Origin of the sequence: Frigoribacterium sp. Leaf186 (assembly GCF_001423905.1) — a bacterium.
In the GTDB taxonomy this organism is placed as follows: Bacteria; Actinomycetota; Actinomycetes; order Actinomycetales; family Microbacteriaceae; genus Frigoribacterium.
Genome location: NZ_LMPQ01000012.1, coordinates 19,377 through 65,026 on the forward strand (window position 1 = coordinate 19,377; position 45,650 = coordinate 65,026).

At 71.2% G+C, this 45,650-nt stretch carries 42 protein-coding genes and 1 tRNA gene; 22 read left to right on the forward strand and 21 right to left on the reverse strand.

The genetic code is table 11. The features are described 5' to 3' along the window. Nucleotides 1–88: 88 nt before the first annotated feature. The gene (locus ASG05_RS13220; protein ID WP_082486794.1) at nt 89–2,104 is read left to right on the forward strand and encodes a phosphoenolpyruvate carboxykinase (GTP); all 2,016 of its coding nucleotides are present in this window, start codon (nt 89–91) and stop codon (nt 2,102–2,104) included. A gap of 202 nt (nt 2,105–2,306) precedes the next feature. Here ASG05_RS13220 and ASG05_RS13225 read toward each other — a convergent pair whose 3' ends face one another. The 3 genes from ASG05_RS13225 to ASG05_RS13235 all read right to left on the reverse strand — a co-directional run bounded on the left by ASG05_RS13225 (nt 2,307) and on the right by ASG05_RS13235 (nt 5,689). Then, nucleotides 2,307–3,347: a TerC family protein gene (locus tag ASG05_RS13225; protein WP_056261785.1), complete on the reverse strand. Its 1,041-nt coding sequence runs from the start codon at nt 3,345–3,347 to the stop codon at nt 2,307–2,309. Between the two features lie 197 nt (nt 3,348–3,544). After that, a complete protein-coding gene (gene ctlX / locus ASG05_RS13230) occupies nt 3,545–4,612 on the reverse strand; it encodes a citrulline utilization hydrolase CtlX (protein WP_200936868.1) in 1,068 nt (355 codons plus the stop codon). Nucleotides 4,613–4,657: 45 nt separating this feature from the next. After that, nucleotides 4,658–5,689, reverse strand: a complete 1,032-nt coding sequence (locus tag ASG05_RS13235; RefSeq protein ID WP_304437645.1) for an ornithine cyclodeaminase — start codon at nt 5,687–5,689, stop codon at nt 4,658–4,660. A gap of 148 nt (nt 5,690–5,837) precedes the next feature. On the opposite strand from ASG05_RS13235, the gene ASG05_RS13240 reads away from it, so the two are divergent. Beyond that, nucleotides 5,838–6,269: an Lrp/AsnC family transcriptional regulator gene (locus ASG05_RS13240; protein ID WP_056261788.1), complete on the forward strand. Its 432-nt coding sequence runs from the start codon at nt 5,838–5,840 to the stop codon at nt 6,267–6,269. Between the two features lie 25 nt (nt 6,270–6,294). Here ASG05_RS13240 and ASG05_RS13245 read toward each other — a convergent pair whose 3' ends face one another. Then, the gene (locus ASG05_RS13245; RefSeq protein WP_056261791.1) at nt 6,295–7,263 is read right to left on the reverse strand and encodes an epimerase; all 969 of its coding nucleotides are present in this window, start codon (nt 7,261–7,263) and stop codon (nt 6,295–6,297) included. After that, nucleotides 7,260–7,955: a DUF4166 domain-containing protein gene (locus tag ASG05_RS13250; protein WP_056261794.1), complete on the reverse strand. Its 696-nt coding sequence runs from the start codon at nt 7,953–7,955 to the stop codon at nt 7,260–7,262. The genes ASG05_RS13245 and ASG05_RS13250 overlap by 4 nt, the downstream gene beginning before the upstream one ends. A gap of 160 nt (nt 7,956–8,115) precedes the next feature. Here ASG05_RS13250 and ASG05_RS13255 point away from each other — a divergent pair, with 160 nt between their 5' ends. Further along, complete coding sequence (locus ASG05_RS13255; protein WP_056261797.1) at nt 8,116–8,958, forward strand: sulfurtransferase; 843 nt, start codon at nt 8,116–8,118, stop codon at nt 8,956–8,958. Between the two features lie 19 nt (nt 8,959–8,977). On the opposite strand, the gene ASG05_RS13260 is transcribed toward ASG05_RS13255, so the two are convergent. Next, on the reverse strand, nt 8,978–9,184 hold the full coding sequence (locus ASG05_RS13260) for a DUF1508 domain-containing protein (RefSeq protein ID WP_056261800.1): 207 nt from the start codon (nt 9,182–9,184) through the stop codon (nt 8,978–8,980). Between the two features lie 327 nt (nt 9,185–9,511). Next, nucleotides 9,512–9,910: a hypothetical protein gene (locus ASG05_RS13265; protein ID WP_056261803.1), complete on the reverse strand. Its 399-nt coding sequence runs from the start codon at nt 9,908–9,910 to the stop codon at nt 9,512–9,514. 274 nt (nt 9,911–10,184) lie between these two features. Between ASG05_RS13265 and ASG05_RS13270 the strand changes: the two genes are divergently transcribed. Together ASG05_RS13270 and ASG05_RS13275 are read left to right on the forward strand one after the other, a co-directional pair. Beyond that, nucleotides 10,185–13,952, forward strand: coding sequence for an ATP-binding protein (locus tag ASG05_RS13270; RefSeq protein ID WP_056261807.1), 3,768 nt, complete (start codon nt 10,185–10,187; stop codon nt 13,950–13,952). Then, entirely contained in the window at nt 13,949–14,164 is a 216-nt protein-coding gene (locus ASG05_RS13275) for a hypothetical protein (RefSeq protein WP_056261810.1), read from the forward strand. The genes ASG05_RS13270 and ASG05_RS13275 overlap by 4 nt, the downstream gene beginning before the upstream one ends. 127 nt (nt 14,165–14,291) lie before the next feature. Here the strand turns inward: ASG05_RS13275 and mscL are convergent, their stop codons facing one another. The 3 genes from mscL to ASG05_RS13290 all read right to left on the reverse strand — a co-directional run bounded on the left by mscL (nt 14,292) and on the right by ASG05_RS13290 (nt 15,928). Next, nucleotides 14,292–14,786, reverse strand: coding sequence for a large conductance mechanosensitive channel protein MscL (gene mscL, locus ASG05_RS13280; protein WP_056261814.1), 495 nt, complete (start codon nt 14,784–14,786; stop codon nt 14,292–14,294). Between the two features lie 93 nt (nt 14,787–14,879). Further along, complete coding sequence (locus ASG05_RS13285) at nt 14,880–15,323, reverse strand: FmdB family zinc ribbon protein (RefSeq protein WP_056261817.1); 444 nt, start codon at nt 15,321–15,323, stop codon at nt 14,880–14,882. Nucleotides 15,324–15,349: 26 nt separating this feature from the next. Further along, nucleotides 15,350–15,928 carry a 5-formyltetrahydrofolate cyclo-ligase gene (locus tag ASG05_RS13290; RefSeq protein ID WP_056261822.1) on the reverse strand — a complete coding sequence of 193 codons (579 nt, stop codon included), beginning with the start codon at nt 15,926–15,928 and terminating at the stop codon, nt 15,350–15,352. 66 nt (nt 15,929–15,994) lie between these two features. Between ASG05_RS13290 and galU the strand changes: the two genes are divergently transcribed. From galU to ASG05_RS13320, 6 genes are all read left to right on the forward strand, one after another. Continuing rightward, a complete protein-coding gene (gene galU, locus ASG05_RS13295) occupies nt 15,995–16,891 on the forward strand; it encodes a UTP--glucose-1-phosphate uridylyltransferase GalU (RefSeq protein ID WP_056261825.1) in 897 nt (298 codons plus the stop codon). A gap of 16 nt (nt 16,892–16,907) precedes the next feature. Continuing rightward, nucleotides 16,908–17,555: a GNAT family N-acetyltransferase gene (locus ASG05_RS13300; RefSeq protein ID WP_056261830.1), complete on the forward strand. Its 648-nt coding sequence runs from the start codon at nt 16,908–16,910 to the stop codon at nt 17,553–17,555. A 117-nt stretch (nt 17,556–17,672) separates the two neighbouring features. Continuing rightward, nucleotides 17,673–18,722, forward strand: a complete 1,050-nt coding sequence (locus ASG05_RS13305; RefSeq protein WP_082486867.1) for a hypothetical protein — start codon at nt 17,673–17,675, stop codon at nt 18,720–18,722. Nucleotides 18,723–18,858: 136 nt separating this feature from the next. Next, nucleotides 18,859–18,934: transfer RNA gene (locus tag ASG05_RS13310), tRNA-Ala, on the forward strand. Nucleotides 18,935–19,066: 132 nt separating this feature from the next. Continuing rightward, nucleotides 19,067–19,270 carry a hypothetical protein gene (locus tag ASG05_RS13315; protein WP_056261837.1) on the forward strand — a complete coding sequence of 68 codons (204 nt, stop codon included), beginning with the start codon at nt 19,067–19,069 and terminating at the stop codon, nt 19,268–19,270. A 127-nt stretch (nt 19,271–19,397) separates the two neighbouring features. Continuing rightward, nucleotides 19,398–20,996, forward strand: coding sequence for a methyltransferase (locus ASG05_RS13320; RefSeq protein WP_369814059.1), 1,599 nt, complete (start codon nt 19,398–19,400; stop codon nt 20,994–20,996). Between the two features lie 91 nt (nt 20,997–21,087). Here ASG05_RS13320 and ASG05_RS13325 read toward each other — a convergent pair whose 3' ends face one another. Continuing rightward, nucleotides 21,088–21,990 carry an NAD(P)-dependent oxidoreductase gene (locus tag ASG05_RS13325; RefSeq protein WP_056261840.1) on the reverse strand — a complete coding sequence of 301 codons (903 nt, stop codon included), beginning with the start codon at nt 21,988–21,990 and terminating at the stop codon, nt 21,088–21,090. Nucleotides 21,991–22,212: 222 nt separating this feature from the next. Between ASG05_RS13325 and ASG05_RS13330 the strand changes: the two genes are divergently transcribed. Beyond that, nucleotides 22,213–22,395 carry a hypothetical protein gene (locus ASG05_RS13330; RefSeq protein ID WP_056261843.1) on the forward strand — a complete coding sequence of 61 codons (183 nt, stop codon included), beginning with the start codon at nt 22,213–22,215 and terminating at the stop codon, nt 22,393–22,395. A gap of 47 nt (nt 22,396–22,442) precedes the next feature. On the opposite strand, the gene ASG05_RS13335 is transcribed toward ASG05_RS13330, so the two are convergent. After that, nucleotides 22,443–22,940, reverse strand: a complete 498-nt coding sequence (locus ASG05_RS13335; protein WP_056261848.1) for a flavin reductase family protein — start codon at nt 22,938–22,940, stop codon at nt 22,443–22,445. 519 nt (nt 22,941–23,459) lie between these two features. On the opposite strand from ASG05_RS13335, the gene ASG05_RS13340 reads away from it, so the two are divergent. Beyond that, complete coding sequence (locus ASG05_RS13340) at nt 23,460–26,030, forward strand: RNA helicase (protein WP_082486796.1); 2,571 nt, start codon at nt 23,460–23,462, stop codon at nt 26,028–26,030. Nucleotides 26,031–26,099: 69 nt separating this feature from the next. Beyond that, nucleotides 26,100–26,861, forward strand: a complete 762-nt coding sequence (locus ASG05_RS13345) for an SDR family NAD(P)-dependent oxidoreductase (RefSeq protein WP_056261851.1) — start codon at nt 26,100–26,102, stop codon at nt 26,859–26,861. 65 nt (nt 26,862–26,926) lie between these two features. Here ASG05_RS13345 and ASG05_RS13350 read toward each other — a convergent pair whose 3' ends face one another. From ASG05_RS13350 to ASG05_RS13360, 3 genes are all read right to left on the reverse strand, one after another. Next, nucleotides 26,927–27,460 carry a ribonuclease H gene (locus ASG05_RS13350; RefSeq protein ID WP_056261854.1) on the reverse strand — a complete coding sequence of 178 codons (534 nt, stop codon included), beginning with the start codon at nt 27,458–27,460 and terminating at the stop codon, nt 26,927–26,929. 155 nt (nt 27,461–27,615) lie between these two features. Beyond that, nucleotides 27,616–28,446, reverse strand: coding sequence for an aldo/keto reductase (locus ASG05_RS13355; protein ID WP_056261858.1), 831 nt, complete (start codon nt 28,444–28,446; stop codon nt 27,616–27,618). A gap of 107 nt (nt 28,447–28,553) precedes the next feature. Further along, on the reverse strand, nt 28,554–29,762 hold the full coding sequence (locus ASG05_RS13360) for an MFS transporter (RefSeq protein WP_056261861.1): 1,209 nt from the start codon (nt 29,760–29,762) through the stop codon (nt 28,554–28,556). A 315-nt stretch (nt 29,763–30,077) separates the two neighbouring features. Here ASG05_RS13360 and nrdH point away from each other — a divergent pair, with 315 nt between their 5' ends. The 4 genes from nrdH (at nt 30,078) to nrdF (ending at nt 34,052) form a co-directional block, all read left to right on the forward strand. Next, nucleotides 30,078–30,311 carry a glutaredoxin-like protein NrdH gene (gene nrdH, locus ASG05_RS13365; protein WP_043596549.1) on the forward strand — a complete coding sequence of 78 codons (234 nt, stop codon included), beginning with the start codon at nt 30,078–30,080 and terminating at the stop codon, nt 30,309–30,311. Nucleotides 30,312–30,393: 82 nt separating this feature from the next. Further along, on the forward strand, nt 30,394–30,813 hold the full coding sequence (gene nrdI, locus ASG05_RS13370) for a class Ib ribonucleoside-diphosphate reductase assembly flavoprotein NrdI (protein ID WP_056261864.1): 420 nt from the start codon (nt 30,394–30,396) through the stop codon (nt 30,811–30,813). A 32-nt stretch (nt 30,814–30,845) separates the two neighbouring features. Then, nucleotides 30,846–32,951, forward strand: a complete 2,106-nt coding sequence (gene nrdE, locus ASG05_RS13375; RefSeq protein WP_056262951.1) for a class 1b ribonucleoside-diphosphate reductase subunit alpha — start codon at nt 30,846–30,848, stop codon at nt 32,949–32,951. A 99-nt stretch (nt 32,952–33,050) separates the two neighbouring features. Beyond that, nucleotides 33,051–34,052, forward strand: coding sequence for a class 1b ribonucleoside-diphosphate reductase subunit beta (nrdF, locus tag ASG05_RS13380; protein WP_056261866.1), 1,002 nt, complete (start codon nt 33,051–33,053; stop codon nt 34,050–34,052). Between the two features lie 175 nt (nt 34,053–34,227). On the opposite strand, the gene kynU is transcribed toward nrdF, so the two are convergent. From kynU to ASG05_RS13395, 3 genes are all read right to left on the reverse strand, one after another. Then, nucleotides 34,228–35,490: a kynureninase gene (kynU, locus tag ASG05_RS13385; RefSeq protein ID WP_056261869.1), complete on the reverse strand. Its 1,263-nt coding sequence runs from the start codon at nt 35,488–35,490 to the stop codon at nt 34,228–34,230. Next, complete coding sequence (locus ASG05_RS13390) at nt 35,487–36,659, reverse strand: hypothetical protein (protein WP_056261874.1); 1,173 nt, start codon at nt 36,657–36,659, stop codon at nt 35,487–35,489. Before ASG05_RS13390 ends, kynU begins: the two co-directional genes overlap by 4 nt. A 105-nt stretch (nt 36,660–36,764) precedes the next feature. Then, complete coding sequence (locus tag ASG05_RS13395; protein WP_200936870.1) at nt 36,765–37,559, reverse strand: class I SAM-dependent methyltransferase; 795 nt, start codon at nt 37,557–37,559, stop codon at nt 36,765–36,767. Between the two features lie 72 nt (nt 37,560–37,631). Here ASG05_RS13395 and msuE point away from each other — a divergent pair, with 72 nt between their 5' ends. From msuE to ASG05_RS13415, 4 genes are all read left to right on the forward strand, one after another. Next, nucleotides 37,632–38,339 carry an FMN reductase gene (msuE, locus tag ASG05_RS13400; protein ID WP_157490246.1) on the forward strand — a complete coding sequence of 236 codons (708 nt, stop codon included), beginning with the start codon at nt 37,632–37,634 and terminating at the stop codon, nt 38,337–38,339. A 49-nt stretch (nt 38,340–38,388) separates the two neighbouring features. Further along, on the forward strand, nt 38,389–38,817 hold the full coding sequence (locus ASG05_RS13405) for a hypothetical protein (protein ID WP_157490247.1): 429 nt from the start codon (nt 38,389–38,391) through the stop codon (nt 38,815–38,817). A gap of 295 nt (nt 38,818–39,112) precedes the next feature. Continuing rightward, nucleotides 39,113–41,113 carry a hypothetical protein gene (locus ASG05_RS13410; RefSeq protein WP_056261880.1) on the forward strand — a complete coding sequence of 667 codons (2,001 nt, stop codon included), beginning with the start codon at nt 39,113–39,115 and terminating at the stop codon, nt 41,111–41,113. A 65-nt stretch (nt 41,114–41,178) separates the two neighbouring features. Next, the gene (locus ASG05_RS13415; RefSeq protein ID WP_056261885.1) at nt 41,179–41,901 is read left to right on the forward strand and encodes an ABC transporter ATP-binding protein; all 723 of its coding nucleotides are present in this window, start codon (nt 41,179–41,181) and stop codon (nt 41,899–41,901) included. Between the two features lie 54 nt (nt 41,902–41,955). Here ASG05_RS13415 and ASG05_RS13420 read toward each other — a convergent pair whose 3' ends face one another. The 3 genes from ASG05_RS13420 to ASG05_RS13430 all read right to left on the reverse strand — a co-directional run bounded on the left by ASG05_RS13420 (nt 41,956) and on the right by ASG05_RS13430 (nt 45,452). Next, entirely contained in the window at nt 41,956–43,491 is a 1,536-nt protein-coding gene (locus ASG05_RS13420; protein WP_056261888.1) for an alpha-N-arabinofuranosidase, read from the reverse strand. A 78-nt stretch (nt 43,492–43,569) separates the two neighbouring features. After that, a complete protein-coding gene (locus tag ASG05_RS13425) occupies nt 43,570–44,481 on the reverse strand; it encodes a carbohydrate ABC transporter permease (RefSeq protein ID WP_082486799.1) in 912 nt (303 codons plus the stop codon). Further along, the gene (locus ASG05_RS13430; protein WP_056261890.1) at nt 44,478–45,452 is read right to left on the reverse strand and encodes a carbohydrate ABC transporter permease; all 975 of its coding nucleotides are present in this window, start codon (nt 45,450–45,452) and stop codon (nt 44,478–44,480) included. The genes ASG05_RS13425 and ASG05_RS13430 overlap by 4 nt, the downstream gene beginning before the upstream one ends. Nucleotides 45,453–45,650 lie beyond the last annotated feature (198 nt).

Genomic DNA, 45,650 nt, shown 5'->3' on the forward strand with positions numbered 1-45,650 from the left:
ACGGAGAACGAGGTGCCTCCGCCTCGGAGGTGGCTCCGCGCCCCGCACCCACCGACGACCAGCTCGACCTGACCCTGGAGGCCACGCGATGATCACCACCCGACCCCACGACCCCGGCGTCCTCGGCGACGCGACCCGCGCCTCCTCGTCCGACGCGACCCGCGCCTCCGCGGGCGACGCGACCCGCGCCTCCTCGGCTCCGGCGACCGACTGGGCGCGCGTCGCCCGGCGGCGTCACGCGCCCGCCCCGTCGTGGGCTCCGCGTGCCCTCGCCGCCTGGGTCGCCGAACAGGTCGAGCTGCTCGAGCCCGACGGCGTGCAGTGGATCGACGGCTCGGACGCCGAGGCCGCGCGACTGACCGCCGACCTCGTCGCGAGCGGTGCCCTGATCGCGCTCGACCCCGAGCGGCGCCCGGGCAGCTACCTGGCCCGGACCGACCCCGGCGACGTCGCCCGCGTCGAGGACCGCACCTTCATCTGCACCACCGACCCCGCCGGCGCCGGCCCGACGAACAAATGGCGCGAGGCCGGAGCCATGAAGCGCGAGCTGCGCCCCTGGTTCGCCGGCTCGATGCGGGGCCGCACGATGTTCGTCGTGCCGTTCAGCATGGGCCCGGTGGGCGGGCCGCTCTCGCAGCTCGGCGTGCAGCTGACCGACTCGGCCTACGCCGTGCTCAACCTGCGCATCATGGCGCGCGTGGGCTCCGAGCCGTTGGCCGCGTTCGGAGGCGCCGAGGGCGAGGTGCCGTTCGTCCGCGGCGTGCACAGCGTCGGCCACCCGTTGCGCGACGACGACGGCACCACCCGAGACGACGTCGCCTGGCCCTGCAACGACACGAAGTACATCACCCAGTTCCCCGACACGCGCGAGATCTGGTCGTTCGGCTCGGGCTACGGCGGCAACGCCCTGCTGGCCAAGAAGTGCTTCGCGCTGCGCATCGCGTCGACCATGGGGCGCGACGAGGGCTGGCTCGCCGAGCACATGCTGCTGATCCGGGTCACGAGCCCCGAGGGGCGGGCGTTCCACGTCGCCGCGGCGTTCCCGTCGGCCTGCGGCAAGACCAACCTCGCGATGATGCAGCCGACCCTGCCCGGCTGGCGGGTCGAGACCCTCGGCGACGACATCACCTGGATGAAGCCCGGCCCCGACGGCCGGCTCTGGGCGATGAACCCCGAGACGGGCTTCTTCGGGGTCGCCCCCGGCACCGGCGAGACGTCGAACCCCGTCGCCGTCCGCACCCTGCACGCGAACACGATCTTCACGAACGTGGCGCTGACCGACGACGGCGACGTCTGGTGGGAGGGGCTGACCGACGAGGCGCCCGAGCACCTGACCGACTGGCGGGGCGACGACTGGACCCGCGCCTCCTCGACCCCGGCGGCCCACCCGAACTCGCGCTTCACGGCACCCGCCGAGCAGTGCCCGTCGCTCAGCCCCGACTGGGACGCGTTCGACGGCGTGCCCCTCGACGCGATCGTGTTCGGCGGACGCCGTGCCACGAACGTGCCGCTCGTGACCGAGGCCCGGTCGTGGCGGCACGGCGTGTTCGTCGGCGCGACCGTGGCGTCCGAGCAGACCGCCGCGGCCGAGGGCGTCGTCGGCGAGCTGCGTCGCGACCCGTTCGCGATGCTGCCGTTCTGCGGCTACGACATGGGCGACTACTTCGCGCACTGGCTGCGGCTCGGGGCGGCGCTCGGCGACCGGGCGCCGCAGGTGTTCCAGGTCAACTGGTTCCGCAAGGGGGCCGACGGGGCGTTCCTCTGGCCGGGCTTCGGCGAGAACTCGCGCGTGATCGCCTGGATCGCCGGTCGCCTCGCGGGCACCGCCGACGCCGTCGAGACGCCGCTCGGCCTCGCCCCCGCACCGGGAGCCCTCGACCTCGACGGCCTCGACCTCACCGAGGAGGCGCTGGCCGAGTCGTTCGCGGTGCCCACGGACGCCTGGCTCGCCGAGTGCGACCTCACCGACGAGTTCTTCGACCGGTTCGGGTCGACGCTGCCGACCGCGCTGCGCGACGAGCTGGCCGCCCTGCGCGCCCGGCTCGAGACCGCCGCTGGCGCGGCCGTGCCGACCGCGGGTGCGGCCGGCACGCCGGCCGGCTGACCGCACCGACGACTCCCGCCGCCCGTGATCAGCGGGTGACGGGCCCGGGGCTCCGCGTCGTGGGGACGCGGGGCCCCTTCACACGACACCGCACCGCGTTTCGTGCACCGCACCCGGACTAGTCGGGGTGCGATGCACGAAACGCGGTGCGGTGCGGTGCGGTGCGGTGCGGTGCGTCGTCGGCTCAGCCCGACGCCGACGCCTAGCGGCGCGTCGGGTCGTCCGCGTCCTTGGCGACCGTGACCTTCTCGCCCTCGATCTCGTCGCGCTTGGCCTTCTGGGCGTCGCCGCGGGTCTTGGCGAGGCTGGCGATCGTGGCGACGGTGATGGTCGCGCCGATGAAGAGCAGTGAGAACCAGATCGGGATCTCGGGCACCCACAGCAGCGGCTCGCCGCCGTTGATGAACGGCACCTCGTTGACGTGCAGGGCGTGGAAGACCAGCTTGACGCCGATGAAGGCGAGGATGATCGCGAGGCCCTGCGACAGGTAGACGAGACGCTCGAGCAGGCCGCCGATCAAGAAATACAGCTGGCGGAGGCCCATCAGGGCGAAGGCGTTGGCCGTGAAGACGATGTACGCCTCGTTGGTCAGGCCGTAGATCGCGGGGATCGAGTCGAGCGCGAAGACCAGGTCGACGAAGCCGATGGCGATGACGCAGAGCAGCAGCGGCGTGACAAAGCGCTTGCCGCCCTTCTTGACGGTGAACTTGTCCTCGTGGAACTCGTCGTCGACGGGCAGGATGCGGCGGGCGATCTTGACGAAGGCGTTGTCGGCTGCGTTGCCGCCGTGGTCGCCCTTGATCTGCTGGTAGGCCAGCACGAACAGCAGGGCGCCGAACAGGTAGAACACCCACGAGAAGTTCTCGATCAGTGCGGCGCCGGCGGCGATGAACCCGGCGCGCATGATCAGGGCGATGACGATGCCGATCATCAGCACCTTCTGCTGGTACATGCGCGGCACGGCGAACCCGGTCATGATCAGCAAGAACACGAAGAGGTTGTCGATCGACAGGGCCTTCTCGGTCAGGTAGCCGGCGAAGTACTCGCCGCCGTAGCCCCAGCCGCTGACGAACCCGATGCCGACGCCGAACAGCAGCGCGAGCCCGATGTAGAACGCCGACCAGCGGGCGGACTCGCCGATCGTGGGCTCGTGCGGCTTGCGCACGTGGGTGAAGAACTCGAACACGAAGAACGCGATGGTGACGGCGATCGTGATGAGCCAGGTGGTCAGTGAGACGTCCACGGGGGTGCTCCGGGTGGGTCGGGCTGATGAGGCGGGTGGGACGTCGACGCGATCGGCCGACGCCGGGCAACATGCTCCTGAGAGAACGGTACGTGGGTGCGTGCTGGGGGCGAGCCCTCAACCGACCGTGACCCTCCTGAGAAGCTGCAGGGAGCGCAAGAACCCGACCGCCCAGGAGGCGCGGCTCGGCGACCGCCTCACCGTCGCGTCAGGTGCACCCCGGCCAGCATGCAGCGCACCGATCCACCGGCGAGCTCGATCGTCGACACCTCGAGCGGCAGGGGCCGGGCGTGCCGCGAGACGGCCCGCCGCTGCGCTGCGGTCAGGGCGGCCCAGCCGCGGGCGGAGATCGCCAGCACGGGCCCGTCGGCCCCCCGCAGTTCGAGGGCGTTGCCGGCGAACTCGCCGAGCTGGTCGCGGCCCAGGGCGACCACCTCGCGTCCGGAGGCCGTCAGGCGCTCGACCACGCGCCTCCGTTCGCTCGTCGACTCGATCGACTCGAGCCCGACCAGGGCGAAGCGCGACGCCACGCTCATCATGACGTTGGTGTGGTAGATCGGCACGCCCTCGGCGTCGGTCGCGGTGAAGGCCAGCACGTCGAGGCCGAGGTCGGCGCAGACCACCGCGACGGCGGCCGGGTCGGCCCGCTGCGACAGGGCGACGTAGGCGACGCGGTCGACGTGGTCGACGACGAGTGCCCCGGTGCCCTCGACCACGCGACCGGCGCGTTCGAGCGGGGAGTGGTCGAGCACGTCGGTCACGGAGTACCCGTCGCACAGCAGGTCGACGACGTCCGCGCGCCGTTCGCCCCGCCGGTTCGGCGAGTGCATCGGGTAGAGCACCACGCGGCCGTCGCCGTGGGTCGAGAACCAGTTGTTCGGGAACACCCCGTCGGGGCGGTCGGCCCGCACGTCGTCGACGAGGTGCACCGTGACGCCCGCCGCGCGCAGGGCCACGGCCGCCCGCGTGACCTCGGCGGCCGCCCGAGCGGCGAGCTCGCCCCGGGTCGCGTCGACGTCGGCGGGGTCGGTCTGGAACGCGTTGTCGGCCGCGGTCTGCGGGTTCGGCGTGAAGTGGTGCGGTCGCACCATCACGACCGCGGCGGGGGACTGCGTGGTCAGCCGCGCCTCCTCGTCGGCGCTTCGGGTGCGCGAGGAGGCGCGGAGCTCGGGGGGCGACACCGGCCCCGGCGCCCCCGTCGCGGCCGACGGCGAGGCCGGTGCGGACGACGAGGAGGCGCGGGGCGGGCGGGCGAGGATCGTCACGACGGTCTCGGTGCGGCTCGGGGCTCGGGCTGGGCGTCCGGCGGGTCAGACGCCGACGGGCCGACGGGCGGCGACGAGTCCGAAGAGGTCCTTCGGGTCGTCGGGGTCGGCGACGAGGTCGATCTCGACCGCGTAGTCGGTGCCGACGACGTCGTCGCGCAGGTACTTGAGGGCGCAGACGTCCTCGATGGCGAAGCCGACCGAGTCGAAGATCGTGATCTGGTCGTCGCTCGTGCGCCCGGGGCGGCGGCCGGCGACGACCTCCCACAGCTCGGTGACGGCGAAGTCGGCGGGCTGGTGCTGGATCTCGCCCTCGACGCGGGTCTGCTCGGGGTACTCGACGAAGACGTCGGCGCGGCGCAGGGTGGCGGGGTCGAGCTCGGTCTTGCCGGGGCAGTCGCCGCCGATCGCGTTGACGTGCACACCGGGACCGACGGCCTCGTCGGGCAGCACGATCGCGTTCTGCTTGTCGGCGGTGCAGGTCGTGATGACGTCGGCGCCGCGGGCCGCCTCACCCGGGCTCGTGCACACCGTGATGTCGAAGCCGAGCGGTTCGAGGTTGCGGACGAACTTCTCGGTGGCGCGCGGGTCGACGTCGAACACGCGGACCGTCTCGAGCCCCAGCGAGGCACGCATCGCCAGCGCCTGGAACTCGGCCTGCGACCCCGCCCCGATCAGGGCGAGCACGCGCGAGTCGGCCCGGGCGAGGCGCTTGGCGGCCATCGCGCTCGTGGCGGCCGTGCGCAGCGCGGTGAGGATCGTCATCTCGGCGAGGAACGTCGGGTAGCCCGTGTCGACGTCGGCGAGCACGCCGAACGCCGTGACGGTCTGGTAGCCGCGCCCGGGGTTCGACGGGTGGCCGTTGACGTACTTGAAGCCGTAGGTCTCGCTGTCGCTGGCGGGCATCAGCTCGATGACGCCGATGGGGCTGTGCGAGGCGACGCGGGGCGACTTGTCAAAGGCGGGCCAGCGGGCGAAGTCGCGTTCGAGGGCGGTCACCATGCCGCTGGTGATCGGGCCGACGCCACGGTCGGTGACCCACCGGATCATGTTCTGCACGTCCACGAAGCGCACCACGGCGACCTCCTCCTGCTCGGCCCGGATCGGTCTCACGTCCGGGTGGCACCACGCTAGGACTGGGCGATGTGCAGCCACAATCACCATCGAGCGTCATTCCGCACGCCGTGACAGACGATCTGCGCACCCGTGCTGTACGTTCCGTGTCATGGCCGATCTCGACGAACTGGACCGCCGCCTCCTCGCCGCCCTGCGGGTCGACGCCCGCGAGTCGGCGGCGAGCCTGGCGCGGCGGCTCGGCGTGACCCGGGCGACGGTCACCTCGCGGCTCGACCGGCTCGAGGCGTCGGGTACCGTGCTCGGCTACACGGTGCGCGTGCGCGAGGCCGACGACCCCGACCTGATCCGGGCCGTCGGCTTCATCGAGATCGAGGGGCGCTCGACCGACCACGTCATCCGGCAGCTGCGGGGGTTCCCCGAGGTGGCGTCGCTGCACACCACCAACGGCGGCTGGGACCTCGTCGCCGAGCTGCGCACGTCGTCGCTCGGCGAGTTCGACCGCGTGCTCGCGCGCATCCGCAGCGTCGAGGGCGTGGTCAACAGCGAGACCAGCCTGCTGCTCAGCTCGGTGCTGCGCTGACCCGGCGACCGTCCGGCACCTGAGCTCAGACCGCGCCGCGCCTCCCGGCGACGATGCTCTTGAGGGCCTCGTCGAGATGCGGGTGGACGAAGTCGTAGCCGCCCTCGACCAGTCGCTCGGGCAGCACCCACCGGCTCTTGAGCACGAGCTCGGTCTCGGTGCGCAGCACGGCCGTGCCGAGCTCGAGCATCCAGCGCCAGGCGGGCAGGCCGAACGGCACGCCGAGCACGCGACGCAGGGTGCGCATCATGCCGCGGTTGTCGCTCGGGTTCGGGGACGACAGGTTCAGCACGCCCTCGAGCGTCTCGTCCGCCCGGGCGAACCGGATCGCCCCGAGCACGTCGTCGACGTGGATCCAGCTGAACTTCTGGCGCCCGCCCCCGCGGCCCTCGCGGTGGTACGTGCCTGCCGCGAGCCGCGCCCGGGTGGCCGGCCACGGGCCGTCGAGCTGCGGGCCGCCGAGCCCCGCCCGCACGAGGTTCATCAGTGGCACGAGCGCGCTGCCGTCGCCCAGCACGATCGCCATGCGGAGGGCGACGCGGCGGGTCGCGGGCAGCTCGCCGGCGAAGAACTCGGCCTCCCACGAGGTGGCGACGTCGACCGAGAACCCCGAACCGATCTCGCCGGTGGACTCGGTCATCGGGCGGTCCTCGGCGTGGCGGTAGATCGTCGCGGTCGACGAGTTCATCCAGACCCGGGGAGGCGCGGTGCAGGCGAGCACCGCCTCCCTCAGTTCTCGCGTCGTCTCGACGCGCGACCGCATGATCTCGGCCCGGTTCTCGGGGCCGTAGCGGCAGTTCACGCTCTTGCCGGCGAGGTTGACGAGCAGGTCCGAGCCCTCGAGCAGGGCCGTGATCGCGGCGGTGTCGCCCCACGAGGCGTCGGGGCCGTGGCGGCCGATCAGGCTGACGCGGGCACCCTCGGCGCGGAAGGCCGCGGCGAGGTGCTGGCCGATGAAGCCGCTGGCTCCGGCGAGGACGATGTGGTCGGTCATGGGCGGGGTCCTCGTCGGTGTGGCTGGGTGGGGTGCTGCTCGTCGGCGGACCCGACGGGGTGCGCGAGGTCGTCGGCGACGACCTCGTAGTCGAAGTGGCCGGTGTACTCGTACAGACGGCCGAGGGCGGGGGAGTCGAGCACGACCGAGACGCGCTGTCGCCCCACCGACTCGTCGAAACTCTCGTGCAGCGTGACGCGGGGGGCCACGACGCGGGGGACCCGCAGGCGCACCGGGCCGAGCCGCAGCGCCGTGCTCGTCGAGACCATCGTCAGCGCCCCGTCGACGACGGTCGCCCGCAGGCGCGCCGACCAGCGCCGTCGGTGGCCGAGGTGGTCCTCGAGTCCGTCGCCGCGGGCCGCGATCTCGTCGACCATGCGGCGCGACCCGTCCGCGAACGCGAAGGTGCGGACGGCGGTGACGGCGACCGCCCCGCTCGCGGTGGTCGAGGGTCGGTTCTCGACGCGGAACGGCACGTCGCGGCGGTCGACCGCGAACAGCACGCCCTGACGGCCGAGCACCCACAGTGCGGGCCAGAGCCAGCGCCTCGGCGTGCCCACGACGGTGAACGTGCCCCGGCCCCGGCCGACCGAGCCCGCGGGGACGGCCGAGAAGTACGGCCGGAGGCGCGGGTGCAGCCGGTCGAGCGCGTCACCGGTCGCGGCCTCGTACGGGGAGCGCGCCACGGTCATGACCTCACGCTAGGGGACCGACCGGTCGACGGGCCGGGGTTGCCTCGACGTCGAGAAGTCCTCACCTGTTTGTCGTGACCATCGGCCGGCGGCCCGCGCGCGCCTCCTCGGGGCAGCCGGGGCCTCCATCAGGAGGCGCGCGCCCGTTAGCCTCGTCGGCATGAGTCACCCCCTCGTCACCGTGACCGAGCTCGCCTCGACCCTGCAGCGTGGCGGCGTCGTCCGCCTGCTGGACGTCCGGTGGCGGCTGGACCGCCCGGACGGCCGCCCGGCCCACCGCGAGGGCCACCTGCCCGGGGCGGTCTACGTCGACCTCGACACCGAGCTGGCCCGACACGGCGACCCGGTCGAGGGGCGGCACCCGCTGCCCGACCGGGCCGACCTGCAGGCGGCGGCCCGTCGGTGGGGCATCGACGACGGCGACGCGGTCGTCGTCTACGACGACCTCGGCGGGCAGTCGGCCGCGCGCGCCTGGTGGCTGCTGCGGGCCTCGGGGCTGGCCGACGTGCGCCTGCTCGACGGGGGGCTCTCGGCCTGGCGCGAGGCGGGACTCCCGCTCGAGCAGGGCGACGTGGTCGCACGACCCGGCGGCGTCACGCTCGGCGACGACCCGTGGCCCGTGATCGACGCCGACGAGGCCGCGACCTGGCCGCGCACCGGCGTGCTGGTCGACAGTCGGGCGGCCGAGCGCTACCGCGGTGACGTCGAACCCGTCGACCCCCGGGCCGGCCACGTCCCCGGGGCCGTCAACCTGCCGACGGGCGGCAACCTCGACGACTCGGGTCGGTTCGTCGACGCGGCCTCGTTGCGGGCTCGCTTCGAGGATGCGGGGGTTGGGCCGTCGACGCCCGTGGCCGTCTACTGCGGGTCGGGCATCACGGCGGCGCACAACGCCCTGGCGGCGACGATCGCGGGGTTCGAGCCCGTGCTCTTCGCGGGGTCGTGGAGCGCCTGGTCGAACGACCCGGCCCGTCCCCTCGCGACCGGGGACCGCCCCGGCTGAGGCATGGGCTCACGGGCGGTCAGTCGGCGTGACCGGGCGCGGGCGCGGCGGACCGGTCGTCGACCACGGCGTCGACGGCGGTGCTCCGCACGGCGTCGATGCCGTTCATGGCCGACCCCTTCTGCTTGTAGCCCTCGGACGAGGCGATGACCTCGCCGTTGCTCGCCGTCAACACGAAGCGGTACTCACCCGAGGCGTCCTGGGTGACGATGAACTTGCCTGCCATGGGTGGCCCCTTGCCCGATGTGGTCCACGCGCTCTGCGTGGCGACAGCATAGGGCCGACGCCCGACGGGTGGCCCGCTCGACCGAGGACCCGCTCTACGGATGGGGACACCGTGGACGGTTTGACATGTGACATGTCATGCGCCAGACTGGCCTGGTCGGTGTGATCGCCTCGAGCCCCGTTCCCCCCTCCGGGGCTCGGCGGTCGCACCGACCCGTCTCGGCGGCCGGTCCGTCCGGGCACACGAGGGCGCCCGGCCCCGGATGGCAGTCTCGGGGGCGGGCGCCCTCGTCGCCGGCTCAATTGGCCAGCAGGTCTCGTCGCCGGCTCAGTCGGCCAGCAGGACGGCCATCGCGCTCTTCAGCGACTCGCGGTCGCGACGGAGCTTCGCGACCTCGGCCTCGAGTTCGGCGACGCGCTCGGCCGTGGCGGCCGAGCCCGACCCCGGCGGGCGGCCCCGACGCGGGGTCGACGCCGGCGCCGCGGCCGCGTCGTCGTCCGCTTCGGCGTCGAGTTCGCGTTCGACCGCGTCGTCGGGTGCGGGCGTCGGCACGATCGAGCGCTCGTGGGCTCGGATCCAGCCGCGCAACGACTGCTCGCCGACCTCGAACTCGGCGGCCGTCTCGCGGATGATGGCCCGGTTGCCGGGCTCGGCCTCGCGACGTTCGAGCACCCGGGCGAGCGACTTCTCGCGGGTCTCGTCGCTGTACTTCTGTTCGAAAGGCATGTGCGCTCCTGATGTCGAGACACGGTGTCGTGTCGGCTCATTGAATAGCCCCCGTGATGACCGTACTGCACGTTGACGTGTCGGCGCGCGGTCATGACGCCAACTCACATAACCGATCGTGTCGCGCATGATGACGGCTCATGTAACACGTCGTGCGATGAACGACAGGTGCTGTCGAGTGGCCCGCCGTGCCGCACGTCACCGGCCCCGACGACTCGCGGCCGAATGTCCCGGCCTCCGGGAATCGTCGGGGCGGACCGCTTAAGGTGTCAGGGTGTGGCGAGCCGACAGACAGCATGACAACGACGACGACGAGAACGACTCCGTCGCCGTCCCGACCGGCGCGCCCACGGGCGTGATCGCACCTCACGCCGTCAGCCTCGGTCACCCGGGGCAGTCCCTGGGCAACGTGGCCGAACCCGTCTGGAACACCTGGCGCGAGTCGCTGCGACGTGTGGGCGGCCCGTCCGCCCTCTTGCACTTCGGTGACTCGCAGCGGTCCCGCATCGAGCTGAGCACGACGCACCCGGGTGGGCTCGCGCAGTTCATCACGGGCAAGACGACGTTGCTCTCGAGCCTGATCCGCGACGACCTGGCCCTGCGCACGGCTCGCGCGGCCGCCGGCGAGATCGCGGCCAAGGGGCTCGAGCTCAGCACGGTGCGCGGCATCGACGCCGTCCACCTGGCCATCGGCGTCGCCGCCTGGTCGTTCGCCGGCGAGGACTTCCGGGCCCCCGTGCTGCTGCGTCCCCTGGCGATCCGCCGTCACGGCCGCGACTTCGAGGTGAAGCTGCTCGGTGAGCCCTTCCTCAACCCGGCCCTGGTCGACGCCCTGCACGACCAGTTCGGCATCACGCTCGACGCCGAGTCGTTCGTCTCGCTCGCCAGCCGCGAAGGGTCGTTCACCCCCAACCCGGTCATCGACCGCCTCCGGGGCCTGACCGCACACCTCGAGTGGTTCACCGTCCAGCCGCGACTGGTCGTCTCGACCTTCGCCGAGGTCTCGACCGAGATGGCCCTCGACGCCCGCGAGCTGGGGCACCCCGTGCTCGACGCCCTCGCCGGCAACCCCCTGGCCGTCCGTCAGGTCGAGCAGGCGTACCGCCCGACGACGGCGACCCCGCAAGACGAACGCAGCCCCGAGACCGACACGCTGCTGCTCGACGCCGACCCCGAGCAGGAGAACGTCGTGGCGCAGATCGCCGCCGGCAACTCGGTCGTCGTCAAGACGCTGCCCGGCACCGGCGGCACCCAGACCATCGTCAACGCCGTCGGACGCCTCGTCTCGCAGAACAAGCGGGTCCTCGTGGTCAGCGCGCGGCGGGCCTCGCTGCGCGGCATCACCAGCCGTCTCGCCGACATCGGGCTGCCCGGCGTGGCCGTCAGCCCGACCACCCTGCGTCGCGACGTGATCCGTTCGATCTCGCGCAACGAGAAGGCCACGCACCCGCAGATGGGCGAGGTCGACGACGCCCTCGTGCGCCTCCGCAAGGTGCTCGTCGACTACCGGGGTGCGCTCAGCCGCCGCGACCCCGAGCTCGGCGTCTCGGTGCTCGACTGCCTGACCGAGCTGTCCCGCCTCGCGCTGTTGCCGGCCGCTCCCGCCACGACGGCGCGCCTCAGCCGCCGCAGCATCGCCGCCATGGTCGATGGTCGGGGCCGCGTGGCCGAGACGATGGTCGGCGCGGCCAACCTCGGCGAGTTCAAGTACGGGCCGGGCGACTCGCCCTGGTATGGCGCGCGCTTCACCGAGAGCGTGGGGGCGGGCGACGCCCACCAGCTCGCGAAGAACCTGCACCACCGCGACCTGCCCCGCCTGCTCGAGCGGGCGACCGACGTCATCGGCAGCACGCGCATGCGTCCGTTCGAGAGCATCGCCGAGCTCGGCGTCTACCTGCGCCTGCTCACCGAGATCCGCGACACCCTCGACAAGTTCCTGCCGGTCGTCTTCGACCGGTCGGTCGCCGAGCTGGTCGCCGCGACGGCGCCCAAGCGCGAGGCCCCCGACATGTCGAGCGCCAACCGTCGTCGGCTGAAGAAGCTCGCCCGCGAGTACGTGCGGCCCGGCGTCCACATCGCCGACCTGCACGGTGCCCTGCAGCGCATCCAGCAGCAGCGGGTCGTCTGGCAGCGTTACGTGTCGGCTGGCACACCGCCCGAGGTGCCCACGGGAATCGCCGACACGCACGTGCTGCACCAGCAGGTCTCGCAAGACCTCGAACGCCTCGACGGCCCCCTCGGGCTCTCGGGCGACGACGGGCTCACCGAGATCGGCGTCGTCGAACTCCAGCAGCGGCTCGAGGCCCTCGCCGCCGAGAGCGACGTGCTGCAGAACCTCCAAGAGCGCACCGAGCTGATGACGACGCTCCGCGACCTCGAACTGACGCCGCTGATCACCGACCTGGCCAACCGGCACGTGCCAGAGCACCAGGTCGCCGCCGAGCTCGAGCTCGCCTGGTGGCGCTCGGCCCTCGAGTCGCTGCTCGAGGCCGACCGGGCGTTGCTCGGCGCCAACACCGCGATGCTCGACCGGCTCGAGGCCGACTTCCGCCTCGTCGACGAGGCGCACGCCGCCGGCAGCGCCCAGCTGCTCGCCTGGTTGCTGGCCGAGAACTGGAAGATCGGTCTGGTCGACTGGCCCGACGAGGCCTCGGCCCTCAAGGGCCTGCTGCGGCAGGGCCACCTGACGGCGCGCCTGCTGCACGACGCGGCGCCGCACCTGTCGCGTGCCATCGCACCGGTCTGGGTCGCGTCGCCCTACGAGGTGCACACGATCGCCGACACGGTGCCGTTCGACACCGTCGTGCTCGTCGACGCCGGCGCGACCACCCTCGCCGAGAACGTCGGGGCGATCCGTCGCGGCAAGCAGACGGTCGCCTTCGGCGATCCCGTCACGCAGACGCCCTCCGAGTTCGACATCGGGGTGCTGCCGGGCAAGCCCGTGGCCGACGCCGACGAGGAGAGCCTCGCCGCCTCGCACTCCGAGAGCGCCCTGGCTCGTCTCGCGACCCTGCTGCCGACGCTCTCGCTGACCCGCAGCTACCGGGCCGGCGGAGAAGACCTCGCCGAGCTGGTGAACCGCCGCTTCTACGGCGGTCGGATCGAGTCGCTGCCGTGGGCCGGCAGCTTCCTCGGGCACGGCAGCATCGCGCTCGACTACGTCTCGGGCGGCACCGCCGTGCCCGACCCCGAGTCGGGTGCCGTCGAGAGCGTCGACGCCGAGGTCGACCGCGTCGTCTCGCTCGTCCTCGAGCACGCCCGCACGCGCCCCAGCGAGTCGCTCATGGTGCTGACGGCCTCGGCCAAGCACGCCGTCCGCGTGCAGCAGGCGGTGCTCACCGCGGTGTCGGGCCACAAAGACCTGACCGAGTTCGTCGTCGGCGACCGCAGCGAGCCGTTCATGGTCGCCACGCTCGAGCAGAGCGTCGCCCAGAGCCGCGACCACGTCGTGTTCTCGATCGGCTACGGCCGCACGCCGCACGGCCGCGTGCTGAGCGACTTCGGTCCGCTCGGTCAACCGGGTGGAGAACGCCTGCTCGCCGTCGCCATGACGCGCGCCCGCCGGTCGATGGTCATCGTCACGTGCTTCCAGCCGGGCGACATCGACTCGAGCCGCATGGGGCACGGCACGGTCGCGCTCAGCGAGATCCTCACCGAGGTGCAGGCCCGCACCACCGCCGAGCACGTCCCCGACGACAGCGAGCCGATGCTCGTCGACCTCGCCCGCCGACTCGAGGCGAAGGGCATCCCCGTCGCCCTCGGGCACCGCGGCAAGCTCGGGCTGGTCGCCGCCCACGACGGCGTCTGCGTCACCATCGAGACCGACACGACGCTGTCGCGCGCGAGCCTCCGCGAATCGTTGCGCTCGCGTCCCGAGGTGCTGCGCCGACTCGGCTGGCACTACATCCGGGTGCACGCCTTCCAGCTCTTCACCGACCCCGACGCGGTGGCCGAGCGCGTCGCCGATGTCCTCGGCATCGGTGACGCGAACACCCACGAGGTGCCCGCCCTGTCGGCCAGTCAGCACGTCAACCGTCGATGAGCTCAGGAGGCGCGGCGTCCGACGGCGACGCCTCCGACGCCCTCGAGACGGCCGAGCCCCGGCCCCTCGTGGTGCGTCGACGGGCCGGCCGCCGCGTCACCACCGACCCCGTCCCGGGCAGCGATCCGACGCCGGCGCCCGAGCCCGCGCGCCAGGGGTCGAGCGAGAACGACCAGCGCCTGCGCGCCGACGTCCCGCCCCACTGGGGCTGAGCAGGCCGCGCCGGGCCGAGCGCCCGACACGACGAACCCCGGATGCGACGACGAACCCCGTCGTGTCGGGGTTCGTCGTCGCATCCGGGGTTCGCGGGCGGCGGGCGCCCGGTCGGCGCCTCGGGCGTCAGCGGCTGCCGAGCGGACCGTTCTCGCTCTGCGGGTCGCGCGACTCGAGCACCGGCGCGGCGTGCGAGCCGGTGCCCGTCGCGGGCGTCGCCTGGGCGCGCAGCAGGTCGCGGATCTCGCTCAGCAGCTCGACGTCGGTCGGCGGCACGTCGGCCGGGGTCTCTTCGGCCTTCTGCTTGGCGAAGGTCCGCTTGAGCAGGTTGTTGACGGGCAGCACGAGCACGAAGTACACGACCGCGGCGATGATCAAGAACTGGATCGCCGACCCGATGACGGCGCCGAACATGAGCTTGGCCTGACCACCGCTCAGCGTGGGGATGGTGACGATGAGAGCTTTGTCGAGCATGGTCGCGTTGAACGCCGCGCCGATCAGCGGGTTGAACACGTTCCTCACGAGCGACGTCACGATGGCCGTGAAGGCCGCTCCGATGACGACCGCGACCGCCAGGTCGATGACGTTTCCGCGCAGGATGAACTCTTTGAAACCCTTCACGGGCGACTCCTTCTGGTCCGACGAGATGAGTTTCTCGACGTACAGCCAACCACGGAGGCGCGCGGCCGTGGTCGCGCCCGTCGCCTCGGCGGGTCAGGACGAGCGGGACGACCCGCTCGACGAGCCCGAGCCCGAGCCCGAGCCGGACGAACCGGAGCCGGAAGAGCCGGAGCCGGAGCCGGAGGAGCCGGAGCCGGACGAACCCGACCCCGACGAGCCGCTGCCGGACGAGGACGAACCCGACCCGCTGCCCGAGGCGCCCGACGAGGACGAGCCGCTCGCGCCTCCTGAGCCCTTGTCCGACGAGGTGGACGACGAGCCCTTGTCGCCCGAGCCCGAGCCCGAGCCCGAGGTGCTCTTCGAGCGCGAGTCGGTGCGGTAGAAGCCCGAGCCGTTGAAGGTGACGCCGACGGGGCTGAAGACCTTGCGCAGCTTGCCCTGGCAGACCGGGCACACGGTGAGGGTGTCGTCGGTGAACGACTGCACGATGTCGAACGCGTTGTCGCACTCGGTGCAGCGGTACGAGTAGGTGGGCACGGAGGCGCTCCTGGGGGAAGGCGAGTCTAGAACTCGTGGATGCCGGAGGGGGTGACGACGCCGTCGACGGGTTGGTCGTGCCGCTCACGGGGCACCGACTCGACGTACTCGGGGTCGAACACCACAGCATAGACGGGCGGGCGACGCTCCATCGAGCCGAGGGTCTTGTCGAAGTAGCCCCGGCCCCAGCCCATGCGCATGCCGCCGTGGTCGATCGAGGCGGCGGGCACGACGATCAGGTCGACGTCGTTGATCGCCATCGGGCTGAGCACCTCGCCGACGGGCTCCGGCAGGTCGAACAGGCCGCGCCGCTCGCTCTCGCCGTCGCCGACCGCCCAGTCGAGCAGGCCGTCGGCGCGGGTGATCGGGAACAGCACGCGGATGCCGTTCGCGAAGGCCCAGTTCAAGAACGGGCGCGTGTTGGGCTCGACGTCGGTCGACAGGTAGGCGGCGATCGAGCGCACCGACAGGCTCGTGGCGAGCTCGGTGAGGTGCTGCGTGATGCCCTCGGTCGTGCTCTCTCTCTCGTGCGCACCGAGGGTGCGACGCTTCTGGCGGATCTCGGCTCGCAGGGCGCGTTTGGCGTTGCCGACGTCGTCAGTCATGACGTCGATCTTAACCGTCCGACTATTAACCTCCGTGAAACGTCGGGGATGGTTACGCTGACCCGCATGGGCTTCACGATTTCTAAAGCAGTCATTCCCGCCGCGGGTCTGGGGACACGGTTCCTTCCCGCCACGAAAGCAATGCCGAAGGAGATGCTGCCGGTCGTCGACAAGCCGGCGATCCAGTACGTCGTCGAGGAGGCGGTCGCCGCCGGCCTCACCGACGTGTTGATGATCACGGGGCGCAACAAGAACGCGCTCGAGAACCACTTCGACCACGTCAGCGAGCTCGAAGAGACGCTGCGGAAGAAGGGCGACCACGACAAGCTCGCCAAGGTCAACCAGTCGACCGACCTGGCCGACATGCACTACGTGCGTCAGGGCGACCCGCTCGGCCTCGGCCACGCGGTGCTCCGGGCCAAGATGCACGTCGGTCGCGAGCCGTTCGCCGTGCTGCTCGGTGACGACATCATCGACGCACGCGACCCGCTGCTCACGCGCATGGTCGAGGTGCAGGGGCAGAAGAACGCCACCGTCATCGCCCTGCTCGAGGTCGACCCCTCGCAGACCCACCTCTACGGCATCGCCACGGTCGAGAAGACCGACGAGGACGACGTCGTCAAGGTCACGGGCCTCGTCGAGAAGCCGGCTCAGGGCGAGTCGCCCTCGAACCTGGCCATCATCGGCCGCTACGTCATCCGCCCCGAGGTCTTCGACGTCCTCGAGAAGCAGGAGCCCGGCAAGGGCGGCGAGATCCAGCTGACCGACGCCCTCATGAAGATGGCCGGGGCCGAGGAGTGGACCGGCGGCGTGTACGGCGTCGTGTTCCGTGGTCGTCGGTACGACACCGGTGACAAGCTCGACTACATCAAGGCCATCGTGCAGCTCGCCAGCGACCGCGACGACATCGGTGGCGAACTGCGCCCGTGGTTGCAAGAGTTCACCGCCGGGCTCGAGAAGTAAGCAGGCGACACGTTCCGTGACGAGCATCCCCACGTTGACGGAGGGGGCGGTGACCATCCGCCCCCTCCGCCTCCGTGACACCCGCGACCTCGACCAGGCCCTGATGGAGAACCGGTCGTGGCTGCGGCAATGGGAGGCCACCAACCCGAACGGTTTCACCAGCCACGACGTCCGCGGCAGCATCCGCTCGCTGCAGACCAACGCCCGTGCCGGCCTCGGGCTGCCCTTCGCCATCGAGCTCGACGGCCGCTTCGTCGGCCAGCTCAACGTCTCGGGCATCGCGTACGGGTCGCTCGGTTCGGCCACCATCGGCTACTGGGTCACCCAGGGTGCGGCGGGCCACAACGCGACGCCGACGGCCGTCGCCCTCGCCACCGACCACTGCTTCCGGGCGCTGGGCCTGCACCGCATGGAGATCTGCATCCGGCCCGAGAACGCGCCGAGCCTGCGCGTGGTCGAGAAGCTCGGCTTCCGCTACGAGGGCCTGCGCCGCCGGTACATCCACATCAACGGCTCGTGGCGCGACCACTTCTGCTTCGCGCTGGTCGCCGAAGAGGTGCCAGAGGGCGTGCTGCGTCGCTGGACGACGGGCACCGTGCCGATCGGCCAGGGCAGCGTGCCGGCCGACGCGCTGGCCGAGGCCGGGCGCGCGCTGCCGCTCTAGCCGGCCCGGCCCCGCGGGGTCGCCGGTCAGCTCCCCGGGGCGGATCCCCCGCACGACACGCGGACACACCTGTCGATCAGCGGCTCCGGGGCCCCGCCCCCTCATACCTTGGTCACCATGAACATCGAGTCGTGGGGTGGAGGCGTCGTCCTCGCTCTCGTCGCCGCGCTCTGGCTCGTCTACCTCGTGCCCACCTGGCAGCGCCGACGCGAGTACCTCGCGACCGAGCGCAACGCCGTGCGGCTGCAGCAAACGTTGCGCATCCTCGCCCAGACGGCCGAGGTGCCCGACGAGGTGCGCGTCGAGGCGAACGCGCGGTCGGTCGCCGACGCCCAGAAGATCCTGCGACACGAGGAGGCGCGGCGCGAGGCCCTGAGGCGGGCCCACGAGGCCGCGCGGCAGCGTGCCGTCACCCGCGAGCTCGCCGCGGCCGCCCCCGTGCTGCGGGCCGCCGACCGCGACCCCGCCCTCGCCGCGCGTCGGCTGCGTCGCTCGCGGCTGGTCTCGACCGTCGTGCTCGCGCTCAGCGTGGTGGCCGTCGTCGGGGGAGTCGCCGCGGGCCTGACGTCGTCGTGGGTGCTGGTCGTCGCCGGGGTGGTCTTCGGTGGCGGGTCGATCGCGATGCTGGCCCAGCTGGCCGCGGTCTCGCGCGCTCGTGCCCGTCGGGCCGTCGTCGCTCCCGTGGCCCAGCCGCTCAAGGACTTCTCCGGGGTGATGGGCGAGGGCGTCGTCGTCCGCGACGACGAGGCCACGGCCGAGTCGCGCCTCTGGACGCCCGTGCCCGTGCCGAAGCCGCTCTACCTGCGCCGCGGGCGACAGCGGCCCGCCTCGCCCGTCACGACGGTCGACCCGGCCGCCGAGCTGCAGCGGGACTCCCGTCGCTCGGTCGAGTCGCTGCGGGCGGCACAGCACGACGCCCTGCGCGAGGCCGCGCGGGCCGAGGCCGCGTTGCAGTCGACGCGACGGGCTCCGGTGACCGTCGCCGCGCCTCCTGCGCCGGCCGCGTCGGCTGACGCCGCCTCGGCCGCCCCTGCCGAGGAGGCGCGGGTCGAGCCGGTCGCACCGCCTCGCCCCCCGAGCCGCTTCGCCCGGATGGGCATCATCGACGAGCTGCCGCAGTCCGCCTTCTCGCTCGACGAGGCCCTGCAGCGCCGCCGCGCCGTCTGACCCGCGCCGCACCCCCTCGAGCGGCGGGGAACCCCTGCCTCGGCAAATCGCTCTGCGCCGGTCGGCGGGGTCCGGGCCGTCGGTCGGCGAGTTCATCCGGGTGTCGCCGAGGTGCTATCGTGGCAGAGCAGTTTCTGGGGCTATGGCGCAGTTGGTAGCGCGTCTCGTTCGCAATGAGAAGGTCAGGGGTTCGAATCCCCTTAGCTCCACCAGACGAAGGCCCGGGTCGACCACGACCCGGGCCTTCTGCGCACCGGGTGCGCCTCGAGACCTCTGGCCGGGGCGATCTGATGGATCCGCTGTGAGCGGGTGCGGCCGGGGTGGGGCGGTCGTAGCATCCCGGCATGTCCCTCGCAGTCAGCATCGTGCAGCACGAAGAGCACGACCACCCGGTCTGGTACCTGCACTACTCGTACGCGCGCAGCCTGCCGGGCGCGCCGGCCCGCGGGCCGTACCACTCGCGACTCGACGCGGAGGAGGCGCTGCACCACCTCCGTGACGCCGCCCACATGTACGGCGAGTTCGAGTTCTCGGTGCTGCCCGCCTGATCGCGCCGTAGCGACGGAGACCCGCCCGGAGGCCTCGCTCGGAGGCGACCCAGGCCGTGCCTCCTCCGCGCCCCATGCCGCGCCTCCTCGGCGACCGGCGCCGCACCTCCTGCACCATGATGGTCGGGTGCCTCCGACGACCCCGACCGACGACCCGACGCCCCACCTGACGACCGACCCCGAGCTGCTGGCGCGGTTGCGGGGCGACCTGGCCGCGTCCGGGTTCACGGTCGAACGGCTGCAGGGCGCCGACGCCTGGGGTTCGCACGCCGGTGCCGCGCTCTTCCGCGGCGAGCGGGTCGCCGCGAGACGCGCCCTCGCCCGGAGCGCAGCCCGCGACGAGACGGTGCGCCCGGCCGCCACGCTTGCCCTCCTCTTCGTGCTCGGCTACGCGCAGGCCGCCGAGGTCGTCGCCGAGGCCCTGCCGACCCTCGGGGTCGACGGTGCGGTCTCGCTCGGTCTCGTGGCCCACGACGGCGACGTGGTGCGGGCGCTCGTCGACCTCCGCCCCTACGCGTTCGTCGACGCGTCGGGCGAGGCGAGCTGGTGGATCGCCTCCGACCTGGGCGAGCTCGTGGTCGAGGGGGCCCTGCGCGAGGACCACGTGCTCGGGGTCGGGGGAGCCTCGGCGACGTTGGCCGGCCTCATGGTCTCGCGGCAGGTCGACCGGGCGCTCGACCTCGGCACGGGGTGCGGCATCCAGGCGCTGCACGCGGCACGGCACGCGCGACACGTCGTCGCCACCGACATCTCGCGGCGCGCCCTCGACTTCGCCGCGTTCAACGCCGCCCTCAACCTGGTCGACGGCATCGAGCTCCGCCTCGGCAGCCTCTTCGAGCCGGTCGCCGGCGAGACCTTCGACCACATCGTGTCGAACCCGCCGTTCGTCATCACGCCCCGCGTCGAGGGCGTGCCCGAGTACGAGTACCGCGACGGCGGCATGGTGGGAGACGACCTCGTCGCCTCGGTCGTCGAGGGGCTCGGTCGACACCTCGCGCCGGGCGGCGTCGCGCAGCTGCTCGGCAACTGGGAGTCCGGAGGCGCGGGTGCGGTCGCCGGCAAGCGGGGCGCGTACTCGGTGGCCGGCTGGGCCGCCCGGGGCGACGTGCCCGTCGACGTCTGGGTGGTCGAGCGCGAGGTGCAAGACCCCACCGCGTACGCCGAGACCTGGATCCGCGACGGCGGCACGCGCCCGGGCACCCCGGACTTCGAGCGGCTCTACGAGGCGTGGCTCGGCGACTTCGAGGCCCGGGGCGTCGTCGAGGTCGGTTTCGGTTACGTCACCGTGAGGCGACCGGCGGACGACGCGAGCGCGCCCGTGGTGCGCACGGAGCGCCTCCTGGGCGGGCTCGGCCAGAACGACGTCGGCCTCGGTGCCCACCTGCTCGGCACGCTCGAGGCGATCGACCTGCTGCGCGGACTCGACGACGAGCAGCTGGCCGGCCGACGCCTGGTGGTCGCAGGCGACGTCACCGAAGAACGTCACTACTGGCCCGGCAACGACGACCCCACCGTGATCTCGCTGCGCCAGGGCGGGGGCTTCGCCCGGACGGTCGAATCGGGCACCGCGCTCTCGGCGTTGGTCGGAGCCTGTGACGGCGAACTCAGCGTCGACGCCATCGTCGGGGCCCTCGCCCAACTGCTCGGGGTCGACGAGGCCGGTCTCCGGGCCGAGCTGCTGCCCCGGGTGCGCGGACTCGTGACGATCGGCATGCTGCGCGCCTGATCGCGGCCGCCTGACCGTGCCCGCCTGGGCGCGCCCGACTGATCGTGCCCGCCTGGGCGCGCCCGACTGGGCGCGCCCGCCGGGCGACGCGTCAGCCGCGGTGGTTGCCGGTGCGCTCGCCCCACTCGCGCCACGAGTACTCGGGCACGAAGCCGAGCAGGTCGCGGGCCTTGTCGCTGCTGAGCAACGGCTCGACGCCCTCGACGGCCCGGCGCTTCTCGACCTGCGGCCAGTACTGCTCGGCGAGCACGGCCGTCGGCGTGTTCATGACGGTGTCGGACGCCGCGATGATGAACGCCTCGAAGCCGACCAGGTCGCTCTCGAGCGCCTTGCGGACGGCCTGGGCGCCGTCGCGGGCGTCGATGTACGAGAAGAGGTTGAAGGTGCGCTTCTCGGGGGTCTCGTCGAAGGGGTACTCCGAGTAGTCGCCGTCGTCCATCACGTTCGAGAAGCGCAGGCCGATCAGCTTGAGCTGACGGTCCCAGCGCGTGAAGTGCCGCGCCATCTCTTCTTCGACGGCCTTGCCGAGCGAGTACGACGACTCGGGGCGCACCGGGTACTCCTCGTCGAGCGGCAGGTACGGCGGGTCGATGTCGAACGGGATGCCCAGCAGCGTCTCGCTCGAGGCCCACACGACGTTGCGGATCTTCGCGGCGCGGGCTGCGGCGAACACGTTGTAGCTCGAGGTGACGTTGTTCGTGAACAGCGCCGCGTTGGGCACGAGGCCGGGTGCGGGGATCGCGCCGAGGTGCACGACGGCGTCGATGTGGTCGTACCGGTCGTCGACGCTCGTCAGGGCCTGGGCGACCTGGCCGTAGTCGGTCAGGTCGACCTTGACGAAGACGACGCCCTCGACGGGGTCGGGGCTCGGGACGCGGTCGAGCAGGACGACCTCGTAGCCGTGCTCGGCGAGGTGGCGCACGACGGCGCGACCGAGCTTGCCGCTGCCGCCGGTGACGGCGACTCGGGTGGTGGGGGTGCGGGGAGACGACATCGTCGGCCCTTTCTGCCGGGCGCCCGGCGGGTCTGGAGGCGCACGGGTCGGGCTGCGCGCCTCCTGACGTTTCTACTAGGCCGGGGCCGTCCGCGGTCGGTCCGCGCCGAGCGTGTCACCCAGGAGGCGCGGTGCCGGCCCCGGTCCGCTGGGAGCCGTGTCGGCGGTGGCGGGTAGCTTCGGCCTGACCGGGTCGACCGTCGGCCCCCGAGAGAGGCCCCCATGAGCACCCACACCGACCCCGCGCAGCACGACGCCGACGACCACACCGACCCCGCGGCCGTGCACGGCGACAGCCCCGAGCCCGTCGAGGTGCACGGCGACTCCGCCGCCGACGAGGCCGCGACCGAGGGTGCGGTCGACCAGATCGACGACCTGCTGGGTGGGCAACAGCCTTTGCGCTGACGTTCGGTCGGCCCCCGCGAACCCGTCGCGGCCGTCGCGGCCGTCGCTCAGGCGATCGGCTGCAGCGAGTGGAAGGCCGTGTCGTGGTAGACCAGCGGCGACGCCGAGCCGTCGACCTCGGCGCCGAGCACCTGCAAGATGACGACGAGGTGGTCGCCCGCTGGAACCTCTCGGTGCACCACGCACTCGAGGCGGAGGGGGGTGCCCGTCAGCAGGACGGCCCCGTCCGGGGTCGTCGTGTACGCGACGTCGGCGAACCGTGCCGCGCGGGTCCGCGACGACAACCGGAGGCACAGCTCGCCCTGGTCGGCCGCGAGCACCGACACCCCCAGGGTCGGGGCCTCGCGGAGGCGGGCCCAGGTCGCGGAGTCGTCGCGTGCCGAGAACGTGACCATGGGCGGGTCGAACGAGGCCCCGACCGTGAAGCTCGAGACGACCATGCCGTCGGGGCCGGCCGGGCCGGTCGCGGCCAGGGCGGCGACCCCGCTCGGGAAGACGGCGAAGGCCGAGCGGTCGACCGGGGCGAGCGTCGTGGTGAGGGTCATCGGGGCTCCCGTCGACAGATGTGAACCAGTTGGTTCACCGCGACGGTAGCTCGTGGGTGTTTCGTCCGGATTACGCGTCCGTCCAATCACCTGCAAGTCACCCACCACGTCCGGTGCCGTCCGAGGTACGGTGTAGTGCGCTCACCGGCTGGTTACCGGGGCGCCCGTTCCCGACGAGCGGCCGTCGAACCCAGCGTGGTCTCCTGATCCGACTTCGTGAGGTCCTCGGCCGTGGGTCCGGTGGGCACGCCCTGGTCCGAGTTCTGCTCGTCGACCGGGGCGTGCCCTCTTCTCGTCGTGGCCGCCGCCCGCCGGGGTCGTCGTCACCGTCGTTTCGCGACACGCGCCTCCTCGTGTTTTACTTGAGTTCCTCTCACCTCGTGGAGGTTCAGGGCACGAGGCGGGGGGTCGACCGCGGGGGCGTCGAACGCGTCCCCGCGGTCGGACCGTGCGTGCGTCGTCGACGTCGCGTCTCGGTCGTCGCCCACGACCCGGTCGATGGTGCAGGGTTGACTCATCATGTCGCCCGCTCCCGTCGCCCCCCTGGCCGCCCTGCTCCCGTCGCACCCGGGCGTCGACTCGTACGACGCCGACACGGCGTACACGGCGTTCGCCGAGTGGGCCGAGTCGCGCGGGCTGCCGCTCTACCCGGCGCAGGACGAGGCGATGATGGAGCTCGTCGGCGGTGCGTCGGTGATCCTCAGCACGCCCACCGGCACCGGCAAGTCGCTCGTCGCGGCCGGCGCCCACTTCGTGGCCCTGAGCCAGGGCGGGCGGTCGTACTACACGGCACCGATCAAGGCCCTCGTCAGCGAGAAGTTCTTCGCGCTGGTCGAGCTGTTCGGGCCCGAGAACGTCGGCATGGTGACCGGTGACTCGTCGGTCAACGCCGACGCGCCCATCATCTGCTGCACCGCCGAGATCCTCGCGAACCTGGCCCTGCGGCACGGGGCCGACGCGGCCGTCGACCAGGTCGTCATGGACGAGTTCCACTTCTACGGCGACCAGTCACGGGGCTGGGCCTGGCAGGTGCCGCTGTTGCTGCTGCCCCGGGCGCAGTTCCTGCTGATGTCGGCGACGCTCGGCGACGTCACGCGCATCACCGACGACCTCGCCCGTCGCACCGGACGGCCCGTCGCGCGGGTCACCGGCGTCGAGCGCCCGGTGCCGCTGCACTACTTCTACGCCCAGACCCCCGTGCAAGAGACCGTCGAAGAGCTGCTCTCGACCGGTGAGGCACCCGTCTACGTCGTGCACTTCTCGCAGGCCGCCGCACTCGAACGGGCGCAGGCGCTGTCGAGCATCAAGATCGCCAGCCGCGAGCAGCGCGACGAGATCGCCGAGCTGATCGGCGGGTTCCGCTTCAGCACCGGCTTCGGCAAGACCCTGAACCGCCTCGTGCGATCGGGCATCGGCGTGCACCACGCGGGCATGCTGCCGAAGTACCGCCGCTTGGTCGAGCAGCTCGCCCAGCGCGGACTGCTGCGCGTCATCTGCGGCACCGACACCCTGGGCGTCGGCATCAACGTGCCGATCCGCACCGTGCTGCTGACGGCCCTGACCAAGTTCGACGGCACCCGCATGCGCCAGCTGAGCGCACGCGAGTTCCACCAGATCGCCGGCCGGGCCGGTCGCGCGGGCTACGACACCTCGGGCACGGTCACGCTGCAGGCGCCCGAGCACGAGATCGACAACCTCAAGCAGATCGAGAAGGCGGGCGACGACCCGAAGAAGAAGCGCAAGATCGTCCGCAAGAAGGCACCCGACGGCTTCGTGTCGTGGGGCGAGCCCAGCTTCACCAAGCTGATCGCGGCCGAGCCCGAGGCCCTGACGTCGCACATGCAGGTCACGCACGCGATGCTGCTGAACGTCATCGGCCGGGGTGGCGACGTGTTCGCGAACGTGCGGTCGTTGGTGTTCGACAACCACGAGCCGCTCGCGAAGCAGTACGCCATGGCCCGCCAGGCCATCTCGATCTACCGGACGCTCCGCACGGCCGAGGTGGTCGTGCAAGAGCCCGCGCCCGACGGCGGGGCCCCGACGATCCGGCTGACGGTCGACCTGCAGGCGAACTTCGCACTGAACCAGCCGCTGTCGCCCTTCGCCCTGGCGACCTTCGACGTGCTCGACGTCGAGTCGCCGACCTACGCCCTCGACATGGTCTCGGTCGTCGAGGCGACGCTCGACGACCCCCGGCCGATCCTGTCGCAGCAGCAGTTCAAGGCCCGGGGCGAGGCCGTCGCGGCGATGAAGTCCGAGGGCATCGAGTACGACCAGCGCATGGAGCTGCTCGAGGAGGTCACCTGGCCGAAGCCGCTCGACGAGCTGCTGACCGCCCTGTTCGAGACGTACGCGGCCTCGCAGCCCTGGATCGGCGACTTCGCGCTCAGCCCCAAGTCGGTCGTGCGCGACCTCTACGAGCGCGCGATGACGTTCGGCGACTTCGTCAACTTCTACGGCCTGGCCCGCTCCGAGGGACTCGTGCTGCGCTACCTGTCGGACGCCTTCCGGGCCCTGCGGCAGACCGTGCCCGACGAGGCGAAGACCGACGAGCTGGTCGACGTGATCGAGTGGCTCGGCGAGCTGGTGCGTCAGGTCGACTCGAGCCTGCTCGACGAGTGGGAAGAGATGGTGAACCCACGAGAGGCCCTGGCCCACGACGAGATCGTGCCGCCGACCCTCCGCACCCTCACCGCCAACGAGCGGGCGTTCCGCATCATGGTGCGCAACGAGCTGTTCCGCCGCGTCGAGCTCGCCGCGCGGGACGACGCCGACGCCCTCGGCGCCCTCGACGCCGGCTCGGGGTGGGACGCCGACCGGTGGGGCGAGGCGCTCGACCGGTACTACGACGAGTACGACGCGATCGGCACCGACGCCGCGGCCCGCGGGCCGCAGATGCTGCAGGTCGAGCAGCTGCCCACCGTCTGGCGCGTCCGGCAGATCTTCGCCGACCCCGAGGGCGACCACGACTTCGGCATCTCGGCCGTCGTCGACCTCGCCTCGAGTGACGAACGCGGCGAGGCCGTGGTCACCGTGACGGCGGTCGGGCCTGCCTCCGAACGGAGCCGACCGTCACCCGTCGAGGGGTAATCTCGTAGGGTCGTGCCACACCCCGGCAGCCGACCAGCACCGCCCGCGTTCCACCACGAAGAGGTCGCCATGTCCCGTCTGTCCGGCAAAGTCGCCATCGTCACCGGGGCCGCCTCGGGCATCGGCGAGGCGATCGTCCGGCGGTTCGCCGACGAGGGGGCCCGGGTCGTCGCCACCGACATCGTCGACGGCTCGAGCGTGGCCGCCGAGACGGGGGCCGAGTTCGTGCAGCACGACGTCGCCAACGGCGGCGACTGGAAGCGCGTCATGGACCGCATCGCCGAGCACTACGGCCGGCTCGACGTGCTGGTCAACAACGCCGGCATCGTCTCGGGCCAGTCGATCGACGTCACCCAGCTCGAGAGCTGGAACAGGGTCTTCGCCGTCAACGTCACCGGCGTCATGCTCGGCACCCGCTTCGCCATCGAGCAGATGCGCGCCAACCCCGACGGTGGGGGCGGGTCGATCATCAACCTCGCCCCGGCGACGTCGTTCCTCGGCTTCGGCGACGACGCGGCCTACACGGCGAGCAAGCACGCCCTCGTCGGCCTGACCCGGTCGAGCGCGGCGCACGCCGCCCAAGAGGGCTGGAACATCCGCATCAACTCGCTGCACCCGGGCCCGACCGACACGGCGCTGTTCCGCCGCCAGGTCGAGGCCCAGCCCCAGGTGCTCGACGCGTTCAAGGCGATGAGCCCGCGCGGGCGGCTCGCCAAGCCCGACGAGGTCGCCGGGCTCGCCCTGCACCTCGCGAGCGACGACTCGGCCTTCTCGACCGGCGCGCAGTTCGTCGTCGACGGCGGCCTGTCGAGCACGCACCCCTCGATGTAGCTGCGCGTCGCCGCGACGCGACACCGCACGGCCCGGCGCGACGACGCGACGACGCGGCGCCGGGGTCAGAAGAGCGTCGCAGGAGGCGCGGGCGGGGTCGCGGGCGCCGCGATCGGGGCGGTCGTCGCGGTCGGCGCCCCCGGCCAACCGGGCCCGGACGGCACGTCGGTGCGGTTCTGGAACGCCGTGGCCGCGCCGCGGGCCCGCACGTCGGCGGCCTCGTTCATCTCGTGGCCGACGTGGCCGCGCACCCACTCGAAGCGCACCTTCCGCCCGGCCAGTGCGGCGTCGAGCTCTTTCAGGATCTCGACGTTCAGCACGGGCTTGCCGTCGGCCTTCCGCCAGCCCTTGCGCTTCCAGCCGGGCATCCACTCGGTGCAGGCCTTGATCGTGTACTGGCTGTCGCAGAGGATGTGCAGGTCGTCGTCGGTGCCGGCCGTGGCACGCAGCAGCTCGAGCACGGCCGTCAGTTCGCCCTGGTTGTTCGTCGCGCGCGGCCAGCCGCCCGCGGCCCACCGCTCGTCGTCGACGTACCAGGCCCATCCGGCGGGGCCGGGGTTGCCGAGGGCCGATCCGTCTGCTGCGGCGGTGATGGTCATGCGGGTGCTCCTTGCGTCGACGGGTTGCCGCTCCACGGTAACGTGCCGGGCGCGACCGACCGGACCCGCGCCTCCTGCGGGGGAGTCGTGGAGCGACGTCGCGGGCGGGCGCGGTCGCCGGCTCGTCGACGCGGAGTCCGTCGCGAGTGTCGGGGTCAGCCGTTGTGGTCGGGGTGCGAACCGGTGCGCTCGCCGGTCTCGATGCCCGCGATCGCCGCGAGGTCGCCCGCGTCGAGCTCGAAGCCGAAGACGTCGAGGTTGGCGCGGATGCGCGACGGTGTGACCGATTTGGGGATCACGACGAGACCCTGCTGCAGGTGCCAGCGGATGGTCACCTGCGCCGGGGTGACGCCGTGCTTCGCGCCGATGCGGACGAGGGCGGCGTTGTCGAGGATGCGTCCGCGGGCGAGCGGCGACCACGCCTCGGTCACGATGCCGTGCGCGGCGTCGAAGGCGCGCAGCTCGTGCTGCTGCAGCCACGGGTGCACCTCGACTTGGTTGATGGCCGGCACGACGTCGGTCTCGGCCAGCAGGCGTTCGAGGTGCGCCACCTGGAAGTTGCTCACGCCGATCGAGAGCGCCCGGCCCTCGGCACGGATCGTCTCGAGGGCGCGGTACGTCTCGACGTACTTGTCCTGCCGCGGGGCCGGCCAGTGGATCAGGTAGAGGTCGACGTGGTCCGTGCCGAGCTTCGCCAGGCTCTCGTCGAACGAGCGGAGCGTCTCGTCGTAGCCGTGCGCGGTGTTCCAGACCTTCGTCGTGAGGAACACCTCGTCGCGAGGCAGGCCCGACGCGCGGAGGGCACGGCCGACGCCCGTCTCGTTCGCGTAGAACTCGGCCGTGTCGAGGTGCCGGTAGCCCTCGGCGAGGGCGGTCTCGACGACCCGCTCGGCCTCGTCGTCGGCGACCTTGTAGACGCCGAGCCCGAGCTGCGGGATCGTCCGGCCGTCGTTGAGGGTGATCTGGGGCACGTCGGGTGTGGGCATGCCCTCAACTCTGCCAGCCTCCGGCTGACACGTGTCGCCCGTCGTCGGCGACGGTCGGGTGAACGGTGCGTGCCGCGGCGGAACCCCGTTGGCCCGGGAGGCGCGGGTCAGCTCGCCTGGATCGGCACCGGTTCGGTGTCGGGCAGCGGGCTCGCGTCGCGACCCCGCAGGTCGGGCAGCGCCTTGTGGAACACGGCACCGACGATCGTGCCGACGAAGGCGAAGCAGGCCGCGACGATCAGGCCGCCCTGCCCGCCGACGTGGTCGATCGCGAAGCCGGCGATCGCCGACCCCAGGGCCGAGCCGATCAGCTGGCCGGTGCCGGCCCAGCCGTAGGCCTCGGCGGTGTCGCTGAACTTCACGCTCGACGACACGACGGCGAACATGACGGCGAGTGCGGGCGCGATGCCGACGCCCGCGATCAACAGGGTGATGCTGATCGGCCAGAGGCCCGTCGCGAAGATCGCCAGCGTCATGCCGACGAACACGATGGCGATGCGTCGGGCGAGTGCCCACGGGCCGACCGGGACGTGCCCGAGCGCAAGCCCGCCCACGAGCGACCCCGCGGCGAAGATCGCCAGTGCGATGCCCGAGTCGGCGCTGCCCTCGCCGAAGAGCGCCACGACCCCGGCCTCGACCGCGGCGCAGGCCCCGATGAGCAAGAACCCGGCGACGGTCGCGAGCAGCACCGTCGGGCGGGCGAGCACCTTGCCGAAGGCCCGCTTGCTGCGGGGGATGCGGACGCGACCGACCTCGGGCGACGCGATGAACCAGATGCCGCCGCCGACCAGGAACGCGGCCGCGAGCCAGATGGCCTCTCGCGTGCCGACCTGCGTGCCGACGAAGGTCGTGATGACCGGGCCGGCCACCCAGATGATCTCTTGGGCGGACGCGTCGAGCGAGAAGAGCGGGGTCAGCTGGTTCGAGGTCACCATCTTCGGGTAGATGGTGCGGACGGCCGGCTGCACGGGCGGCACGCTGAGGCCCGTGACGAAGCCGAGCGCCATGAACACGGGCACCGAGAAGTCGTACAGGGTGAAGGTGACCATCGTGATCAGGCAGACCACCAGCGTCAGCGTCAGGACGGGGCGCATCGCCCAGCGGCCCATCCAGCGGCTGGTGAGCGGCCCCGAGATGGCCTGGCCGATGCTCGTCGCGGCGAGCACGAGGCCGGCCGCGGCGTAGGAGTGGTGCACGTGTTCGACGTGCAGCAGGAACGCGAGCGACAGCATGCCGAACGGGAAGCGCGCGGTCAGCTGGGCCGCGATGATGCGCGAGACGCCGGGCGTCTTCAGCAGGGTCGAATAGGTGCTCACGAGGGGTCAAGTCTACGAGCGCGGTCGTCGGTCGCGACACGCCGGTGGCCCGAATTGGGGACACCGGCCGCGAATGTCGGTGGTGGGGAGAAGGATGTGCACAACCCGCCAGAAACGGGGGAGAACCGGCCCCGATCTGTTCACAACCTGTGCATGGGCCTGTGGATAATTACAGCCGTGTAACACCGCATCTAGTTGTGCCCACCAGCGTCGGCCACAAGATGTAGTATCGAAGAGTCGCCACGGGCACTACGCCCCGCAGGCTCACGAACCACCGATCCGGCCTCAGGGGCCGGCCAGAACACAGGGGATCCCATGGCCATCACCGTCTACACCAAGCCGTCCTGCGTCCAGTGCACGGCCACCTACCGGGCGCTCGACAACAAGGGCATCGAGTACGACGTGCTCGACGTCACCGCCGACGACGCGGCCCTCGAGAAGGTCCGCGCCCTGGGCTACATGCAGGCCCCCGTGGTCATCGCCGACGACGACCACTGGAGCGGCTTCCGCCCCGACAAGATCGCCGCGCTGGCCGCCAAGGTCGACTAGTCGACCGGGCGCCTCGCGCCCGTCCAGTCAGCATCGTGACCGGGGGCCGTGCCCCACACCACGTCGGAGACGAGGACTCGTCGTGACGAACGAACTCGTCTACTTCTCGAGCGTCTCGGGCAACACCGCCCGTTTCGTCACCAAGCTCGGACTGCCGGCACGGCGCATCCCGCTGTTCCCGTCCGAGCCACCGCTCCACGTCCGTGACCCCTACGTCCTCGTCCTGCCGACCTACGGCGGCGGCGAGGGGCGAGGCGCCGTCCCGAAGCAGGTCATCCGGTTCCTCAACGACGAGGGCAACCGACGCCTCATCCGAGGCGTGATCGCGGCGGGCAACACCAACTTCGGAGAGGGCTACTGCCTGGCCGGCGACATCATCGCCGCCAAGTGCGACGTTCCCCTTCTCTACCGTTTCGAAGTCTTCGGAACGCCAGACGACGTACAAGCCGTACAGACAGGATTGGAAGAATTTTGGACACTGCAGTCGATGACCTCGAAGTGATCGCCGCACCGGGGCAGGGTCTCAGCTCCGGCATGGACTACCACTCCCTGAACGCGATGCTGAACCTCTACGGCCCGTCCGGCGAGATCCAGTTCGACAAGGACCGCGAGGCGGCCAAGCAGTACTTCCTGCAGCACGTCAACCAGAACACCGTGTTCTTCCACAACCTGCGCGAGCGCCTCGACTACCTCGTCGAGAACGAGTACTACGAGCTCGCGACCATCGAGCAGTACGACTTCGCGTTCATCGAGAAGCTGAACGACCTGGCCTACTCGAAGAAGTTCCGATTCCAGACCTTCCTCGGGGCGTTCAAGTACTACACGTCCTACACGCTGAAGACCTTCGACGGGAAGCGCTACCTCGAGCGCTTCGAAGACCGAGTGGTCATGACGGCCCTCGGTCTCGCCCAGGGCGACGAGAAGCTCGCCGTCGACCTGGTCGAAGAGATCATCGCCGGTCGCTTCCAGCCGGCCACGCCGACCTTCCTCAACACGGCGAAGGCCCAGCGCGGCGAACTCGTCAGCTGCTTCCTGCTGCGCATCGAAGACAACATGGAGTCGATCTCGCGCGGCATCAACTCGTCGCTGCAGCTGTCGAAGCGCGGTGGCGGCGTCGCCCTGTCGCTCTCGAACATCCGTGAGGCCGGTGCGCCGATCAAGCAGATCGAGAACCAGTCGTCGGGCATCATCCCCGTCATGAAGCTGCTCGAAGACAGCTTCAGCTACGCGAACCAGCTCGGTGCCCGTCAGGGTGCCGGTGCCGTGTACCTCAGCGCCCACCACCCCGACATCATGCGATTCCTCGACACGAAGCGTGAGAACGCCGACGAGAAGATCCGCATCAAGACGCTGTCGCTCGGCGTCGTCGTGCCCGACATCACGTTCGAGCTCGCCAAGAACAACGAAGACATGTACCTCTTCTCGCCGTACGACGTCGAGAGGGTCTACGGCGTCCCCTTCGGCGACGTCGCGATCAGCGAGAAGTACCGTGAGATGGTCGCCGACTCGCGCATCAAGAAGACCAAGATCAAGGCGCGCGACTTCTTCCAGACGATCGCCGAGATCCAGTTCGAGTCGGGCTACCCCTACATCGTGTTCGAAGACACGGTCAACAAGGCGAACCCGATCAAGGGCCGCATCAACATGTCGAACCTGTGCTCCGAGATCCTTCAGGTCAACACGCCCACCACGTTCAACGAAGACCTCTCGTACGACCAGATCGGCAAAGACATCAGCTGCAACCTCGGCTCGATGAACATCGCCCTGTCGATGGACGCCCCCGACCTCGGCAAGACCGTCGAGACCGCGATCCGCGGCCTCAGCGCGGTCAGCGACATGAGCCACATCACGTCGGTCCGCTCGATCGAGGTCGGCAACGACCAGTCGCACGCCATCGGCCTCGGTCAGATGAACCTGCACGGCTACCTCGCTCGCGAGCGTGTGCACTACGGCACGCCCGAGGCGATCGACTTCACGAACATCTACTTCTACACGGTGCTGTTCCACGCCCTGCGCGCCTCGAACACCATCGCGATCGAGCGTGGCGTCAGCTTCGGCGGCTTCGAAGACAGCACGTACGCGTCGGGCACCTTCTTCGACAAGTACACCGAGACCGAGTGGAAGCCCGAGACCGAGCGGGCCGCCGCACTGTTCGCCGACGCCGGCGTCGCGATCCCGACGCAGGACGACTGGCTCGCGCTCAAGGCCAGCATCATGCAGCACGGCATCTACAACCAGAACCTGCAGGCCGTGCCGCCGACTGGCTCGATCTCGTACATCAACCACTCGACGTCGTCGATCCACCCGATCGCGTCGAAGATCGAGATCCGCAAAGAGGGCAAGCTCGGTCGCGTGTACTACCCGGCGCCGTTCATGACGAACGACAACCTCGAGTACTACACCGACGCGTACGAGATCGGCCCCGAGAAGATCATCGACACCTACGCCGCGGCGACGCAGCACGTCGACCAGGGCCTGTCGCTCACGCTCTTCTTCAAAGACACGGCGAGCACGCGCGACATCAACAAGGCGCAGATCTACGCATGGCGCAAGGGCATCAAGACGATCTACTACATCCGCCTCCGTCAGCTCGCGCTCGAGGGCACCGAGGTCGACGGCTGCGTCAGCTGCATGCTCTAGGCCCTGTGCCTCACGGCCTTCGCGCCACCCGGCGCGGGCCGGCCTCGACAGCCGGCCCGCGCCTCCTGAACTCACGCTCTTCCCTCTGAAAGGCACGTCATGACCATCACCGATCCGGTGCACGCCACCGGCAAGTCGGTCCCGCTGATCACGTCGGTCAGTGCGATCAACTGGAACCGCATCAACGACGACAAAGACGTCGAGGTGTGGAACAGGCTCGTCAACAACTTCTGGCTGCCCGAGAAGATCCCGCTGTCGAACGACGTGCAGTCCTGGAACACCCTGACGCCCGAAGAGCAGCAGATGACCATGCGGGTCTTCACCGGCCTGACGCTGCTCGACACGATCCAGGGCACCGTCGGCGCGATCAGCTTGATCCCCGACGCGATCACCCCGCACGAAGAGGCCGTCTACACGAACATCGCGTTCATGGAGTCGGTGCACGCCAAGAGCTACTCGTCGATCTTCTCGACCCTCGCGTCGACGCCCGAGATCGACGACGCCTTCCGCTGGTCGACCGAGAACGTCAACCTGCAGAAGAAGGCCCAGATCGTCCTCGACTACTACACCGGTGACGACCCGCTGAAGCGCAAGGTCGCCTCGACGCTGCTCGAGTCGTTCTTGTTCTACAGCGGCTTCTACCTGCCGATGTACTGGTCGTCGCGCGCCAAGCTCACCAACACGGCCGACCTGATCCGCCTCATCATCCGCGACGAGGCCGTGCACGGGTACTACATCGGCTACAAGTTCCAGAAGGGTCTCGAGGGCGCCTCCGACGAGCGCAAGCAAGAGATCAAGGACTACACGTTCAACCTGCTCTTCGAGCTGTACGAGAACGAGATCCAGTACACGCAAGACCTCTACGACGGCGTCGGCCTCAGCGAAGACGTCAAGAAGTTCTTGCACTACAACGCCAACAAGGCGCTGATGAACCTCGGCTACGAGCCGATGTTCCCCAAAGAGACGACCGACGTGAACCCGGCCATCCTGTCCGCGCTCTCGCCGAACGCCGACGAGAACCACGACTTCTTCTCGGGGTCGGGCTCGTCGTACGTCATCGGCAAGGCCGTCAACACCGAAGACGAGGACTGGGACTTCTAGCCCACCCCCGCACCGCGCAGCAGGCGCCGCCCACCCGGGCGGCGCCTGTTCTGCGTCCGGCTGCGCCGCGCCGGTCGGTTTCGGCGCGCTCGATCCGCGAGAACACCGGGAAGTGGACAGGACGCCGCCTCGTGCCGCGGTGTCCTGTCCACACGGCGGCGTGCCGGGGGCGTGCTCAGTCGGCGAGCAGCGCCGCCCGGATGGCTGCGATGCCGAGGCGGACCTCGGCGAACGAGGTGCTGAGCGGCGACAGGCCGATGCGCAGGGCGTCGGGGTTGCGGAAGTCGGGCACGACGCCGCCTTCCCACAGCCGGGCGACGATCTCGCGGAACGACTCGTGGGTGATGGTGACGTGGCTGCCGCGCTCCGACGCATCGCGCGGCGTCGCGACCGTCACCCCGAGCGGCACGAGCCAGGCGTCGACGAGCTCGAACGCGTAGTCCGTCAGCGCGAGCGACTTAGCCCGGACGGCGTCGATGCCGGCCTCGTCGATCAGGTCGAGCATGTCGTGCATCGCGAGCATGCCGAGCACCGGGGGAGTCCCGCTGACGAACCGCCGGATGCCCTCGGCGGGCGTGTACCCGTCGGCCATGGCGAACACGTCGGCCGCGCCCATCCAGCCCTGGATCGGCTGGTCGAGCTCGGGCAGCAGCGAGGCGCGGGCGTAGACGAAGGCGGGCGCGCCCGGCCCGCCGTTGAGGTACTTGTACGTGCAGCCGACGGCGAGGTCGACGCCCCAGTCGTCGAGCCGCATCGGCACGACCCCGACGCTGTGGCAGAGGTCGGCCAGCACGAGCCCGCCCGCCTCGTGCACGATCGCGGTGATCGCCGGCAGGTCGACCAGCCACCCGGAGCGGTACGAGACGTGGTTGACGATCAGCAGGGCCGTGTCGGGCCCCACGACGTCGCGCACCTGCGGCACGGTCACGCCGGTCGCCTTGTCGACGGCGATCCAGCGGATCGTCGCGCCGTGCTCGCGCGCGATGCCCTCGACGACGAAGCGGTCGGTGGGGAACTGGTCGTCGTCGATGACGATCTCGTGCCGGTCGGGCCGGGCCCGCAGCGCCGCCCGGATCGCCTTGTAGAGCAGCACGGTCGTCGAGTCGGCGACGACCGTCTGACCCGGGGCGGCCCCGAGGCAGGCCGCGGCGATGCGGTCGCCGAGTTCGGTCGGCAACGCCATCCAGCGTTCGTCCCACGAGCGGATCAGCCGGGTGCCCCAGGCGTCCGCGACGAACTCGGCCAGGCGGGTCGACGTCGCGGCGACCGGTCGGCCGAGCGAGTTGCCGTCGAGGTACGACACGACGTCGCCCGCCGGCACGAACCGGTCGACGAACGACGCGAGCGGGTCGGCGGCGTCGAGCGGTGCCGCGGGGTGCGCCGAGGCCTGTTCGTCGGGGTCGGCGGCGTCGACGGGGTAGGCGAGCGGATCGGTCATCGGGTCTTCTCCTCGAGGGCGACGCCGAGCAGTTCGTCGGCGGTCAGGGCGGTGGCGCCGGCGAGCCAGGCGGCCCGCTCGTCGGAGGACGCGGAGGCGCGGGGCGCGTCGGCGATCCAGGTCACGCGGGCGAAGGGCAACCGGGTGCCCCCGGTCGGCTCGGTCACGTCGGGCGCGAGTGCCTCGAGCAGGCCGGCCAGCCCGAAGCCGGCCCGGCCCATCGCCCGGAGCTCGCGCTCGTTGACCCCGAGGGGCAGGTCGCCGTTGCCGAGGTCGGTGCCGTAGAGCACGCGGCCCCCGGCGGCACGGAACCGTGACAGGTTGTCGACGGCCGTGAGGAATGCGGACCCACCCGGGACCTCGGTCGCAGGCTCCCTCGGCGCTGGGGTCGCGGATCGCTTCGCGACCCCCTGAGCTCCACCGCGCGGCCCGTGGATGTCGAGCGTGCTGATCCACGTCGTCGAGGCCGCCAGCCGGGCGATGAGGTCGTCGTCGAGCCGCTCGCTGAAGGGTGTGTGGGCGAACCGGTCGACGCCCGCGTCGAGCGCCCGCGCGGCCTGGCCCGCCCCTTGGACGTGCGCGACGACGGGCAGCCCGAAGCCGTGGGCCGCGTCGACCACGGCGGCGAGCGTCGCGTCGTCGAGCACGGGGCCGACGTCGGAGTTCAGTGCCACCTTGACGACCGTGGCGCCGAGGGCGTGCTGCTGCCCGACCACCCGGGCCCCACGCCGCGACCGGGTCGCGGCACGCAGGCCGCCGACGGCCAGGGCGGCCCGGGGCGGCGCCCAGCCCGACCGGCTCGGGTAGCCACCCGGGGCCGTGACGAGCCCGCCGGCGACGGACACCTCGGGCCAGCCGTCGCGACCCGACCGGTCGAGCCACCCGCGAGCCACGGCAGGGTCCCACCCGAGGTCGACGACGCGGGCGATGCCCCCGGCGGGCAGGCGGGCGGCGTCGACGAGGCCGAGGTGGACGTGCGAGTCGGTGAACGGGGCGAGCACGGTGCCGGGGACGTGCGGCAGCTCGGCCCGGACGAGCGCGTCGGCGTCGTGCGCGTCCGCGGGCCCGGCGAAGACGACGCCGTGCGCGTCGAGCCGCAGCAGGCTGCGACCGGACCACCGGCCCGACCAGGCGTGGTCGACCGTGACGAGCCGCGCCTCCTGATCCATGACCCCGACCCTATTCGTGCGCGCTGCCGACGCCTCGCAGGCCCGCCCGCGTCCGGGGACGACGAGGCGGGCCCGCGGGCTGGGGAGGAGCCGAGGAGGCGCGACCTACCCGGGCAGGACGGCCCGCGAGCACCGCGCCACGTACGGCAACCGGATCAGGTCGACGTCGCGGGTGTCGGGGTGCGTGTCGAGCAACCGCTCGACGTCGCGCAGCAAGGCCGCGCGGTCGTCGGGCGACAGCGTGATCACGTAACTGCGGGACGCGATCATGGCGAGGAACTCCTCGCGCCCGAGTTCGTGCACCCAGGCGACGTCGTGACGCTCGACGGCGCCGAACGGGGCCCCGACGACCGGGGCGTCCGACCCCATGTCGCGCTCGCGGGGCTGGTGCATCACGCGGCTGAGCTCGGCCACCCACGGCACCGACTCGTCGCGGATGTTCCAGATCAGGCCCAGCGTGCCGCCGGGGCGCAGCACCCGGGCGATCTCGGGCACCGCGCGGTCGGTGTCGACCCAGTGCCACGCCTGGGCGACCAGCACGGCGTCGACCGAGTCGTCGTCGAGCGGGAGGGCCTCGGCCGAACCGGCGACCGAGACGGCCCCGGGCACGACCTGCTCGAGGGTCGCGCGCATGCCGGGTGACGGCTCGACGGCGGTGACCGACGGTGCCCGGTCGAGCAGCAGGCGGGTGAGCTTGCCGGTGCCGGCCCCCAGGTCGACCACGTGACAGGCGCCGTCGGGCAGCAGCCAGTCGACGGCCTCGAGGGGGTACGACGGGCGGCCCCTCTCGTAGACGTCGGCGGCCAGCCCGAACGAGGCGGCGAGGTCGGAATCGGGTCGAGTGGGGTCGAAGCCGTGGGCGGCCGGGTCGGACCCCTGACGGGTTGGTTGATGTGTCACCAGAACACTGTCGCACGTCACGATCCGTCACACACCCTCTGTTACGCCGGTCGCGGGCGCAGCATGGTGAGGATGACTTCCGAGCCCACCCCGCCCCCGCGTCCGCCCCGGCCCCTCCGGGTCGTCGCCGTGTCGGGCACCCTCAGCACGCCGTCCAAGACCGACGCGCTCGTGCGCGAGATCGTCACCGCTCTGGGCGACGTCCTGCCGATCGAGGCGCACGTGATCCGGGTCAGCGAGCTCGGTCCGCTGTTCGCCGGGGCGCTCACGCGCGACCAGCTCGACGAGCGGGTCGAGCGCGAGTTGGTCGCGATCGAGACCGCCGACCTGCTGATCGCGGCCTCGCCCGTCTACCGCGCCTCCTTCACCGGGCTCTTCAAGCACCTGTTCGACTTCGTCGAGCAGTACGCGCTGGTCGACGTGCCCGTGCTGCTGGCCGCGACGGGCGGCAGCGAACGCCACGCGCTGATCATCGAGCACTCGTTGCGCCCGCTGTTCGGGTTCTTCCAGGCGCTCACGCTGCCCCTCGGCGTCTACGCCCACACGACCGACTTCACGGCGACCGGGGGAGCCGACAAGTACGCGGTCACGGCGCCCCTGCTGCAGGAGCGCATCCGCAACGCGATCCAGCGGGGCCTGCCCCTGATCCGCTCGAGCATCCTCGAGAAGGGCCGCATCGAGCAGGCCCTCGACCGGGGCGAGGCGGACGACGCGCTGTCGGTCGACGACCCCCGGGCGAACGGACTCGAGGTCACGACGCCGACGAGGCTGTTCAGCTGAGCGGACCCGCACCGCACGCCGCGACCCGAAGGCGGGGCAGCCACGCAGGATGCCCACGGGTATCGTGGTCGACGTGACCCCCGACCCGACGCCCCGAGGCCCGTCCGTCGCGCGTGCCGAGATCCGCGACAGCGAGGCCCAGCGTCGGCTCGGCCTCTTGCCCCCGGGCGTCCTGCCGACACGTGCCGCCCGATGGGTGGCCGACGGCGTCGACGACGCCTCCGTGCACGAGCTGGCTGAGACGTTGACGACGACGGACGACGCCCGTGAGGCCCTGCTCGCCCGCGCGGCCGCCGACCTCGGCCTCGGGTTCGGCTCGGTGCGCGAGGCCCGCGCCCACCACGGCCAGCGCGTCGTCGAGTCGATGACGGCCGCTTCGGCCCCGAACGACGCCCTGGGATTCTCGAACGGCTTCACCGACACCATCGAAGAATCGGTCCGCGACAGCATCGCCCGCCTCTTCAAGCCCCGCGGCTGACCGAAGCCCCGAGGCTGACCGCCGCCCCGAGGCTGACCGCCGCCCTGCGGCTGCCCGGGGCTCCGAGGCTGACCGCAGTCCCGCGATGTCACGTACGGCGACCAGCCATCCGAACGGTCGCCTGACTGCGGGTGCGCATGTCGGCCTCGTCGACGTGTCCGTCCGACATTCTTGCATTTGACATGTTTAATGGCGAGAAAGTACGGTCGTGATGAAGTGACGACGGTGCCCGTCCCACCCAGCGTGGGGCGGGCACCTCCGTCCACACCTTCGACGCGATCGGACGCCTCAGCCCATGGCTCACAAACTGAGCATCATCGTCGCCGTGCTCGTCGCGCTCGTCGGCGCGTTCCTCTTCGTGAGGACCAGCGACGAAGCCCTGCCCGCCGGTGCGCGGTCGAACCTCGTCATCTGGGAGCACGGCGACGTGGCCAAGGTGGACACGATCGAGACCCTGGCCCGCTCCGCAGCGGAACACGACGTCGGTCTCGTGAAGGACGCTGTGACCGCGAGCGACGGCGGGACCCTGCGAACGTTGTACGTCGTGCACAAGCCCGACGGGCACGCCTGGCCCGACGAGCACCGCCCGTACCCGGACGTCGGACGGGACGTCGAGACGCGCTGGGCGGACATCGCGACTCTGCCCCTGGCACAGACCAACGGCTTGTACGACAGCGATGCCCCCGAAGAGCGGTTGGCGCTCGTCGCGGACGACCTCGAGGCCCTCGGCATGCAGGTGTCCACCCAGACCGGCGGGCCGGTCACGATGATCCCCTGGGCCCTCTACGCCGTTCCGCTCGCCCCGCTCGTAGTCGCGGCACTGCTCGCCGTCATGGCGGGCGTCGGCCACGGGGCGGTCGTCCACCGCCGGCGAGACGCCATCCTGCAGGTGAGCGGTGCGTCACGACGCTCGACGACTGCTCGCACCGTCCGTGACGACGCCGTCCTCGTCGTGTCGACCCTGATCGGGGGGCTCCTCGCCTCCCTGCCCGTCCTCGCGTGGTACGACGGCCTCGCGCAATGGCCTCGAATCGCTCTCGTCTCGGTGCTCGCCGTGGCCGGAATCCTCGCGTTCGTCGTCGGTGCGGTCATCGTCGCGTCGGCGGCCCGGGCCCGCGCCCGGCTTCTCCCCGCCATCCGCGGCGCTCGACCCGCCGTGTCGCACGTGGTGGGACTCGCCGTCGTGCATGCGCTCGCCCTGGGTCTCGTCGTCTCCGTCATGCCGACCGGTGTCGAGGCGACCGTTCGGGTAGCGGACAACCGCGCCGATCGGGAGGCGTGGGCGGCGGCAAGCGAGTGGTTCGAGCTCCTGTTCCATTCTGGTTTCGACGAGAGTGTCCGTTCGGACAAGCCTTTCGCCAGCATCGCTCGTGCAGAACTCGCGCGTCATCGGGCGCTCTTCGCGGTGCAGCCGAACGGGCCGTTCGAGGGGTACGGACCAGACCACGGTGACTCGCTCACGGTGAATCAGGAGTACCTCCGGCACAACCCTGTCGTCGATGCGTCGGGCCAGACCTTCGGCGAGGCCGATGTCGATGCGAGGTCGCTGACATTGCTGGTCCCTGAGGGACTCGAGGACCAGACCGCCTCCATCGCGGGGGAGTGGCTCGCCTGGCTGGACTGGGAGTCATCCGACCACGAGGAGAGCCCCCCGCGCGACGAACCGATCGGTCTCGAGGTGCGCTACATCGCCGATGGTCAGTCCCTGTTCACGTTCGGAACCAAATGGGGCGACGTGACGAGTCATCAGCGCGACGCCGTCGTCGCCGTGCTCCCCACCGAGGTCGACGTCGTCTCCGACAACTGGCTGGCGAGCAACATGACGTCAGGTGGCGTCCTCTTCTCCGACCCCGTCTCGGTGCAGCGTCAGCTCGACGCCGCGGGACTCGACCAGCAGATCGGGTCCATCGTCCGCGCGGCCGACGTCGCGGCGATCCGCATCGCCGAGCAGGCACGAGAACTGCGTGACGTCCTCGCGGTCGCCGTCCTCGGGGTCGTCGTCCTGATGCTCTCCGCCGTCATGACCGCGGCCGCCGTCGCCGAGCGGGGACGCCGGCGAGACGTGGTCCTGGTGACGGCGGGTGCCGGACCCCTGCGGACGGCGATCCTCCCCGCGATCATGACGGCAGCCGCCGGCACGGCGGTGATCACCGTCACACGAGGGCTCGGGCTCGTCGACGGAGCCGGCGCGCTCGCCGCGGCCGCGGGTGTCGTGGTCCTCGACGTCGTCGTGATCTCAGCCGTCCTCGCCCTGCACCGGTCGCGAATCCGCGCCGACACCCTCGACCGCGCCTGAGGGCACCGCCACCCCGGCGCCGACACCGGTCGGCTCCACCGCGAACCGCCTCCGAGAGGAACACGATGCTCCCCCTCCCGACCCCCGCCGTCCAGGCGACCCCCGACGCGACCACGTCGCAGCCCGTCCTCAGCGTCCGCGACGCCACGCGGCGCCGAGGCACACGAACCCTGTGGGAGGGCATCAGCTTCGACGTGGCGCCAGGCGCCTCCGTCGCCGTCACCGGCCGCAGCGGCACCGGCAAGACGAGTCTGCTGTCCTGCCTCGGCCTGCTCGACCGTGTCGACTCCGGCACCCTCCACGTCGCCGGCGCCGACGTCACGCGGGTGTCGCGCGCCACCCGGCGGAGGCTCTTCCGCGGAACGGTGGGGCACCTCTTCCAGAACTACGCCCTCGTCGACGACTGGACGGTCGCCGCCAACGTCGACGTCGCCTTCATCGGCGACCGCACGAACCGCTCCTCGCGCGCCGAGCGTCGGGAGGCCGCCCTCGAACGGGTCGGGCTGGCCGGGTACGGGCGTCGACCCGTGCACACGCTGAGCGGCGGCGAACAGCAACGGGTGGCCCTCGCTCGGCTCATGGTGCGGTCGCCGCGCCTCGTCATCGCCGACGAACCCTCGGCTGCCCTCGACTCGGACGCCGTCACGATGGTGCTCGAGGTGCTCGACGACCTCCGCCTCGCGGGCTCGGCCCTCGTCGTCGCGACCCACGACGACCGTGTCGTCGACTGGTGCACCGAGACCCTTCCCCTCGGGCTCTCCTCGGACGACCGACGCGACGACGCGTAGGAGGCGCGGTGCCGGTCTCGACCGGCACCGCGCCTCCTCAAGGCCCTCGGCGGGTCAGGCCTTGCCGACCTCGAGTTCGACGACGGCCCACGAGAGCGCGGGCAGGCGCAGGCGTGCCGTGCCGGAGTCGACCGCGACGCCGGTCAGCGGGACGAGCCCGACCGTGTCTTGCGCCTGCTCGGTGTTGGACGAGAAGCGGTCACCGCCCTCGGGCACGGCCAGCACCTCGGCGCGGGTGACGCGGCCACCGTCGAAGCCGCGCAGGGCGAGCTCGACGTCGGCCGTCTCGTCGAGACCGCGGTTGGCGAGGAAGAACGCCAGCTTGCCGGTCTCCTCGTCGTAGGTCGCGCTGACGTCGACCAGGTCGGCGTCGCCGTACTTCTCGGTGTCGACCTTGTCGCTCGTGACGACGGTGCGCAGGATCTGACCCGTGGCCAGGGCCGCCATGCGCGCGAACGGCCAGAAGATCGACTGGCGCCACGCTGGCCCGCCGGCCTCGCTGCGGATCGGGGCGATGACGTTGACGAGCTGCGCCTGGTTGGCGATCTTGACCCGGTCGCCGTGCCGCAGCAGCGAGTTGAGGAACGTGCCGACCACGACCGCGTCGGTGACGTTGTACTGGTCCTCGATCAGTCGGGGGTGCTCACGCCAGCCCTTCGAGACGTTGTGCGGCTGGTCGTCGCTGTCGAGGCCGGTCTGGTACCAGACGTTCCACTCGTCGAACGAGATGTCGACCTGCTTCGCGTGCTTGCCGGCGGCCTTGACGCCGTCGATGGTCGACACGACCTCGTCGATGAACGCGTCCATGTCGACGGCCGTCGCGAGGAAGCTCTTCGCGTCGCCGTCGTGCTCCTGGTAGTAGGCGTGCATCGAGACGTAGTCGACCTCGTCGTACGCGTGGGTGAGCACCTCGTGCTCCCAGGCGCCGAAGGTGGGCATGCCGCGGCCCGAGCTGCCGACCGCGACCAGTTCGATCGAGTCGTCGACGAACTTCATGGCCTTGGCGGCCTCCTGGGCGAGGCGGCCGTACTCGGTGGCCGTCTTGTGGCCGATCTGCCACGGGCCGTCGAGCTCGTTGCCGAGGCACCAGAGCTTGATGTCGAACGGATCCTTCGCGCCGTTGGCGATGCGACGGTCGCTCAGCGCGGTACCGCCGGGGTGGTTGGCGTACTCGACGAGCTCGCGGGCGGCGTCGACGCCGCGGGTGCCGAGGTTGACGGCCTCCATGACCTCGGTGCCGGCCAGCTTCGACCACTCGACGAACTCGTGCAGGCCGAAGGCGTTGGTCTCGACGGTGTGCCAGGCGCCGTCGAGCCGACGGGGACGCTGGTCGACCGGGCCGACGCCGTCCTCCCAGTTGTAGCCCGACACGAAGTTGCCGCCGGGGTAGCGGATGACGGTGGCCCCGAGCTCCTTCGTCAGGTCGAGGACGTCGCGGCGGAAGCCGTTCTCGTCGGCGGTGGGGTGGCCGGGCTCGTAGATGCCGGTGTAGACGCAGCGGCCCATGTGTTCGACGAACGAGCCGAACAGGCGTCTCGGCACGGGGCCGACGGTGAACTCGCGGTCGACGGTGATGCGGGCGGTGGACATGGATCTCCTAGCTGAGGGGAACGGCGTGCGTGTGGTGGGGACGGGGACGAGGAGGCGCGGTGCGGCCGGTCGGGCGGGTCACTGCCCCCCGAAGCCGGTCGTCGAGATGCCCTTGATGATCTGGCGCTGGAAGAACAGGAACACCAGGATCAGCGGCAGGGCCGCGAGGATGGCCGCGGCCATGTTCTGGGCGTACTGGATGCCGTAGGCGCTCTCGATGGTCTGCAGGCCGACCGGCAGGGTGAGCAGCGACGCGTCGTTGGTCACGATGAACGGCCACAGGAAGTTGTTCCAGGCGCCGATGAACACGAAGATCGACACCGCGCCGAGGATGGGCCGCGACAGCGGCAGCAGGATGGTGAAGAACACCCGGATGCGACCGGCGCCGTCGACGCGGGCGGCGTCCTCGAGCTCGATCGGCACCTGGTCGAAGAACTTCTTCAGCACGAACACCATGGCGGGGGCGATGGCCTGGGGCAGGATGATGCCCCAGTAGGTGTCGACCATGTCGAAGGCGAGCATCTGGTAGAACAGCGGCACGATGAGCACCTGCGGCGGGATGATGATCGACGCGATCGTGGCCACGTAGAGCCATTTCTTGCCCCGGAAGTCGAGGCGCGAGAACGCGTAGGCGACGAGGGCCGAGGTGGCCACCACGATGAGCGTGATCACGATCGAGGTGAACAGGCTGTTGAACAGCCACACCGGGATGTTGCCCTGCTCGAGCACCCCGCGGTAGGCGTCGAGGGTGAAGCCCCCGGCCGGGATCCACGTCTGCGGGCTGGCGGCGGCGTCGGCCTCGCTCTTGAACGACGTGGCCAGCGACCACAAGAAGGGCAGCAGCCACAGGACGGCCAGCACGACGAGGATCACCACGCTGACGACGGCCATCGGGCCGAAGGGCTTCTGGCCGGGCTTGTGGCCCTTGCGGCCGCGGTCGGCGGTGGGTGCGCGCAGGGTCGAGGTGGGGGCGATGGCGGGGGCGGTCATTTCTGGGCTCCCTTGCGGTTGCGGGCCGTGATGCTGAACTGGGCGATCGAGATGACGACGATGACCGCGAAGAAGATGTACGAGATCGCCGACGAGTAGCCGAAGCGGTACCCGGTGAAGCCGGTGTCGAAGATGTACTGCACGGCCGAGCGGGTGCTGCCCGCCGGGCCGCCGGTGGTCATCTGGTAGATCTGGTCGAAGACCTTCAGCGACGCGAGCACTTGCAAGATGACGATCAGACCGGTGGTCGGTCCGAGCTGGGGGATGGTGATCGACAGCAGTGAGCGCCAGCGGCCCGCACCGTCGAGCGACGCGGCCTCGTACTGCTGGTCGGGGATGTTCTGCAGCGCCGCGAGGTACAGCAAGAAGTTGAAGCCGACCGTCCACCAGACGGTGGTCGCGACGACGGCGATCATGGCGGTGTCGGGGTCTTGGAGCCAGGCGGGCTGCGGCAGCCCGAGGGTGCCGAGGGCGTTGTTGATCGGGCCTAGCGTCGGGCTGTAGAGCTGGATCCAGAACAGCGAGACGACCGTCGAGGCGAGCAGGTACGGCAGGAAGAAGCTCAGCCGCCAGAGCCACTGGCCCGGCAGGCCCGTGTTGACGAGGATCGCCAGCACGAGCGCCACGACGACGAGCGGGATCGTGCTGAGCACGGTGAACCAGAGCGTGTTCAGCATCGAGCGCCACATGTCGCCGTCGGCGAAGGCCTCGGCGTAGTTCGCGATGCCGATCAGCTCGCCGCCTTGGCCGGTCAGGCTCTGGCCGGTGAAGCTCAGGTAGAAGCCGTGCACCAGCGGCCAGACCAGGAACACCGCGAACAGCACGGTGAACGGGGCGGCGAAGCCCCAGCCGATGCGGTTGTCGGACGGCCCTCGGCGCTTCCGGGAGGTGCGGGTGCGGTCGGTCGCGCGGGCGTCGGACCGCGTGCGGTCGGCGGTGGCCCGGGGGGCCTTGACCGTGGTGGAGGTCACAGATCGACTCCTTCGTCGTCGTGATGGTCGGGTCGTGCGGAGGGTGAGTGCGTCGGTCGGCTCATGTCGGTCACACGGGTGCCGGACGCGAGAGCTGCGTGTTCACCCGCGCGATGAACGCCCGCATGCCGGCGGCCGCGTCGTCCTTCGCGAGGATCACCGACTGGATCGAGTCGAGGAAGTACGTCTGGAAGTCCG

Bases quoted from the DNA above. Each gene is read 5' to 3' on its own strand.
- kynU (WP_056261869.1), bottom strand. From the start codon at position 35,490: ATGACCGATCCGCTCGCCTACCCCGTCGACGCCGCCGACCCCGACGAA.
- ASG05_RS13260 (WP_056261800.1), bottom strand. From the start codon at position 9,184: ATGGCAGGCAAGTTCATCGTCACCCAGGACGCCTCGGGTGAGTACCGC.
- nrdH (WP_043596549.1), top strand. From the start codon at position 30,078: ATGGCCATCACCGTCTACACCAAGCCGTCCTGCGTCCAGTGCACGGCC.
- ASG05_RS13315 (WP_056261837.1), top strand. From the start codon at position 19,067: ATGTCCCTCGCAGTCAGCATCGTGCAGCACGAAGAGCACGACCACCCG.
- ASG05_RS13345 (WP_056261851.1), top strand. From the start codon at position 26,100: ATGTCCCGTCTGTCCGGCAAAGTCGCCATCGTCACCGGGGCCGCCTCG.
- ASG05_RS13350 (WP_056261854.1), bottom strand. From the start codon at position 27,460: ATGACCATCACCGCCGCAGCAGACGGATCGGCCCTCGGCAACCCCGGC.
- ASG05_RS13220 (WP_082486794.1), top strand. From the start codon at position 89: ATGATCACCACCCGACCCCACGACCCCGGCGTCCTCGGCGACGCGACC.
- ASG05_RS13355 (WP_056261858.1), bottom strand. From the start codon at position 28,446: ATGCCCACACCCGACGTGCCCCAGATCACCCTCAACGACGGCCGGACG.
- ASG05_RS13240 (WP_056261788.1), top strand. From the start codon at position 5,838: ATGGCCGATCTCGACGAACTGGACCGCCGCCTCCTCGCCGCCCTGCGG.
- ASG05_RS13410 (WP_056261880.1), top strand. From the start codon at position 39,113: ATGGCTCACAAACTGAGCATCATCGTCGCCGTGCTCGTCGCGCTCGTC.
- ASG05_RS13290 (WP_056261822.1), bottom strand. From the start codon at position 15,928: ATGACTGACGACGTCGGCAACGCCAAACGCGCCCTGCGAGCCGAGATC.
- ASG05_RS13275 (WP_056261810.1), top strand. From the start codon at position 13,949: ATGAGCTCAGGAGGCGCGGCGTCCGACGGCGACGCCTCCGACGCCCTC.
- ASG05_RS13420 (WP_056261888.1), bottom strand. From the start codon at position 43,491: ATGTCCACCGCCCGCATCACCGTCGACCGCGAGTTCACCGTCGGCCCC.
- ASG05_RS13330 (WP_056261843.1), top strand. From the start codon at position 22,213: ATGAGCACCCACACCGACCCCGCGCAGCACGACGCCGACGACCACACC.
- ASG05_RS13255 (WP_056261797.1), top strand. From the start codon at position 8,116: ATGAGTCACCCCCTCGTCACCGTGACCGAGCTCGCCTCGACCCTGCAG.
- ASG05_RS13405 (WP_157490247.1), top strand. From the start codon at position 38,389: ATGCCCACGGGTATCGTGGTCGACGTGACCCCCGACCCGACGCCCCGA.
- ASG05_RS13390 (WP_056261874.1), bottom strand. From the start codon at position 36,659: ATGGATCAGGAGGCGCGGCTCGTCACGGTCGACCACGCCTGGTCGGGC.
- ASG05_RS13265 (WP_056261803.1), bottom strand. From the start codon at position 9,910: ATGCCTTTCGAACAGAAGTACAGCGACGAGACCCGCGAGAAGTCGCTC.
- nrdE (WP_056262951.1), top strand. From the start codon at position 30,846: ATGGACTACCACTCCCTGAACGCGATGCTGAACCTCTACGGCCCGTCC.
- ASG05_RS13415 (WP_056261885.1), top strand. From the start codon at position 41,179: ATGCTCCCCCTCCCGACCCCCGCCGTCCAGGCGACCCCCGACGCGACC.
- ASG05_RS13325 (WP_056261840.1), bottom strand. From the start codon at position 21,990: ATGTCGTCTCCCCGCACCCCCACCACCCGAGTCGCCGTCACCGGCGGC.
- ASG05_RS13340 (WP_082486796.1), top strand. From the start codon at position 23,460: ATGTCGCCCGCTCCCGTCGCCCCCCTGGCCGCCCTGCTCCCGTCGCAC.
- ASG05_RS13425 (WP_082486799.1), bottom strand. From the start codon at position 44,481: ATGACCGCCCCCGCCATCGCCCCCACCTCGACCCTGCGCGCACCCACC.
- galU (WP_056261825.1), top strand. From the start codon at position 15,995: ATGGGCTTCACGATTTCTAAAGCAGTCATTCCCGCCGCGGGTCTGGGG.
- msuE (WP_157490246.1), top strand. From the start codon at position 37,632: ATGACTTCCGAGCCCACCCCGCCCCCGCGTCCGCCCCGGCCCCTCCGG.
- nrdF (WP_056261866.1), top strand. From the start codon at position 33,051: ATGACCATCACCGATCCGGTGCACGCCACCGGCAAGTCGGTCCCGCTG.
- ASG05_RS13245 (WP_056261791.1), bottom strand. From the start codon at position 7,263: ATGACCGACCACATCGTCCTCGCCGGAGCCAGCGGCTTCATCGGCCAG.
- ASG05_RS13305 (WP_082486867.1), top strand. From the start codon at position 17,673: ATGAACATCGAGTCGTGGGGTGGAGGCGTCGTCCTCGCTCTCGTCGCC.
- ASG05_RS13335 (WP_056261848.1), bottom strand. From the start codon at position 22,940: ATGACCCTCACCACGACGCTCGCCCCGGTCGACCGCTCGGCCTTCGCC.
- ASG05_RS13250 (WP_056261794.1), bottom strand. From the start codon at position 7,955: ATGACCGTGGCGCGCTCCCCGTACGAGGCCGCGACCGGTGACGCGCTC.